We start from the raw sequence: 57,671 nt of genomic DNA, 5'->3' as shown, positions 1-57,671 counted from the left end.
CCGATCAAACGACTTGAGCTAAAGCGTTCTTGATATTCAGACATATCCACACGAATCATGTTATCTTCTGAACCGAACATCGCTTCAGCTAACGCTTTAGCGAGTTCCGTCTTCCCGACCCCAGTTGGTCCAAGGAACATGAACGAACCAATTGGACGGTTAGGATCCTTCAAACCAGAACGAGCACGACGAATGGCACGAGAAACAGCTGAAATAGCCTCGTCCTGGCCAACTACGCGTTTGTGGAGCACCTTTTCAAGGTTCAGCAAACGTGCTTCTTCATTCTTCTGCAGCTGTGTTAACGGAACGCCTGTCCATTCGGAAACGACTTCAGCCACGTCTTCTTCGCCGACTTTTAGTTCATAATGCGGCTGACCGGACAACGCTTCGTTATCTTGGTCATCCATCATCTTGTCGACACGTTTGCGCAAGGCCATTTCCTTTTCACGCAATGCGGCAGCACCATCGAAATCTTGGTTTTCAATCGCAGCTTCCTTCTGTTGACGCAAGTCGTCCAACTTGTCTTCCTGTTTAGCCAACTTGGTCTTGTGACCAGATGCATCAATGCGAACTTTGGCAGCTGCTTCATCCATTAAATCAATTGCCTTATCAGGTAGGAAACGTTCCGTAATGTACCGAGAGGACAGCTTAACCGCTGCTTCAACCGCATCATCAGTGATTTCAACTTGGTGATGTTCCTCATAACGGCTCTTCAAACCCTTTAAGATTTCCGTGGCTTCATCTTCTGTTGGCTCGTCAACCTGAACAGTTGCAAACCGACGTTCCAGAGCAGCGTCTGACTCAATATACTTTTGGTATTCGTTAAGCGTAGTCGCGCCAATGGTTTGAAGTTCGCCACGAGCCAACGCTGGCTTTAAGATGTTAGAAGCATCAATCGCACCTTCAGCACCACCGGCACCAATCAACGTGTGCAATTCATCAATGAACAGCACAACATGACCATCGTTGTAAATTTCCTCAATGACCTTCTTCAAACGGTCTTCAAATTCACCACGATATTTAGTTCCGGCAACCAGTGATCCCATGTCCAACATCATCAACCGTTTATCAGCCAAATCGTCAGGTACATCACCAGCAACGATCTTCTGAGCTAGTCCTTCAGCAATCGCTGTTTTACCAACCCCAGGTTCACCAATCAAAACTGGGTTATTCTTGGTCCGACGACTGAGAATTTGGATCACCCGTTTGACCTCTTTTGCGCGACCAACCACAGGGTCCATTTGCTTGTCAGCAGCTAAGGCCGTCAAGTCACGCGCTAATGAGTCAAGCGTTGGTGTGCCTTCTTGCTTATTTGCGTTGTTGTTAGCTTTTGCCATCTGTTGACGCCGACGCGGTGTGTCAGCGACACCTAGCTTACGCAAAATCACTTTACGTGTTTGTGCTAAATCAAGATTTAGTGTCATCAGAATACGCGATGACAGGATACTCTCATCAGACAACAACGCTAAGAGTAAATGTTCAGTCCCGATTTTAGTAGAGCCCAAACGTTTTGCTTCATCCCCAGCCAATGTCAAAATGTCCTTGGCCTTCGGAGAATATGGTAAATACGTATCCTTGTCAGCGTTCGTCAGCGTACCGTAACCAGTAAACCGTTCGATTTCTTCACGGACGTCCTCTTCTGTCACGCTAAATTGCTGCAGGACTTTGTTAGCAATCCCATTTTGTTCAATGGTCAGGGCCAGCAATAAGTGTTCAGTACCCACAGCTTGGTGTTTAAAATACTTCGCTTGTTCCTGTGCTAATACCAATACATCTTTAGCACTAGGTGTGAATAAATTGTCCATCTTCTGTCCTGCCTTTCATTAATGCAGGCCTTAATTAACCCCTGCAAATCGTCGTTAAATCAATATTAATGAGCATTAGTCTTCAAAACGAAGGCGGTTGAGCACGCCGATTAGAATCCGGGCGCGCAATGTATTTTCAACTTCGCGGTCGGCAACATTGAGCGTATCTTTGTCAATTGCCGAAAGAATAATGTTGGCTTCACGTTCCTTTAACACCCCATCATTAAATAGGGAATTAACTATAGCATATGCATCATGTTGATTGATTGAATCACCAACCACATCGTTCAGTAAATTATCCAACACATCGGCGTCAGCCAGTAAGTTGACCTTTTCAATACGAATATAACCACCGCCGCCACGCTTACTTTCAACAATATAACCGTTTTGAATGGTAAACCGTGTCTTAATGACGTAGTTAATCTGAGAAGGAACGACGTTAAACTGGTCGGCAATATCCGAACGTCTAATTTCTACCTGCTCAGCATCCTCCAGGATTCCCTTCAGATACTTTTCGATGACATCCGAAATATTTGTTGGTCCTTCCATCATCGCTCACCCCAATCTTTGACTAATATTGACTATATTATACGAAGATTGACGACGATTGCAATTAAAAAGTTTTTTAGTTCACTAGTAGCAACGTCAGTGCGCCACATTAAACCTCATTGCCAATCTTGGTGATCCAAAGCCATCTGCCAAAAATCACGTTCATAATAGGCACTCCGTGAAAAAGCTTTGGTCATTGCATCACGACCCGTCGCATCTGTTTGACGGGCAACTTGATCTGTTAACTTAATTTGCTTCGCTACTGGTCCTGTATAGTCATCAGACTGATAACTGTCAATCCACGCTTGAAAAATTGGAACTGGTGAGGTGACTCCTTGTAGTGACGCACCAACATCCGCGTATAGCCATGCACATGGCAACAATCCGGCAATGGCTGCCGGTGCACCAGCCTGTGTTAGTGTCCGATACATATGTGACGTGTAAGCATATGTCGTCGGCGCAATTGGTGTATTGACCACATCTTGTTGAGAGATACCTAATTCTTTAAAGAACGTCTTGCGCGTCGCGATTTCACCATCGTGCAGACTATTCGCCAACTCCTGCAACAACGTCTTGACTGCCTGGTCCTGGCTTGCATCCGCCGCCAATTCATGAATTCGTGCAAAGTCACGTAAATAATAATGATCCTGAATTAAATAATAACGAAATGTTGGCAACGTCATGCTGCCATCACTTAATTTTTTTATAAACGGATGATGAATACTTTCCTGCCACACCGTTTGATTTTGTTGATAAACTTGCTGACTAAAATCCATCACAATGACTCCTTGTATTCCATACTGTATTGATTCTTACCGACAGATTCAATCTATCAAAGTCATTATCCTCTTGCAGACTAAAACAGTGAACAATTACATGACTTTAATGAAGGGTTCACTGCAACATTCATCTTTTAACGATTGTTAGCAAAGTCAAAAAACAACACGCCCAATTTATTATTGAGCGTGTTGCCTATGGTTCGGTCGTCTAATAAAACATCAGACTCATTATCTAGTTAAAAGCCACTACGTTGTCAGCCTTACCAGTTTCAATCAATTGTTTGTTGTTGTTCAAAGCAAATTGAACCATGTTCCGAACAGCGGTGGTGGTATAGAAAGCGATGTGAGGACTTACCAAAACGTTTTCGCGTTTCATCAAGTTCTTCAAACGATCATCAGGAATAGCATCAAAGCTACCAAAGTCTGTGTTGAAAATACCAACTTCGTTTTCGTAAACATCAAGTGCTGCACCGGCAACTTTGCCACTGTCCAAAGCCTTGATCAAGTCATCAGTATCAACCAGATCTCCACGGGCAGGGTTCAAGATGTAAACACCATCCTTCATCTTGTTAAAGGCGTCAGCATTTAACATGTGCATGTTTTCCTTCGTTGCAGGAGCATGAAGGGAAATAACATCTGCTTGCTTGTATAATTCATCCAAGGAATCAACGTAGATGCCTTCTTTTTCCAATTCAGGATTGTGGAAAACATCATAGGCAACGATTTTAGCACCAAAGCCACGGTAGATTTGGATGGCAGCACGGCCGATCCGACCAGTAGCAATAACACCAACCGTTAAACTGTTTAATTCAGTTGCAATATCTGGAGCCCACTTTAAGTCACCTTTGGCCTGACGGTGCTCGTACTGGGTCGTGTGACGAAGTACCCGCATCAATTCAGTAACCGTAAATTCAGCAATTGCTGCTGGTGAATAGGCAGGAACGTTGGTAACCTTGATGTCGTTACGTTTAACAGCATCAGCGTCAACGTTATCAACACCGACGTTACGTAATGACAGGTTCTTAACTCCCAATTCTGCCAAACGATCCAAAACTGAGGCCGTGTAAGGCTTTTGTTGGTAAACAACTGCCCCGTCAAAGCCTTTTGCCTGATCAACTGTGTCGTCGGTCAACAAATCCTTAACGATTTTAACCTCAATATTTTGATCCTTGGACCATTCTTCTACATATGGACGTTCGTCATCGCGAATGCCGTAAGCAATAATTTTCAATGCAGACACCTCCATGTATATTTAAACTACATCATTAGTATAGCATTAAAAACCGCGTAGTGGCGGCGTTTTCAGGCTTGTGAACCTCACTTTTTGAAAGTAATTTTCATTAATTGTTGGTATCAGTGGCTTCAATCCAATTTTTTATTTTACGATATTATAAGTTTGTTACCTATATCACAACTAAGCGCGTTAAAATATAGGTGAAATGAAGGTGATCAAATGCAACAGCTATCTGTTTCCCAACTTGCCGCTTTAAAGCAAGAATTGCGGACACAAAATCTGCAACAGCGATTTATCATCATCCATCTACGTGATCAGCAACACGGCACCTTTTACCTCATTACCGATTATCAACGCGTCATCGCCCTCAAAACTAAACATAAGCACGTGCAAATTGATATTGTCCAAGACATTGTGCCCGTCACCAATCGACTAGCTTACTGGGCCGTTGCACAGCAAGCCTTTACTGCTAGGCCATGGGATCTTGCCTTCCAGCAACAGCTACTCCAGTGCACTAACGCTGTTTTGCAGGAAAATCATCATCCTTCCAATACCGATTTTCCATGGAACACATCAGATACATTTGATCACCCAGTTGAGCAATAATCTCAACACACGCCTGCTATTCAAAAATAACGTCAAAACACGTCAACGAACTCTCTTTGAGAATCCATTGACGTGTTTATTTGAATTTATGTCTATGAATGACCAGTCAGCCCTCATCACGCTTAGGTGCATGGTAACTGATAGAGAGCATCACCACTGCTAGGATAATCAATCCACCGCCAAGTGCATCAGCCCAAGTAAAGACCGTGTGCAGCACTAAAATTGAAATGACCGTTGCTGCCAGCGGTTCAAAGGCATCCATTAAACTTGCTGTTGTCGGAGTGATGTATAGCAAACTGACTGAATACATGACAAACGCAATCAATGTACCAAATAGTACGACAGCGCCAATCGACAAAACCGTCTTTGGTGTCATTGTCGGCACGCCAACCCACATTGGTTGAATAAAGTTCATGGCGATCCCACCAATCAGTAAGCCCCAGCCATTTACGTTGACCGAGCCAAACGTCGGTAGCAGTGGCCGCGGCAATAATGTACTGGTCGCCACGGCCACTGCCGACATGAGCCCCCAAAACAATAATGCTGGTGAAACGGCTAAATGCGTAATGTGACCATGAGTAACGACAAAAAAAGCGCCTAACAATGCCAACACCATCCCAATAGTTTCCGAACGTGATGGTAATTGATGATGAAAAATCACGTAATACACCGTGATTACAATTGGCCCTAAGAACTGCAAGATAGTTGCAATCGCAGCATTGCCATAATGGACTGCTAAAAAATAAAAGTATTGGATGGGAATTAATCCCACCAATCCAAAAATAATTTGTTGTCCGGCCGTTTTCCATGACCGCCAAACAGCAAAAATATCTTGATGTCGAATAACGTTGAATAACAGAAGCAAAAGGCCAGCCAGTGTCATCCGAATCGTCGTCAGCCATGCAGGGGTAACAACGTTATTTTCAAACAACGTTTGGGCGATCACGCCTGAAATACCCCACAACATTGAACCGCCACTGGCTAGCAAGATTCCCGTTAAAATATGTCCATTACGTGGTTCCACAATCTCTCCCCCAACGACTGGTCATTGGGGCATAGAAATTAAGCATCCCAATGGCGATTTTTCAGTCGATTACGACGTTCGTACACAACTGAATACCAGACAATACCGGCAATAATTTCAAGTAGTGCAATGAGACCAACAAAATACCGGACTAACCCCGCTTCAGCGAAAAGTGCCACCAGCAGCACAAATAGTCCGAATACTACGGCTAAGGCAACCGTAATCGATAAAATGAAGCGACCAATACGCTGGTTTCGCTTGTACCAGCCAATGCCAAAGGCCACGCTATAAACTGCGACGGCTAACCACCACCGCCATAAACTAGCAACTGTAATGTAGTGAATGGCCGGCCAAATCGTCAATAAAATCACACACAAGATCATCAGCAACCAAACAGCAACAGTTGCGCGTTTCGCCTTCTGATTCATTCTGACCATCCCCTTTTTAAACATAATAGCTTATTATAACCATGAATTAACAGTTAACACAAAGTGACGAGCTCACGAGCGCACGGAACATTCCCCGTCATCCATATAAAAGAGCCATGATATCAATCACATCGATCGTCGATGAATAATTAATAGCACAGCCCATCTGAGTGAAACTTTTTTACATTTGCCAACTCAATGTCATTAAATTTGTCGCGGATCATTAGCCGGCTCAATCTGACCATGCAAATGAAAACGTCGCTCATGCTGGCGATTAGTTACACGTTGGCTCTCTGCTAACTTTGCTTGGCTTTTCGCACTTGCTAACTGACTAATTACTGTTAAAAGCTGATCATTAGATAATTCAGCTAATTGGTGAGCAGTCGCAATTGTGACTGAATCCCATTGTTGTACTGAGTGACCAGCTTCTTCATCCAAAACGATTTCCATTAACAACCCAATATTACTAAATAGATGGCTGTGCGCCGTTTTTTCGGCATGATCAAACCAGGCTAACACGTCTTCGCCATCACCTGTCAATACTTGGCGCCGATAAGGCAATTTCATGAGACATTGCAAAAACTCAGAATTATCCAGTTGGCTAACCGCTTGGGCCGCCGCCAAGTCTTCAACAGCTGGCACCGCCCCTTCGCCGGTCATAATTCCATCTAAGTATGCTAAGTGGCGAATCAAACGAAAATGACGACGATCCTTTCGTTTGACCGTCAGCCACTCATCAAAAACGGTTACCGCATGTTCATGTTTAATATCCACAGCCATCACTTCCTAGGACGCTTTAATCCTAAAGTAACATGGCATCAATTTTCGACCAACTAATCAGTTCCTAAATATACAGCTATCAATAAAATGATTATTATAAATTATTAGTATTCTTAACAAGGCAACCGCTTAATGCGTTTGTTGCCATTGCTGCATCAGCTTGCTCAAAGACGCAATCATGTCGTCAACTTCCTGTTGATCCGCAGCATTGGCTCCACTAGCTAAATCATGGCCACCACCATGATGTGCTTTCGCTAATTCGTTTACTGCTGGTCCTTTGGAACGTAAGTGAACTCGGTAACTACCGTCAGGATTTTCCACAAATAATAGCCAAGCCCGAACATCAGCCAAGCGACCGGGAGTTGATACTAGTGGCTGAACCTCATTGGCTGCCAACGAAAGAGAAGCCAACTGAGCCTGTGATATCACATAATGTGCGGCGCCAAAGTCATCAATTTCAATATTAGCCAAGACATCCCCCATCAAACGACCGAGACCACGACTCAACTCATTTTCGTGACGCCCCACTTCAGCAGCATCAATCCCGGTTGCCAACAATTCACTGGCAACGGCGAAGGTGTGTGCACTAGTAGCCGGATACAAGAACCGACCTGTGTCACCCACTATTCCAGCATAAAACAGCAATGCCGCATCACGTGTCAAACTAAGCGTTTCTTGATGTGCGTCAATAAAATCGACAATTAATTCCGAGGTACTGGATGCGTCCGGCAACACCCAGGATAAGTCACCATAATTGTCATCATTAGGATGGTGATCAATTTTAACGAGTTGCCGGCCTTGATTGAACCGGTCATCATCGATGCGCTCGGTATTGGCCGTATCAACTGTTATCACTAACGCGTCCGTGTATTGGTCATCCGAAACAGTGTCTGACTGACCTAACCAGCTAAGATCGTCTGGAATCGTTCCAACCGCAAATATCTGCTTATCCGGAAAGGCATGCTGTAAAGTCAGTTTTAGGCCAAACTGAGATCCTAATGCGTCTGGATCAGTTCGCTGATGACGATGGATGATAATTGTCTTCGCCTGTTCAATGGCGTTAAAAATTGCTGTTGTGTCACTCATAATAACTGAACTCCCTCTAATTACCGATATCCTGCAATAACTGTTGCAATTGCCAACACGGTTGAATGATTGATTTTCAAATGTTCAATCTGTCTACAAGTTCATCATGCCATATTTTTCGCAACTTGACGACTAAAACGATAGCTTGTTTTGCGTTGTAGCCAACAATAACAGTCAAAAAAACAGCCGCTAGTCAACATTGACTAACGACTGTTCGCTTTAAACAATGATCGGGACAACAAGATTTGAACTTGCGACCCCTGCGTCCCGAACGCAGTGCTCTACCAAGCTGAGCTATGTCCCGATAAATAAAATGACCGCCGCCAGCACCTGGCAGCGGTCATCATGATGCACCCAGTAGGAGTCGAACCTACAACCTTCTGATTCGTAGTCAGACACTCTATCCAGTTGCGCTATGGGTGCATTCTCATAACAGCGTTATGAAAAGCGGAAGACGGGATTCGAACCCGCGACCCCCACCATGGCAAGGTGATGTTCTACCACTGAACTACTTCCGCATAACAATAAAACAAATGGAACCATGCCGACTAGAGGATTCGAACCTCCGACCCCCGCTTTACTAGAGCGGTGCTCTGACCAACTGAGCTAAGTCGGCAACATGATGCGGATGAGAGGACTCGAACCTCCATGTCAAAAGACACTAGAACCTAAATCTAGCGCGTCTGCCAATTCCGCCACATCCGCAGCATCTGATTCTGTTCCCTCATCAGACAACTACTAGATAATATCATTTACGCTCAAAAACTGTCAACACTGTTCCGCATTTTTCTTCAATTTTTGCCATTTATTTTTCATTAATAGAGTTTTTGATCGTTCAGGTCCAGTTTGAAGAAAACTTCTGCGTTCGATTGTCAGGGTTGAAATCATTGTGGGACCAGTTCAAGCCCCAAAACCGGTCTTTCACTTCGACTTGAAGCCTTAAAGAACAAGTCTTCAAGCTCGTCCGTGTTGTTAATTCGGCAACCCCACCGAATTAACAACACCTTCACTATAGATTTCAACCCTGCCACTCTGCCACTCACGTTGCACTGGCAAGGTAACCAACGAAGTTAATAGCCGCGGTGTTGCATAAACACAATTCAGAATCGACAAGATTAAGCCAATTGAAATTTCTCAAAAACACTCAGTTCAACCAACGAAATAACAACACTAATAAAAAACGAACCATGTTTGCCATCATAATGGTAGTCATCACATGATTCGTTTATTCAAATTGCAGAGCAATTAGTCTTCAACGTGCTTTGCGTGGGCGTTTTCTTTAGTAATCTTAGTCACACCGTGCATGTAGGGAACCAGCACATCCGGAATGGTAACCGAGCCATCTTCATTTTGGTAATTTTCCAAAATGGCTGCGACCGTCCGACCAACAGCTAAACCGGAACCGTTCAATGTGTGAACCAAGTGAACTTTACCATCTGCATCACGGTAACGGATTTGTGCTCGACGTGCCTGGAAATCTTCACAGTTAGAACAACTAGAAATTTCACGGTAAGTTTCTTGATGTGGAATCCAAACTTCAAGGTCGTGCGTTTCAGCTGCAGTAAAGCTCATGTCACCTGTTGCTAAAGTAATGACGTGATATGGCAAGCCTAGTTTTTGCAGAATGTTTTCAGCATTACCAGTCATCTTTTCCAATTCTTTGTATGATTCTTCTGGCTTAACGTACTTAACCATTTCAACCTTGTTGAATTGATGCATCCGAATTAAACCACGGGTGTCACGACCAGCGGAACCTGCTTCAGAACGGAAACTTGGTGACAATGCAGTCACATAAACTGGTAGTTGTGCTTCATCCAGCACTTCATCACGGTAGTAGTTCGTCAGTGGCACTTCCGCAGTAGGAATCAATGTCAAATCTTGATCCTGAATTTGGAAAACGTCTTCTTTGAACTTTGGAAATTGGCCAGTACCATACATTGAAGCACTGTTGACCATATAAGGTGGAATAACTTCTTCGTAACCTTCTTCTTCATGTTGATCCAACATGAAGTTGTAAACGGCACGTTCAAGCTTGGCACCCATCCCCATGTAGTACACGAACCGAGCACCAGAGACCTTAGCTGCCCGTTTGAAGTCTAGGATACCTAAGTCTTCACCAATATCCCAGTGTGCCTTCGGTTCAAAGTCAAAGTGAGGAATAGCGCCCACTTTACGGTCTTCACGAGAATAATTTTCGTCTGGGCCAACAGGGTCTGTATCGTGTGGGAAGTTTGGTAAGCGGGCCATCTTATCGTTGAACTCGTCCAATACCTCAGCCAACTTGGTGTCCAATGCTTTAATATCAGCACCAACTTCACGCATTTCGGCAATCTGTTTATCGGCGTCTTCATGATTTCGTTTGGCAACACTGATGGCATCCGAAACCGTGTTTCGTTTAGCTTTTAACTGTTCCGTCTGTTTGAGTAAATCGCGGCGTTGTTCATCTAAGGCAATCACGTCATCAATCTGCTCAGGCTTAATCGCCCGCGTTGCCAACTTTTCTTTAGCTTCATCTGGATTATTACGAATCCGTTTAATGTCTAACATCTAACTACCTCCATTTTTTTCACAAAAAAACGCCACTCGTCCCATCACAATTGGGACGAATGACGTTAATTCGCGGTACCACCCAAGTTCACCACTACTGATGCTCTCGAACATGCTAACGACTCTCGCCGTGCGGGATTAACCGCCCACTTTAACCGTTGCTGGAATGATTGCAATCCGGTTCTCATCAACCACCGGCTCTCTTAATCGCAATACTGAATGCAACTGTGTTTAATATCTGTTTATGTCTATTGACAGCTTATAGCAACTAAATCGTTGGTGCAACCCCAATTAACACAAATTAAGCAGTCGCTAATTGCAGTGTGCTCAATTTTGCATCAATTTGTGCAAGAACGGCATTTGCTGCATCTGGATCTTCAACAAAGTCATACTTATCACCATCGATGCGCATTTTAGGGCCATGATCATAATTGTTGTACCAAGCTGTATAACGATCGTTCAATTGTTTGTAGTATTCGTACAATGAAGGATCGTTATCAATTTGTTCGTATTCACGGCCACGTTTTTGAATTCTTTGTAACATGGTGTCAAATGAAATGTCGATGTGGATCAAAAGATCAGGGTTCTTTTCATGAGGTGCATCTGGCAATTCCTGCATCATGTTCTCTAATAAAGAATCATAGATGTCAACTTCTGTTTCCGTCGAACGACCTAGGTCGGCGTTCAAGTGGAAAAGCAATGAATCTTCATAAATTGAACGATCCATAACACTTTCATCATCTGCAAAAGAAGCCTTGATAGAATCCATCCGCTTATTTAAGAAGTAAATTTGAAGCAAAAAAGCGTACTTTTTTGGATCCTTGTAAAATAATGGCAGAATTGGATTATCTTCCACTGATTCATAAAAGGCCTGTGTATGTAAGTGACTTGCCAATAAATCAGTTAAGCTCGTTTTTCCTGCACCAATCGTTCCTGCTAAAACAATCATGTCTTTATCTCCCCTGATCTCTATCAACCGCACCACAATGCGTGGTCAGCCGTGACAGAACGTGTTTATCCTTTAACTACCTACATATTGTATCACGCTCGGAGAATCTCGCCATATATTGTAGCTTACAAATTAAAACGTAATCTTTCTGTCATAACCAAATGGACAACCTTATTTTTTATCAAAACGAGCCATACTAACAAAGATAGCCTTTTCATATTGTGCCCGACCAAAATTAAATATATTTATTTGATGACATTTAGGTTTGAATATAATAAAAACTCGCTGGTACAAATTTTTGTATTCGTACCAAGCGAGTTCTATTTGGTTTCACATTTAATCCAATTTGAAATTGATCAATTATTTGATCGAATCATTTTTAGGTGCTACTGATTCGTCATTCGTCAAATCGTGAGCCACTGACGTTGCGCTTGTGGTCTTTTTATCCGTTTGTGCAACCGTCTCAACTGTTGCACTGCTTTCAATATCACCTGATGCAGCTGAAGCATCAGCAGCGGTATAGCTTTCACCATTTGTTTTTGGCGTCAGGTCAACCTGGTCCAATGGAATGATGTGTGTCCGGTGACGAATCTTGTAATAGCCCCACAAAATCAGGAACAACGGCACACTCATGTATGTTACCAAGATAGCTTGCAAATCAAGTTGTGCAAACGACTTCAAGTTTTGACCAACAATGACAACGATACCCAATACAAATGCCAAAATGGGACCAAATGGGAACCACTTTGCATGGTAACGGAGTTCACTCAACTGATGTCCTTGCTTAATAAAAGCACGACGGAAACGGTAATGGCTAATCGCAATCCCCAACCAAGCAATGAATCCGGTCAGGCCAGAAGCGGCAACCAAGTACATGTATAACTTCGGTCCAAAGATACTGGTCAAGAAAGTTAATAATCCGATAACCGTTGTCCCAACCAACGAAGCCATAGGAATCCCACGCTTGTTCGTCTTACCAAAGAAGCCTGGTGCGTAGCCTTCGTTTGCTAAGGAGTACAACATCCGAGTGGAAGCGTACATCCCTGAGTTTGCTGATGAAATAACAGACGTTAGGATAACCGCATTCATCACACTAGCGGCCGCAGCTAACCCTGCCCGACGGAAGACCAGCGTAAATGGACTGATGGCAATGTCTGTGGCACTTGAACCCAGCAGATCCTTGCTTGTATAAGGAATGATGCAGGCAATAACAAAGATTGCCAAAATGTAGAATAACAGAATCCGCCAGAACACTTGGCGAATTGCCTTGGGAATACTCTTTTCAGGTGTTTCACTTTCACCAGCTTCAATCCCAATTAATTCAGTCCCTTGGAATGAGAAACCAGCTACAACGAACACGGAGAGCAATGCTGGCACACCGCCAACAAATGGCGCCTTTTTATAGGTCAAATTTGAAAAACCAGTTGCGTGACCGCCCATGATACCAAAAATCGTTAAGGTCCCAATGACTAAGAAAATCAGGACTGTGACCACCTTGATAATGGACATCCAGTACTCTGTTTCACCAAACGAACGAACCGATAATGCATTGATAGTAAAAATAATTGCTAATGCGATCATGCTAAAAATCCACGCCGGTACGTTTGGTAACCAAAATTGCATAACTAAGGCCGCCGTCGAAACATCCACGGCTAAAGTAATCGCCCAGTTAAACCAGTAATTCCACCCCATCGCAAATCCCAATGCGGGATCCACAAACTTGGTCGAATATGCCGCAAACGAACCAGTTAGCGGCATGTATGTTGCCATCTCACCCAAGCTGGTCATTAAGAAGTAGACCATAATCCCAATTGCCACATAAGCAACCAAAGCACCACCAGGGCCAGCTGCCGAAATTGCGGAACCGGATGCAACGAACAACCCTGTTCCAATACTGCCACCTAACGCGATCATTGATAAATGTCGCGTCTTCAATTCGCGGCGAACCGCGCGATTCTCATTTTCTGCCATATCGAGTTCCTCCCATTTTCTAAAGAGAAGCACTTGATGTAATCCGAATAAATAAAAGGCCGGTCTGTTTATCATGCACAAAGACACGCTTAAACAAACCAACCGTCAAATTCATCCTGGTCAATCGTTAGATAGCGCTCCGTGGCGTTTTTATTTACCACGACAGTTCGTTGATTATTCACCAACGTCCCAACAAGATACTGATACAGCAGTAGCTCATTTCGGCGACGCACCCTTTAACCAAGCGTTACAGAACCTGTACGTTCTCGACTTGGCGACTCATGATTGTCGCAACCTCTTCATTCGATATAAACAGAGTATAAAAAGAAGCCCCGCAAATTGCAAGGCTTTCAGCAAAAATGAAAACGTATTCATCAAATCAATCAGTCATTTACCCGAGAAAACGCTAATTTTCTCCATGGATAAGTGCCTTTAGTTTGGCGGTGAAATTCGGATAGTTCACCGTACTTTCATTCCAATCAACAGTCGGGATAATTTGTGACTGAAAAATATGGACCAGAATCCGATGAACCGACGTTTCTTGTAACACATGTTTATACTGTTCGTCTGCGGCAACAAAGATGTCTGTCAACACCTGTGTACCACGGTTAGCCAGTGGTTCAACATCATCGAATACCCGATCAATCAAACCATTGTTGGGATATGTTTGAATATCGCCCTCTGTCGCTACCACCGCATCCCAAACAGTAATTTGACGTGAATTACGCCCCAACGTAAATCCACCCTGATTGCCAGACACAGATCTAACTAGACCAGCAACGACCAATTTGCGAATGATTTTTCGCATATAAGTTTGCGAGCCACCCAATCTCGTGTGAATGACTTCAGATGTGATGGGTACGTTCGTATCTTGGGTTGCGAGTAACGCTAAAATACATGCGGCTTGCTCAAAGCCCCTCGTTAATTGCATAATTTCTTCCTAACCTAATTATCACGATAGAGATAACTTACCATTGCCATCATAGCATACCAAGCATTAATGATAAACGTAACTCAACCATTAACCTCGACCACATTTTACTGATGCAATGCAAAATCATTTGGTGTTAACCGAAAAAAACGCTCTGTTTTCCCTGGTGCAAAAAAATCAGTTGCCGAATGCTGAATCTCATGATCAAATTGAAAACCAAACCGCTCAAAAATACGCGCCGAGCGTTCATTATCTGAAAAATAAGATCCCCACACTGCTTGTAGCCCCTGATCAAAGCCATAAGTTAAGACCGCCATCACTGCCTCAGGCATATATCCGTGACCCCAAAAATTTTCGTTAAGCATGTAGCCAATATCCCGTTCACCGTGCACCAATGCGCCATCATGTCCTGTTCTGCCGTATAGTCCAACGGTACCAATAATTTGGTCCTCTGCTTGACGGGTAATGCCCCAAATCCAGCGTTGCCCCAATGTTTGGCGCATCAAAAACCGTGCTTCAAATTCATTATGAACCGGCTGAAAACCGGCTGGCATCGCAACACGCGGATTTCCAACAATTTGAGTGAAAGCCGATAAATCAGATTCTCGAATACTTCGTAGCTCTAAACGTGCCGTTTTTAGTGGTATTGCCATCCTCATTACCTTCCAATCAATTTTGCCGTTACATCACGAATTAGTTGCACTCCGTCACCATTGGGCTCTATCATAAACACGAGGTGAATGTCATGCAAATTGTCAAAAAAATGTTAAACCAACACAGCTATTATAAAGGTTTTATGCAAGATCGACCCGGTCAACAAGGTCAAACCACTTTTCCAACTATCGTAATTGTGCCTGGTGGTTCGTATACCCATATTCCTGAAGCACAAGCTGAAAGTGTCGCTTTAACCTTCTTTGCCAAGGGTTTCAATGCCGTCTACTTGCGGTACTCCTTCGTCGGCGAAGTTACACCCCTACTGCCAGCACCGATAGTTGAACTCGGTCAAACGATTAGTCAACTCAAGCAAAATCCTGATTGGCCAGTCGATGCCAATGCTATCATTCCGTTTGGGATGTCAGTTGGTGGTCACATTGTGGCACTCTATAATGATTACTGGTCCTCATCATGGTTAAGTGAGGCCACCGGTGCCACCGCCAGCGTGTTGGAACCAGCCGGCGCCATTCTTGGTTATCCCGTCATCAGCCCATTATTAGGTTTTCCCAAGGATGAAAAAACCATTGCACAATGGACTGACGATCCAACTAAGTATGCAGCTGAACAACACGTCACCGTGAAAAATAAGCCAGTTTTCGCTTGGGTTACTAATGAAGATCAAGCGGTTCCTGTAACAAACACATTATCGTACGTTCAGGAAAGTTATAATCACAACTTACCACTTGAACTCCATGTTTTTAACCACGGACCACACGGCTTGGCGCTTGCCAACAATGTTACGGCCTGGAAACCAGGGACAGATTTACCACACGTAGCCCACTGGTTAACTTTAGCGATCGAATGGATAAACGATTTACTCGACAAATAAGTTGTCTTCACGTTAAGTTAATCGGTTATTTTTGACAAGTCATTTACAAACAGCAAACACAATTCGCACCGCAAACAAACAGTAAAACGGCCATTCAGATTTCCCCTGAATGGCCGTTTTACTGTTTGAAGATGATCTTGCTTAAAGTTAAATCAGTGAATCAATAAATAAGTACTGTTTGTGTCCCTAATAACAATGACATGACGCAACACGAAATGATTAACTGATCTGAAATCGTGATCGGTCACACAATGTTTTTAGTCCTCTACATTTGAATCTAACACAGCTACAAAGTGTTCAAAGTATTTACTCAACTGTGTGATTTCCTTAAGACTCATTTTTTCAAGAATCGCTGCGACCGTTTTCTTTTCGTGAACATCTAATTCTTTGATCACTCGTTTTCCCTTGAGTGTAAGATGAATAAAATGCTGACGCCGATCATTCGGACTAACCTCAACTTCAATTAGTCCAAATTGCAACAACGTCTTTATTTGTGTTGAAATCGCACCCTTGGTAATATGATTTTGTTTTGCCAACACGTCTAAAGTAATCCGATCATTTTTTGCAATCTGGTTAAGCAAGGATAGTCCGCGCCATCCCACACCAAGATTTTTTCCAATGCATTTTAAATGTTGCTCAACTTTGAGAAAATCACGTAGATAACTTTCATCCATCATTTCAATTACAATTTGTGTCGCGGTTTGCTGTTTTGCCATATTTAAACTTCCTAAAAATGTGTCTAGAGTGGTTTGCGTCTGTAAGCTAGTGTTTTAAAAGCCAAACGATTCAAGCAACACTTCAACTCATTATTTTCGTCCAATTTGCTCATTCCTAAATGATTGTCATCAATCAGCATAAGCTTCTTTTTTTCAAGAACCGATGCTGAGTGTTATTCAATATAGACCGTGCGCCATCATAACTAGCGATAAAGTTTGTATAAGGCAAGTATTTACGATGTATTAAACAATAATGAGTTATCGTACTGTTTGTTTCAGTACCTAAAATATTACTTCTCGTGCGCGGCATTTCTTATCAAATATTTCAAGCTCAACAAGATTGTTGACAAAGTCGTAACGGATTATGCCTTTTTACAGTTTCATCTTTCGACTAACAACTTTGCTTTCAGACATTGCAGTAGCGTCTGATTAGAGTTCTCTGTGCACTGTTGTGAAAGTTTCACATAACTTGATTTTGCAAGCCTTTGGAACCTTTTTTATAATTGAAATTATGAGTTAAAAATTAATGTTCAAAACACTAGCCTTTTGTAAGTAAACCGTGTAAAATGCTTCTTCGTGGTCGACAAAATGACCTTTTCATCAGGCAGTGACCAGCCAATGAAAAGTGTAACTGATGAGGAGTTACCCACCCATAATATGGTCACTGTCATGATTCCTCGTGAATCAACCTGGCTGCTATTAGCAGCACATTGCGCGTGTCATAACACAGATAAGTCATTGAACGTAAATTCGATATCGTTTAATGAACGGTCCTCGTTATGTCACCAATAAAAAGGAGCGAGTCTCATGACAACATCAACGCTTAACGTAACTCTACACTTCGCAGAAATGAACGACCTACCAGCAATTAAGGACATCATTACTGATGCCCGTGACTTCTTGGCAGAACAAGGAATCAATCAATGGCAAGATGGTTATCCAGAAGACAGCGTCATCGCTGGCGATATTGATCGCGGCGAAACTGTTGCTTTAAAAGACGACGAAGGTACAATTTTAGCGATTGCTTCTCTCGTGAAAGGTATCGATCACCCGTATGAAGCAATCACGGATGGCACATGGCGTGTAACTGGCACAGAAACAAATTACGTGTCTATTCATCGCGTTGCCATGGCGAAAGCATCTCGTGGTCATCACCTCACACATGATTTCTTTGATCTCATGTTGGAACAGATCCGTCTCGACCCAGAAGTTGAGAGCGTGCGGATTGACACTCATCCGCAAAACTTCGGCATGCAACATGTAATCGAAACGAATGGTTTTTCATACATCGGTTTGGTCCCCGTCACGGGCGGCCAACCAGACGAACGAAATGTCGCTTATGACATGGTCTTGGACCGTTAATTGAATATGCACAAAAACAGACAATCAGCAAAACGTTGATTGTCTGTTTTTTTAGTTACCTATATAGCTGTTATCCAGTCACTAGCGTTAACAACGAAAAACGTCATGAACCAGTCCTCGTTTAACAACTTCACCCATCGTGGAAGCACAAATCTAGTTTGCGTCCACTCACCTCTTTTTAATGTTCTTCTAATGCAGTATACTGTTTGCATGCATATAAAAAGGAGTGAGCCATTTGAGTACTGAAATTACACCTGATCAAATTCGCCGTTACGAAAGCGAATTGTCAGAGCGCAAGGATGCCTCTGTTTTGGAACGTGCCGTTAAGAAAAACGGTATCTTAGCAACTGCCCAAGATGACATTGCAAATGTCAACATGACACCAATCTTCTCCATTGATTTGGACACTGGTCATGTCGCTAATCAGAAGCAAAGTGGGCGTTGCTGGATGTTTGCCGCATTGAACACCATGCGCCACGCTATGAAGGACACCTTTAACTTACCTGGTGACTTTGAATTATCCCAAAACTACACCTACTTCTGGGACAAGTTCGAAAAGGCTAACTACTTTTACGAAAACGTCATCAACACGGCCGACAAGCCATTAGATGACCGTAAAGTTGCCTTTTTGATGGAAACGCCTCAACAAGACGGTGGTCAATGGGACATGATTTGCGCCATCATTGAAAAATATGGGGTTGTGCCACAATCCGCAATGCCAGAAACCTTTAACTCATCTGCTTCTGGTCAGATCAATAGTTTGTTAAACCTGAAGTTACGTAAGGACGCCGTTGAATTCCGTGAACTGGTCGCTAACAAGGCTAGCCGCGCAGAAATTGACGAAATGAAAGATCGTAAATTACAAGAAGTTTATCGCATCTTATCTTACAGCTTCGGTGAACCTGTCACTAAGTTTGATTTCGAATACCGTGACAGTAACAAGGAATACCATATTGATCGCGATTTAACGCCTAAAACATTCTACGACAAGTATGTTAATTGGGATCTGTCTCAATATGTTTCTATCATCAATGCGCCAACTGATGACAAGGAATATAACAAGACCTACACCGTTGAAATGTTAGGTAACGTGGTCGGTGGCCGTGAAGTTAAACATTTGAACGTCTCAATGGAAGACTTCAAACAAATGGCCATTGCACAATTACAAGCCGGCCAAAGTGTCTGGTTCGGCTGTGATGTTGGTCAAAGTTCTGACCGTAAGAACGGCATCATGGACACTAAAGTTTACGCTAAGGATGAATTATTCGACGTTGACTTCTCCATGAGCAAGGCAGAACGCTTGGACTACGGCGAAAGTCTGATGACCCACGCCATGGTCTTAACCGGTGTTGATCTTGTCGATGGCAAACCAACTAAGTGGAAGGTTGAAAATTCATGGGGCGATAAAGTTGGTGACAAAGGTTACTTTGTTATGAGCGATGCCTGGATGGATGAATACTGCTACCAAGTTGTTGTTAACAAGAACTTCATGCCTGAAAACCTGCAAAAGGCTCAGGCACAAGAACCGAAAATGTTACAGCCTTGGGATCCAATGGGTGCCTTAGCTTAATAAATACACATTTAGTACATGATAAAAGCTGTGAGTTTAATGCTCACAGCTTTTTGTTTGCCATTTTCCACGTCCCTTTACTTTTTCTTTTCCAGCTTTTAAGCTCTCTTTATGTTGCGTTCAATATGATTAATCATGTTCCAAAGCAATCGGAATGAACTAAACATCTTGTGTTCGAATGGAGTGATCGATATGTTAAAGGATTCTCGTGATTTAATTTCAGCAAAAGTTATTGTGGCACAATGCCCTACCCTTGTGGCCGAAACAGAAGCCGGTCAAAAGTTTGAAGTGAACGTCACACGCCAACAAAAACGTGATCCATTATTTTGGGCCACTATCGCTGACATTTTACGTGAAGGAATCTGGGTGCCGGTTACCAAAACTTATCACCAACTCTGTGACAATGGCTGGCTAGTTAATCCATCCAGTCGTTTGGTTCCAGCAGTCGCATCGGAGGGCATTTTCGACTACAATAATCAAAAGTAATCCAATGCTCAAATAAATTTACATTTGATAAAACAAGTTTAACAACTAGAGAATTTTTATCTTCGAGGGGGAGACAAATTATGCAACAACTTGCGCGAGGCTTAATTGTTGAAGATGACCACACTGTGTCAGACAGCATCAAGGAATTGCTCACCGACGTGATTACCTGCGACCAGGCGTTTGATGGCGAAGACGGTGAATTCATGGCCACTCAGGGAATTTATGATCTCATCATTCTCGACTGGATGCTGCCATTGGAAAGTGGTCTGGACGTGCTCAAGGCCATTCGGGAACAACACCTAGACGTCCCTGTCCTATTTTTAACCGCCAAGGACGGTTTGGATGACAAAATTCGTGGCTTTAACTTAGGCGCAGATGACTATCTCACCAAGCCTTTCCATCGCGAAGAACTTTTATTAAGGGTGCGAGCACTGTTAAAACGTAGTGGCAGCTTTCTAAACGAAAATATTCTGACTATGGGCAGCATCAGTATTAATTTACAAAACCATGCTGTTACTGTTAATGACAACCCTGTCCAGTTGAACGGTAAGGAATTCGATTTACTCGTGTACTTTATTCAGAACCAGGGAACGATTGTGACCAAGGACCAAATTTTTGATCGCCTCTGGGGATTTGATTCTGAAACATCCATTACAGTAGTTGAAGTTTACGTTTCAAACCTCAGAAAAAAACTCAAGCCAACCGGTGCGGACGCATACATCAAAACATTGCGTAACGCTGGCTACCTTGTGGGAGCAGAACAGTGAAAACGAAACAAGCACAACACGCCTTCGGCAAACAACAGTGGTGGCTATTTGTCAGCGAACTCATCAGTTTCGCCGTCATCTTTCTCACATTGGGCACTATCTTATGGCAGGTTTTTCAACCCTCCATTTATCAAAGTGTCACGCGCGGAATCAAGGTGCAACGTCAAATATTACTTGGGCAACGTGTCACTGGCGGACCGGCCAGTCAGGACGCATACCGAGCCATTGCTTTTCGAACGTCTCTGCTGGTGTTCGACTCAGACGGTACACTCATCAATGGCAATCCGACGGCCGGCACGCCAAACACAAATAACTCCGCTAACCAGCCAAAAAAGAAGAAAAAAACGGGTTCCCAAAACGATTATGTTAATGTGCTTCAACAAATCAAACTTAATCCACATCATTTGAACGAACTGCGTGATATTCGCGTCAACGGCCAAAATAACTTTCGCACAATGACAATCAAAGTTCCGGCTGCCAACAATGCGTTGGGCTATGGTGGCTACTACGTAATGATTGTGACTAACACCGATTCTGAACACGTTTCTGTTGGTGTATTCAAACGCACGCTATTGTGGACGATGGTAACCTTCTGGTTAATTTCAATCTTGCTGAGTTATGTGCTGGCGCGTCTCAATATGCGGCCAATTCTCCGATCGTGGCAACGACAGCGCGAATTCGTAGCCAATGCTGCCCATGAATTACGGACACCACTGACTGTCATCCAAAACAAACTTGAAATAATGTTAACCCGCCCAAATGATAAGGTCATGGATCAAACTGAACAAATCACCATGTCACTTTCTGAAGTAAGACGTTTGAATTCGCTAACCAGTGATCTATTGTTACTAGCGCGTTCAGATTCGGATATGACACAGATTCGGACTGAGTCTGTCGCGATGGCACCATTTTTAGAAACAGTCATTCAACCCTACTCAGAAATCGCAGACAGCCAGGATAAACACTTTGAGGAGAACATTCAGCTTGACCGTGATTTAGTAATCGACAAGCAACGAATCCACCAATTGATTGTCATTTTCTTGGACAACGCGCTGAAATACACTGAGTCAGGCGCAACTATCAGCTTTTCGGCTCGACTCGTCGGCAATCGTTGGGAACTTCAAGTAAAAGACACGGGTATAGGCATCAAAGATCAAGATAAAGCGCACGTTTTTGACCGCTTCTATCGCGTTGATAAGTCAAGAAGTCGTGCAACAGGTGGCAACGGTCTCGGCCTCTCAATTGCTAAGTGGATCATTGACAGCCACCGCGGCAAAGTCACTATCACTGATAATCATCCACAAGGAACCATTTTTACCATTAGCTTTCCACTGACAAGGCCAAAAAAATAAGGGGTTTCCGACATGTGCTCACGCAAATGTTGGTAATCCCTTTTGTTATACTTAAAAATTACAAAATCCGTTTATTAATCACATTTAAATGCTCATCGAACGTATAGTGGATTGGCTCCGCATTGGGCACCTCGACCTTGCTAATGTCTGCGTCACTAACATGATCCAAATACTTGATCAACGCTCTCAGCGTGCTGCCATGAGCCACAACAAGTTGATTGTGACCATCAAGCAGACGTGGTGCGATTTCGTCCACCCAATATGGCATCAAACGATCGTAGGCCATGGCTAAACTTTCGCCACGCGTCAAAATTGTCTTTGGAAAACTAGCATACCGCCGATCCTCTAAATGATCTGGCTGATCCAAAAGCGGCGGCACAACATTGAAACTTCTGCGCCACTTGGCCACCTGGTCTGCACCGAACTGAATTCGTGTTTGATCTTTATTAAGCCCACGTAAGGCGCCATAGTGACGCTCATTTAACCGCCAACTTTTGTGTTCAGGAAGCCAAAGTTGATGAATCTCGTCCAGGACTAGATGGGTTGTTTGTATCGCACGTTGTAGCAAAGAAGTGTGTACATCTGTAAATTGTAACCCAGTTGCTGCCAGAATTTTGCCAGCCTGCTGTGCCTGCTCGATTCCCTTAGGTGTTAACGGAACGTCAGTCCACCCTGTATAAATATTGTCACGATTTGCCGTGCTCTCACCATGACGAATAATAACCAACTCTACCATTTCTCTCATCCCAACTCGTCTTAATTCTTTTACTTAGACTGACGTGTTATTAGTTCACATCAATTATCGTACCATGCCAGTAAGGTGAAGTGAAACTAGTTCAAACAAAAAAGAACCGCCACAAGGACGATTCTTTTAATTAAATTCAATTTAGAAGTGGATGTATCCAGCAGCTTCGCTAGCAGAGATAGTCCGTGCGTTGTAGGCCTGACCATTGAAGTTACCTTCAATGATGTTAACCGTGCCGTTACTGTTGACACCAGTAACGTAAGCAACGTGCATGTAGCCAAAGAATGCAACTGAACCGGCAGTTGGTGTTTGGTTAACTGCAACGCCACGGGCAGCAGCGTTAGCACCCCAGGCATTACCATTACCAAGGTAAGCCCACTTAGAGCTAGAAACACCTTCGGCCTGTAAGATACCAGCTACAAAGGCAGTACATTGACCAGCTGGGTAACCTTGAACACCGCTGTAGAAGCCGGCAGTACCGGCAGCCTGAGCACCACCAAAGGCTGCTGTAGTGGCAGCAGGTGCTGGCGTAGTCGTGTTAGTTGTTGCAGGTGCTGCTTGTGAAGCAGGTGCCTGTGAGGCTTGTGATGCTGGGGCTTGTGAAGCGGCCTGGCTAGCAACACTAGTTGCTTGCGAAGCAGGTGCCTGTGAAGCCTGAGATGCAGGGGCCTGGCTAGCTTGTGAAGCTTGACTTTCCTGTGAAGCAGGTGCTTGGCTAGCTTGTGAGGCTTGACTCGCTTGTGATGCTGGTGCCTGACTAGCAGCTTGTGAAGCAGTACCAGTTGTGTGCAGTACTTGACCAACCATCAAAACGTTAACGTTTGAGATACCGTTCAATGAAGCTAAGTCAGAAACTGACTTGCCGGTTTTAGAAGCGATGGCGTTTAACGTGTCACCAGCAACAACTGTGTAGTCTCCGTTAGCATCAGCACTAGTAACTGATGTTGCAGCTTGACTTGTAGCCTGACTAGCAGTTGGCGCAGCTTGACTAGCTTGTGATGATGACGTTTTGCTGTCATTGTCATCAGGAATAATCAAGTCCTGGTCAACATAGATTAAGTTGGCGTCAGTCAAATGGTTTGCCTGCACAATGGCATCAACAGTGGTGTGGTTTTTTTGTGCGAAGGCCCACACGGTGTCACCTTTAATTGATTTTACAGTTGAAGCATTAGCTGATAGTTGAACACCAGCCAAAACGCTGGCAGCACCAGCAGTTGTTAATAATACGTTTTTAATAGACTTTTTCACGTTATTCACTCCTAAACAATTCATCCCGTTTGAACGACTCTATGTAGCAATTACTGTGATTAATACTAGTCTTCGCGTGTAACAGGTCCATACCAGTCATATAACACTTTATTACGAATATTACGGTAGAGTTACATTTCTCTATGAAAAACCCTTGACAACGCGGTTTAACGCAACTTGTTGTCAAACATGTAGGCACAAAAAAATTAAGAAAAAGTGAAGTTGTTACGAATTTACTAAGGATTAAACCACTTTTTGAATCAAAACCATCATGATTGGGACCACGATAAGTGACATTAGTGTCGTTTCTGTAACCATAATTGACGCAAAATCGGCGTCTGCATGATACAACTTAGCAACCACAGGTGCGTTTGTCATTACCGGCATACAAGACTGCAAAATGAAAACTTGCTTCATCAGTGTCGGCATATCCGCATGCATAACAAGCAAAATCATCAAAACCGGCGCAAAGATGAACCGCCCAGACAAGACACCCAAACTGCTTCGATTCAGCCGCATATTCTTAAGGCCTGCATTGTACACAGAAACACCGATAAAAAGCATAGATAACGGTATCGTTAAACCGCCCAGGTACGTGAATGTTTGGTTCAAAAACTTTGGCAAATGCACGTTGATCAAGACCAGAACAACCCCAATCATGAACCCAATCAGTGGTGCAGAGAAGATTTTACGCAAAATCATGCCAAACGTGAGATGCTCCCCAACTGACCCATCGCGCTGAATAAAATAGACACCAATCGTCCAAAAGATCGTCGTATTGGCCATGTAATATACCAAAACATATGGCAAGCTCTTACTACCAAAGATGGCCATGTTAATTGGCAGCCCGACGAACACTGTGTTTGAGTTAAAGAACATGGATGTAAACAGGCCCCTGCGGCCTGGATCAATCTGAAGGACATATACTAGCCCCCACGCAAGAATCATCAGCAACATCATTGAAATGACAGGAAAACGTAAATCAGGCAATAAGGCATACAATTCACGTTTGGAAAAATCCCGTGTAATAGAAATAATCATGTACGGTGGCAAGGCAATCTGGGTCACCAACTTAGCGAGCAATCGCGTTGAGTTCTCATTGAACCACCCCTTGCCTGCGAGGGCATACCCCACAGCCACCATCAGAATAATAATTAAAACACCCTGTGCACTTTCGAAAAAGATTCCCATTAGTTTACAGTCATTCTTTCTGTTAGTTAATATTTTAGTTAATGATTTCTAGTATAGCACTCCCTTTTAACGTGATTAAAAAACAAAAAGCACCACGCATTGCCGACAAGTGACAATGCGTGGTGCTTACAATTTTGACAGTTAATTACTGTTGTTTTTGTTTTCTTGAATGTGGCCGCCGGGTAAATAGCGCTTTTAGATTCCGGCGCATAACCTGGAAGAACGTCAATGAACGAACAATATGATCTGCATCAACATGATTACGAATGGCTCGAAGTACAGCTTTAGAGTGTCGCGAAGAGAACTTGTAAGTTCCGTTCCGAGTTGTTTGAAGGGCATAACGAGGAATCACCTTACCCTTGAACATCACGGAGGCAATCACTAAATCGACATCCTCCCATGGAATCTGGATAAACTTATTGCTGTCACGATCGTTGTAAAACTCGAAGGCCTTATCACCGACCATAATCTTGCCGTAGTCGCCCATCCCCATATAGGAAGTGCCATCGATAACCATTTCAACTTTTGTATTCAGTGATTCAACCATGTTCTTCTCTCCTAACCTGTATTCAAATGCCTATCCGCATCATACTACGTTAACCACCATTTTCAAATGCAGCAACAATAACCTATTTATAATGCCAAGGGCACCTACTTCCGGTTGCCCGAAAATGAGTGCCCCTAACAAACCGTAACTTTTGATTAAAGCCAACCAACCACGTGAAGTAAAATACCAACGATGAAAATACCAAGAATGATAATGATTGGTGAAACTTTCTTCTTTAATAGCCACATACATAAGAAGGTCAGTAACAAGGCCGCCAAACCAGGAATCAATTGATCCAAGTTATTTTGCAATGTCGTGATTTTGATATGATCTAATCCCATGCCCTTCCCCAAATTGTATTGAGTCAAAGCATCATGAATTCCCTTATTTCCTTTAGGAAGTTTATTCCAATCAATGTAGGCACCTTTTTGCAATTTGATCCGTGAAACAACAGGCTTAAAGTCGATCTTAACCCAACGTTGAATCAGGGCCCCAATAACAAACATCCCCATCATGGAAGCACCACGAGTAACTTTTTGTAGTAAACCACCAGATAAGTCATCAGTGATTCGTGAACCGGCACGGTAACCAAATTCCTGGGTGTACCACATAAATCCCCAACGGATTAAGTTCCAAAGAACGAAGAACAGAATTGGTCCAACAATGTTACCAGCAATCGCCAATGAGGCACCTAAGGCACCAACAATAGGACGAACGGTGTACCAGAAGACTGGGTCACCAACACCGGCTAACGGACCCATCATCCCAACTTTAACCCCTTGAATGGCAACGTCGTCAACTGGCGCGCCATTGGCACGATCTTCTTCAAGAGCTAGCGTAACACCAAGAATTGGTGAAGCTAAGTATGGGTGAGTGTTGAAGAATTCCAAATGACGTTTGTATGCGGCAATTCGGTCTTCTTTTTTCGTGTATAACTTGTTCAGGGCAGGCATAAGTGAATATAGCCAACCACCGTTTTGCATACGTTCATAGTTCCAAGAACCTTGGATGAACGTTGACCGCCAAGCAACCTTTAAACGGTCGTTTCTTGTTAAACTAATCTTTTTAGTATCAGTTTTATTATCAGCCATTTTCGTTTCCCTCCCCTAATTTTAATAGTCGTCCAATATGTCGCCTAACGGATCACCGGTGTTATTGTTGCCACCGCCTCCGTTACTGCCATTTGAACCATGTTCATCAAGCTTCAAGTACATCAGAGCCATGGAAAGGCCGATAGTACCAATAGCAATTAGAGTCAGGTCAGTCAATGCAGCAAGTGCAAAACCAATTGCGAAGAAAGGCCAAACTTCAGAAGAAGCCATCATATTGATAACCATGGCGTACCCAACGGCAACAACCATGCCACCACCAATGGCCATCCCATCTGATAACCACTTAGGCATCGCTTCAAGCATTGCCCGCACTTGTGAGGCTGGGATAATCAGCAGTAATGCTGCTGGGATCGCAATCCGCAAACCTTGTAAACAGATACAAATTACTTGCCACATATTAATTGTGCGGTAGTTACCCTTTTCAGCTGCAGCATCCATGATGTGGATGATGGCAACCGTGATGGTACGAACAATCATGGTTAAGAACAAACCAGCAACGGCCAGTGGAATCGCAATCGCGATAGCTGAACTGACACCTGCACGTCCTTGACCACCTTGAACCAAAATAATAGCAGATGCGACTGATGCCAATGCGGCATCGGGTGCAACAGCGGCACCAATGTTCGCCCAACCTAAGGCAATCATTTGAAGGGAACCACCCAAAATAAGTCCGGCTGTCAATTGACCAGTAACCAAACCAATTAACGTACAAGCAATCAAGGGTTGATGAAATTGAAATTCATCCAAGATTCCTTCCATGCCGGCAAAGAATGCAACGATTACAATCAGAATCATTGATATAGCAGACATTTGAAAATCCTCCTATCTATGTGATAAAAATTATGAATTTTGTAGTTCTTTACGAGCCTTTTCGACGATAGCGTCCATGTTGGCTGATGAATCATCCGGCACTTTCCGAACGTCGAACTTAATGCCCGCTTGCTTAAGTTTATCGAAGGTCTCAACGTCTTCTTTACCAAGTGACAGAACCTTGCTGACAGCAACTTTGCCAGCTGAGTGAGCCATTGAACCGATATTCAACGTCTTGATATCCACACCACCTTGAATGGCACGTAATGCGTCTTCTGGTGTTTCAAACAAAACCAACGCTTTTGTAGCACCAAAACGAGGATCCTTGGCAACCTCAATCATCTTGTCGACTGGGATAACGTTGGCTTTAACACCCGGTGGTGTTGCCTCAACAATCATGTTCTTACGTAACTTATCCTTGGCAACATTATCTGAAACAACGATAATGCGGTCTGGATTAACAGAACGGGTCCATGCAGTGGCAACTTGCCCGTGAAGCAGACGTGAGTCGACACGCACCAATCCAAACTTGATGTGCCCATCGCCTAAGACTGTTCCTGGTGCTATTGCAGCTTTTGGCTGGGTACTGCCAGCGTCAGCCTTGGAAGCTTCTTCCTTTGGCTGTAACGACTCTGGCTTGATGCGTACACCATCTTTTGCCGTTTGTAGGATATGCGCAGCAATTTCATGTGCGTTATCCATTGTCATCCGAGAGCCGTAAGCTTCAATGACCATTGGCAAGTTCATGCCGGTCACAATAGCCCACTTATCCTTGTGTTCTTCAAACAGGCTGTTTGCCTGATTAAATGGTGTTCCACCCCAAAGGTCGATCAGAATCAACACTTGATCTTGATCATCAAACGTCGATACTGCTTTTTCGAACTTGGCGTGGACATCATCTGGGCCTTCACTTGGCAGCAAGGTGACCGTTTGCACGTTCTCCTGTTTGCCGAAGATCATTTCACCTGATTGGTAAATACCTTCAGCAAAGCCGCCATGACTGGCTAAGATAATCCCTACCATGTGTGTCCCTCCTAAATTAATAAAATGTGAAGCCATTAATTATTCGCAACATTTAGTTTTAACTAAACGCTACCGGAAATCAAATCAGATGCCTTCCTGCGCCAACAACGCCATCAAATCGCGTTTTTTATCCATTGGCACCTTTCGTACTTCCAATTCAACGCCCGCATTGTGCAATTCGCGGAAAGTCTGTGCATCATCCCCACCAATTGCTACGGCATCCGTAACCATCTTTTTGCCATCTGTAAAGCTCAGGCTACCGATGTTAACGGATTTAATCTCGACGCCACTTTTAACAACGCGCAGCACATCGCGCGGCGTTTCGAACAACAAGAACGCTTTGACTTGGTCAAACCGTGGATCCTGATAAACTGAAATTAATTTATCAACCGGAATCACATTAACCTCTACACCAGCTGGTGCAGCTTGCGTGATTAACGTCTTCCTCAAGTTGTCCTTAGCAACGCCATCTGACACGACCAGGATACGATCTGGAGAGATTGCCTTTGTCCAAACCGTTGCCACCTGACCATGCAGTAATCGTGAATCAATTCTTACCAACCGAATGTCCATGCTCATTAGTTGACCTCCTCGTCAGGTGTCGTTAAATCCAAATGTTTAACGCCCGCCTTAGCGATTTCTTCTAAGTGCGGGACCACCTGATCCAATGTTTGGTTGCGAACGGTATACGCCTCAATCAGCATTGCCAGATTTAAACCAGTGATTAGACCCATCCGGTCCGTGTGCTCGGCAACGATCCGACTAGCAACATTAAACGGTGATCCACCCCACAAATCTACGAGGAACAACACCTGATCATCATCGTCAAAACTTGCCAGCGTCTGGTCAAACTTCTTTTTCAAGTCATCTGGACCTTCGTCTGGCATGAACGTCACGGTGGCCACTTTTTGCTGATCACCGAAGATCATTGTGGCAGACTGCTTAATGCCATCCGCAAAGCTACCGTGACTGGCTAAAACAATTGCTAGCATTTCGTATGCACCTCCCTTCACGACTCAATCGGGAACAATGTCAATTATATGGCATAAGATTGACTTTTTCACTACATACGTATTATAGCTGTTAATTAGTTGTCAGTAAAGCGCTTACAATCCCGCTTACAAAAATTCGTTAAAACCATCTTGATATGTACGTGAAAGCTTGTCCCTAATATCTTAAGCACGTGACTAGCATACCGTAGTGAAGCGCTTACATCAAGTACAAATTACCCCCTAAGTGTCCGAAAAGTTTCAAAATGGACTAGACAGGTTGATAGACGGGCATTTTCTGTTTTTAAAAAAATTTTGATTTTTTTGATAAGTTGTCTGCCTTTTTATGTGAATCGCTTTTAAGGTGTTTAAAAGATGGTGTCTAGTGCTCTCGCTTTCGTATTTTCAACTTTGAATACTAGTCCTTTTGTGGTCTATTTACAGTGCAGGACGCGGTGTGTTCGTTAATTAAAGAAATTAAAGGAGACAACGTCTTGAATCATCATAAGACGCTATCTTCTTTAGTTCTGTCGCCTGTTCTAACTGAAAATCAGGCGTAATTTTTCGGAAATCAATCTTGTAATGCCAGTTGATCTTCATCCAGAATTGCAATTTGATTACCGCGACCCTTCTTTAACCAACCGGCAGTCTGAAATTCATTTAGTTTGCGACTAATTGTTTCCGGCGTAGTTCCTAAGTAGACGGCTATTTCCTTCTTTTGAAGCGGTAATGTGAACATTGTCTGTGCTGGAAAACTTGCAGCCGTTTCGACTAAATAGTCGGCAAGGCGACCGCCAATTGAACTCGTGGTCACACTTGTTGCCTTACCTTCTAGTTGACTGATTCGTTTACCAAATTCATTCAGGATCCCAAGTGCGAGTTGCGGTGCCTCTGCCAACAACGCCTGAAAGTCCGAACGTTGGATCGAGCATACCTGAGTTGGCACCAGCGCTTCCGCATAACTTGTCCGTATAACCGGATTAAAAAGCGCTGCTTCACCGTCAAAATCTCCAGATTGAAGTAAGTATAATAATTGTTCACGTCCATTTGCAGCCAGTTGATAAACTTTGGCCTGTCCAGCGGCAATAATAGTCAACTGGTCAGCCTCGTCACCAGCGTTAAACAGCACATCGCCCTTTTCATAAACATGTTCATGGACAATGGCACTCACCTGCTGTAATTCAACCGTTGTCAATTGCTTAAAAATTGGTACCAGTTGAATACAATCGTGTGTACCCAGTTTCTGTTCTCGCATCTTGGCACCTCCTCATATACAAGATATTGTAACAGGTAAATCCCAAAGTAAACTTGATTTGGATCAAGTGTGTAAAATGCTTTGTTTTAGTAAGCATATCTGTTACACTAAATAGTAATCGTTACAGTTCTTGGCAACAAGTATTGTTATCGGCACATTAAGTTAGTCAATTTTAGGAGGAATGAATTCAGTTTATGGCAAAAAAATCTAAGATTATTAAAGAACAACGCATTGAAGCTACAGTTGCGAAGTACGCTGATCAACGTGCTCAAATGAAAGCGGCTCATGACTACGCTGGGCTCGCCACCCTGCCGAAAAATGCTTCACCCGTACGCATTCACCGTCGTGATAAGATCGATGGTCGTCCGCATGCTTACTTGCGTCAGTTTGGCCTATCGCGGCTCAACTTCCGTCAGCTCGCATTGCAAGGCAAAATCCCTGGTGTTCGTAAAGCTAGCTGGTAATGCATTGGTTCAATCTCTATAATTAACTTTTAACTAAAAACTGCCAGAGTGATGAATTTGCTCATCACTCTGGCAGTTTTGTTTTGTCTTTATAGCAGTTTATTCATCCGTTTTTGCTGAAAGGTCCAAACTCTTACGGATTTCATTAGTAACCCGTTGCTTCTCGCTTGAACCGACCACTTCAAACGACTGACCATTAATCATCTGACCTTGTCCTTGCATGTGGTCAGTGGTCATGTCCTTAGTAGAAGAACGATAGCTAGATGCAAGTTTAACCAAGTCAGAACTGGTTAAATCTGTTTGTGACTCGTTAGCAATCGAGTTTAAGAAGCTAGGATTCAAAACCGTCTGAACAGAAATGGACTTTCTAAACAGCGCTTGAACAACTAACCGTTGACGTGTTTGACGACCGTAATCATTTTGAGGATCATCATAACGCATCCGTGAGAACTTCAAGGCAGTTGAGCCGTTCATGTGGTAGGTTTGACCCTTTACAAAAGAAGCACCTTCATAGTTGAAAGTTAATGGTGATGTAACCGTCACACCGCCCACTTCATTAATCGCTTTTTCCAAACCACCCATGTTCAACAGCGCATAGTAGTCGATTGGAATGTTCAACAGATTTTGAACCGTCTTAATGGTTGTCCCAACACCACCGTATGAGTAGGCAGCGTTGATCTTAGCCGGTGAATCCTGAGGATAACCAGCAATATCTGTCATCGTGTCACGAGGTAAGCTGACAAGCAGCATCTTCTTAGTCCGTGGGTTGATGGTAGCAATCATGATCGTGTCGGTACGACCTTTATCAGTTCGTCCCAAAGCACCGGTATCAGTTCCTAAGAACATAATTGAAATTGGCTTCTTACTCTTTAGCACTGACTGTGTGTCACGTGCCTTAGTAATTCCGGCCGATTTATAAGCTTTGTTACTGGCTGAATTGATGTTGTGATAAGCCATTGCTCCAAAACCGACAATTGCTAACACTAAGACAATGACAATGCCCCAGAACCAGCGCCAAGGATGAAAACGGCGACGGCCGTTGCCACCCTTATTACCACTCGTTGGTTGTTCATTATGGCGTTGCATTCTTGATGGTTCTTGATTTGGTTCGTTATCCATTTTCGGGTCCCCCAAGGAATTAATTCTTCCTAATTACTCACGCCTACAGATTGTAAACCAAGTTTGCCCACAAGGCGAGAATAACGGCAAACATTTACTGTTTATACTGCGATTTTAATTTTTTCTTATGAACACTTGCATACTTAGTTGCGCAAACGCACTTTCAAACTTTTGTTTCGAATTATCAGGTTAGTCTGTTTGTGATTCCGTTACGTCGACCAGAAGCTTCGTTCCACCGGGACCGGTCTCAGCCTGCTCCGCAGTCTTCTACCTCGACTTTAAGCCTTCATAGCCCGAAGTCTCAAAGCTCGTCCTGCCTGACTAAGCGGACCCAAAACGCCCACTAAGTCAGGATTTCACGGAACTCCGTTTCTGGTCGACTTCGCTCATGTACAAAGTGCTTAGTGAAAATGCTACATCAAACAACCTGCGGATTATCGCATGCTTTTGTTGATTAAGAACAAAATTACAAACTGAGCTGGAGGGCGTCAAAATTGAATGTAAGCCGTGAAGGTGGTGTTGATTCGGCGATTTTTCCGAATTTACAGCACAGGACGGTCGTGGAGACTCGGAGTTTCACGAGGCTTCGCGACGAGGTGAAAGACTGTGGTCTACAGGCTTGAACCGGTCCCACGACTACATTCAATTTTGACAACCGTAAGCATCGCTTAACCACTATGTTTACCAACGATAAAAATATCCGCTACCAAGCAGACAAAGTGCTAGGCAGCGGATATTTTCAATTAAAGTACAAACTAGTTTTCTTGAACAGTTGGGCGTAACAGAATTTCATCGATACCAACATTTTCAGGTTGGTCAATGGCATAAAGAACTGCGTTTGCCAAATCTTCTGGGTCCAAGCCGATTTCTTCTTCACGAGCACGGGCCTTCTTCTGCAATTCTGGGTCGCCAACAGTCTTCCATAATGAAGTGTTAACGTTACCTGGTGATACGATGGTTGAGCGAATCATGTTAGGACCTTCCTCTTGACGAAGAGCATCCATGATGGCACGAAGCGCAAACTTAGTACCTGAGTAAATGGCAGCGTTAGGGTTGATAACATGGCCGGCGTTTGAGTCAGTTGCGATGAAGTGACCAAAGCCTTGTTCCTTCATGATTGGCAATGCTGCAGCAATCCCGTACAGAACACCCATAACGTTGATTTGGAAAGCACTTTCCCAATCTTCAACCTTCAAGTCACGTAATGCTGAGTTAGGCATTACACCAGCGTTGTTGTACATAACATCAATTTTGCCGTACTTGTCGTGAGCTGCCTTAACAAAATCAGCAACGGAATTCTTGTCGGTTACGTCAACTGTCTTGTAAGCTGCTTCGCCACCATCTGCTTCAATATCTTCAACTTGCTTCTTCAACAGGTCTTCACGACGGGCACCGATGAATAACTTGGCACCATGTGCAGCTAACTTCTTAGCAGTAGCAGCACCAATACCAGATGAAGCACCTGCAATAACAACAACTTTTCCTTTAACAGTCATAACTAAAATCGCTCCTTTTTTAATTGTGTGCTAAGCCCGTTTCTGAGCTTTGGCATCACTCTATAGGTTTTCCTTAATCTTGTTGATAATGTCTTCGTATTCTGAACCGGTTAACTTCTTAGGGTTTTCAGGGTTGTTAACGAAGGCATCGTTCCAATCACTGTCACCAGGCTTCTTTGGCACAACGTGAACGTGCAAGTGAGAAACCGTGTCGCCATAAGTTCCGTAGTTGATCTTACCAGGGTTAACGGCCTTTTCAACGGCTTCGGCAGCGTGTGCAACGTCATCGTAAAATTCGTGACGTTCAACGTCTGTTAGCTGGAATGGTTCGTCAACGTGCCAGTTTAAAACAACCGCAACACGACCAAGGTGTGTTTGGTCACGTGCTAAGTAAACTGTGGCAACATGCAATGATTCGATTTCAATGTAGTTTGCGTCAAGCTTTTCAGTATGGGCACAATACATACAATCTTTTTGGAAACGTTCAACCATGATAAAAACCTCTCTTTATTTAAAATATTTGATCACTAGTTAATTGGGTGACTCTGTGTTTCAGCATCGGCGGTAACTTCTTCATCCGAAGCTTTTGCAGTTTGAGTCGCACTCTTGCTTGAGTGCAAAGTGAGAACGATCAAGCCGGTAATAATCAACGCACCAGCTAAGAAGTACATCCCCACCGTAGTGCTACCAGTGGCACTCTTCAACCAACCAATTGCATATGGACCGAAGAAGCCACCAAAGTTACCAACAGCGTTCACAATTCCTAAACCAACGGCAGCAATCCGAGGATCAACCGTCGTGGTAATTGCCCAGTAAGGACCGGAGTAAGCGTAAACCCCAATGGCAGACAGGCAAATGAAACCAACGGACATGACAGGAACAGATGTGGTTAATGCAGCGCCGATAAATCCAAGACCACCAAGCAAAGCACCACCAGCAGTGTGCCAGATTCGCTCGCCGCTGCGGTCAGACCACTGACCGTTGATAACCAAGGCAACTGCACCAAGCAGGTAAGGAATGGCACTAATCAAACCAACTTGCATGGTCGTCAAATCACTTGATAAGGATTTAACCATTTGTGGCATCCAGAATGTAATCCCGTACAAACCGATACAGTAGAAGAAGTTAATCCCTGTCATCTTCCAAATCTTAGCGTCTTTGAAGGCGTCAACAAATGGTGCTTTGATGACTTTCTTTTCACTTTCTTGCTTAACATCATCGGCAAGTGCTTTTTCCAACCAACTCTTTTCGTCGGCTGTCAGCCACTTAGCAGTATTAGGTTTGTCAGCCAAGAAGAAGACGGTGTAAACACCCATTAAAATGGCAGGAATCCCAATGATAATGAATAACCAACGCCAACCTTCAAGGTTTAAAGCCATGTGAACCTGAGTGATAATCCAGGTTGCAACTGGCGCACCAATTGAGTTTGCAACTGGCGGTGCAACCATGAACGCTGCGATAGCCCGTGCACGATCTTTACTGCGAATCCAATACGTAATGTAAAGGGTCATGCCAGGGAACAAACCAGCTTCGGAAACACCGAGTAAGAACCGTAGCACAATCAGCATTGGTACACTGGCAACAAACCCAGTTACCAAAGTAACAGTGCCCCAGAAAACCAAGATAAATGCCATCCAACGACGAGCACCAATCTTTTCAAGCATCATGTTACCGGGGATTCCAAACAGGAAGTAGCCGATGAAGAAGATTCCGGCGATGAAACCGTAAGTGGTTGCAGTCAAACCTAAATCTTTGTCCATCCCCCCGATAGAAGCATACGTGATACTACTTCGATCCAGAAAGGCAATAAAGTAAATGATAAAAAGGTATGGTAGTATATGCCATGTTACCTTTTTAAGAGCGCTTTGCTTAGCCTCTGTCATCATTAACACATCCTTATGCATGTAATTTTTATGGTTTGTGAAAACTTTTCCATGAAGTTGCTAGCTATCCTTCGCTTTCATGTTTCATTATAGTAGAGCTTAAGCGCTTACATTTTGCCTTAGTTTGCTCGATTTATGGAATTTATCACACTAAAATGATTGGGAGAGAACTCATGTCAGAAGTTCGTGATCTACAGCTCAAAGTCCTATGGCTCAGTGGTCGCCTGTATCACCGTCATGAAACTGTTGAACCACACCAGCATGATTTTGCTCAGGTTCAATTGGTCCTCAGCGGACAGGAGTATACTGATCTAACACAGCCAAACAGTGATGTGCCCGTTTCGGTAAGTGTGTTTGCAAACCAGCTTGTCTTTATCCCGCCATATACAACGCACTCGTTTCATTTTGAACATGAAACTGTCGTTTTGGATGTTAAGTTTGATCTTCAAGCTGACATTGCCAGCCTAATAGAAAAGAACGCCAGCCAGCATATTTTTGATGTTGGCGACGTGTCTCCATTTTATGCACTGTTGAATGAAGCGATTCCAGCCGAACAAAAGCAATTCCCCGCTGCCGCACTACAATTAGATGTTGATTTCAAACAACTTCTGCTATCCACAATCTTTAAACAGCAGCCCGTTGAGGCCAGTACGCATAACTTAGACCGCCTCATTGACATCAACACTGATTTCCCGCTATTGAAGTATCTGCAAGCACATTATGCAGAGCCCATTCAATTGCCAGAACTGGCCGCCCACTTCAATTACAGTAAAAATTACCTGATCAGAATCTGTAAAAGAGAAACCGGCCTCACCCCCATGAACCTGTTGCAACACATTCGTTTGAAACACGCACAAAACTACTTAGAATACACAGATTTAAGCGTAAACGATATTGCTATTAAGATTGGCCTGGATGCCAACTACCTCACCAAATCTTTCACCAAAACGATTGGTACCCACCCCATTGCATATCGTAAACAGAGCCGTCAAGAACACGAACGCAATATTACATTGATGAATACGTTCAACCGGCAGTCACAGCCGCAAATCAAAAATACAATTCAACATCCAATGGATTAATAAATAAGGAGGCGGTTTTATTTGAAGAATCAAAACGGATGGCGCCGCAATTTGGCCGTTCTCTGGCTAGGTACTTTTATTGCTGGCATGGGATTTAGCGAAATCATGCCATTTTTATCACTGTACGTTGATCAGCTTGGCACCTTTACAAAGGGGCAGCTAACCATCTACAGCGGTGTTACATATGCAGTTACTTTTTTTGTCATTGCAGTTGTTTCACCACTATGGGGACAACTCGCTGACCGTAAAGGACGAAAACTGATGCTTCTGCGTTCGAGCGCAGGGATGGCCGTTGTTATCGCCTTAATGGGTTTTGTTCATAATATTTGGATGTTGATTCTGCTACGTTTTCTGCAAGGCCTTTGTGCCGGATACATTCCCAACGCAAGTGCACTGATTGCCACGGAAACACCAAAATCAAAAAGTGGCAGTGCACTTGGCATTCTAACTACTGGTTATGTCAGCGGTAACTTAATTGGACCAATTCTCGGTGGCACATTGGCCGCAATTTTTTCCATTCGAATGACCTTCTTCATTACCGGATTTTTACTCGCGGTCGTTTTCTTTCTCAGTTTATTTTTGGTACATGAACACTTCACACCAATTCCGCGAGCTAAGATGCAATCCACTAAGGAAGTATTTGCCTCCTTTAAGTCTGCCAGGGCGATTGTAATTCTGTTAATTTCCACCATGCTTATCCAAATGGGCAATAATTCAATCACACCGATTCTTAGTTTGTACGTTCGCGAATTGATGTCGCACACTGCTAACTTAACGATTGTTGCTGGTATTATTGCGGCGCTACCCGGTATATCAACCTTAGTGTCGGCGCCACAACTTGGTCGGCTTGGTGATCGCATTGGCACGGAAAAAGTTCTCATGGGTGGATTCATTTTTGCTGTACTAATGTACTTCCCTCAAGGATTTGTCAGCACCGTTGGCATGCTCGGTGTGCTGCGATTTATGATTGGAATTTCAGATGGCGCGTTATTTCCCACCGTTCAAACTTTGCTGGTCAAGAACTCACCACTCAATGTAACTGGTCGGGTATTTAGCTGGAATCAATCATTTCAAGCATTAGGCAGTATGCTTGGTTCGCTGCTTGGTGGCTTTGTTTCAAACTTATTTGATTACCGTGGTGTCTTTGTTTTCACCGCCATCGCGCTTGCAGCGGATTTCCTACTTGTCTACATCGGTATTCCATCCACCCGTTTTCATTTCCACGCATCAAATTCGGAAAGTTCAAACTAGTTTCTTAAAAGGAGTTTTAATTATGGATAAACAAGACATCGAGTTACTGCAGCAGGTTTATGCAACAGCAGACAAACTCGCACTAAGTACATCATTAAATGATACTGCTGACGTTAAAGTGATTAATTTTGTTTGGTATGCCGATCAACCAGATACGCTGTATTTTTCTTCCGTTCGTGGCAGTAACGCGTTGGCAATTTATGCAAAGCACGCAGATGCAGCCTTGATTACCATCCCTCACGAAAGTGAAACGACAAATCCCTTTGTCCGCGCCCATCACGTTACCATCACCCCATCTGAACAAACGATGGCTGATGACTTACTTCCCCGCTACTTAGAGTTGGTACCTAATTACCAGCACGTATGGGATGCCATTGGACCACAACTGGTTGCTTATGAAATTAAACTTCATGATGTTCACGTGGACGCCGGCTTAGGCCAACGAAAAATTAACCTCAGTTTTTAAAAAATTATCCACGACAAAAAAAGATCCTCGTAGTGAAATCATCACTACGAGGATCTTTTTAGATTGGTCAGCCTAGTTAACCAATCTGATTATGCGGCCACCGAGACTTGAACTCGGATGATCGAAGGGATCACAAGATCCTTAATCTTGCGCGTCTGCCAATTCCGCCATGGCCGCATCAACGAAAATAATTCTACCAGACATTCGCAGACTTGGCAATTACTCTTTGACATTCTCCCCGCATATTTCCGTTTAGCACCTATTTATCACCACGAAGCTGCTGCATGATTGGTCCATCATTAGGCTGGGGATGAACGCCAAAGAGATCGAGGAAAAATGCCACAATTGGTAATCCAACAATCAGTCCCCAAACACCGAATATCTCTTCACTCACTATCAAAGTCATGAATGTCACAAAAATCGGTAAATCGGTGGCAGTAGCCATAAGACGTGGGTGCAAGAAATAAGATTCAAAGAAGTGAATTACAATAACTAAGATAATCACTTCCACGACCCGCCAGATACCGCCGCTAGCAAACGCGATCAACGTTAATGGCACCATCGAAATGAGCACCCCAGCAACAGGCACCAATCCAAGGATAAAGACAATTACAGCCAACACCATTAAACTTGGCATCTTTAGGAAAAATAAGCCAATGGTCATCAAAACCGTGTTAATTGAACAAATAATTAATTGTGTATCCACAACCGTTCCCAAAATAGTAACAAACTTGCGAACTAAGAAATAAACATTGGTGAAGAACTTTTTAAAACGGCTGTGTAAAAACGCATCCCCAAATCGCTTCATCCGGCCGTAAGACGCGGTAAAAATCAAGCTCAAGAAAATGGCAACCCCTACATGAGAGAAGGCTGTGCCAACACTTTCCAGTCCACGTAGCCCCGTTTCCAAAGCTGTTTGTCCGTGTTTCATAATTTCACTACTGTTGAGTGCTTTATTCACCCATGTGTCTAATTGCTTATCCCAAACTGGATGGTCATTGATCGCTTTCATAATCAAATGAGGGATGCCAGAAAACTGGCTAGCCAAAGATGGCGCGGCGTAGGAGATAGCTAGTACAACTAAGCCAATCACCACCACATACACAATCAAGGTCGCCAGCACCTGACCAATGGGTAACCATTGTCGTAAACGAGTCGTCACTTTTAATGCTAAGAAAGAAAAAATCGTAATTAGCAAAATAATGGAGAGAAAGTGGCGAAAACAAAACAACACAAAGATCAAAAACGCCAAGGTTAAATAAAGTTGAACGTCCTCTTTCTTAAGCCACTGATAAATTCGTTCCATACCCTACCCCCACATTCATCGATACAGCTATCATAGCGTATTCTGCCATACAGTGTACAATAGCCATTACGACATTCGAATTCTACAGACGAGTTTCACGGTTTCTTAAGATTCTTGAGTATAAGCTTCTGCCAAATTCAACCGACCACCACAAATCCCACATGCAAATCGCCGTGTATTGATTCGACGACGACGCGTGTATCGTTGACCGCATTTTATACACTCATAAATATATATGTGCCGTGATCGTGAGCGAGCTGTCTGTCCTTGTCGATGTTTAGGTGCCGGTGCAAAACGACTGCCACCCACCTGGGCCAGCAAGGTTCGAAATTCCCGACTACGATGATTAAATGGCAATCCTGCCATCGACAAGTGATAGTGAACCAGCTCGTGCTTAATCACCCCTTCAAGGGTGTCTTCACCGAAATCAGTTAGCATTTTCGGATTTATATCAATATGATGATCCCGAAGATGGTAGCGACCACCCGTTGTTTGCAACCGCGAGTTGAACACGGCTTGATGTTTAAACGGTTTGCCAAACTCCCGCGTGGAAATTTGCATGACCAACCGTTGTAACTCATCATTTGTCATTCATTTTCCTCCACAATTTCATTACCCAATGAAAAACCACTCATCCCGATGTTCAGAATGAGCGGTTCATTTCTGTTAACGCTAAGCACTACATCCTATACCTTTACATACGTAAAAGAATCTAAATGTAACGACACTAAGCGTTAGTTGCCATGATTGTCTGAATGAGACGAATAATTCGATCCATGGCTTCATTTTGATCAGTTTCTGCCTGGGCAAACTTTTTCGTGTCGACCGTGTGCTCCTTGACATTCAAACTGTCCGTCATCGTCTGGCACGCATTAGCATAAGTGTCATAGGCACGCTTAAGTGTCTGATGTTTCCCCATGAAACGCGCAGGCGCTTGTAACTTTTTCAATTTATCATTGTAGCTCAGATAACGATCCGTACCATCCTGAAATTCTGACTGAATATCAGCAAAGTCAGCATCACTAAGATCTGCCAACTTATCGGCATCCATCGCCGTTTTTAGTTTCGTGTAATAAGGTTCCAAATCCTTTTGCACATCTTCTGTATCCGCAATTGTTCTGGACAATGTTTGCCCGTACACCATCATTAAGTTCTTTTTCACAATAATCTCCTTGACCGTTATTGCTCGGGCATTACCGAGCTTCGGCACCACTCTTCTAAACGTGCACCTGTCGCTCAATCCCCTCTGCATAACCCAAAGCTGTCTGCCCACAAGCGAACTGCGCTTGCATGCCGCCACCTTTAAGTTATTGCTCGGGTATTACCGAGCTTCGGCACCACTCTTTCTTAGACGTTGCACTAATTTTACCACTTCCACGATTAAAATCATCGTCACACCTGCACCAATCACGATTAACCACTGGAACCAATCCAATGTTGTGACGTGGAAAAGTGTGTTAAACCCAGGCACAAGGATGGTCGCAGCCAACAGCACAAATGCCACCAGAATGGCCCAGTTAAACGCACGGTTCTTAAAAAGTTGCTTTGTAAAAATTGTTCCATGAATTGATTTTGAATTAAATGCATGGAACAACTGAATCAATCCAAGCGTTGCAAACGCCATGGTCAAAGCATCTGCATGGATTTGTTCTGCACCAGCATGAACGGGGAATGTCAGAGCTAGCCAGTAAACCAAAAGTGTCAGCCCACCTTCCAACAATCCCTGATAGATAATGTTGCCAAACACCCCGCCTGACAAGAAGTTTGATGTTCGACCACGTGGCTTCTGTTTCATGATGTTTTTTTCAGCTGGTTCCAGACCTAGCGCAATCGCTGGGAATGTGTCAGTCACCAAATTGATCCATAAAATATGCACGGGTGCCAAGATCTGCCATCCCATCATGGTCATTACAAAAAGGGTTAACACTTCACCTAAGTTTGCAGATAGCAAGTATTGAATGGCCTTTTGGATGTTAGCAAATACTTTACGACCTTCACGAACCGCCACCACAATCGTAGAGAAGTTGTCATCAGCAAGAACCATGTCGGATGCGCCCTTAGACACTTCTGTCCCAGTGATCCCCATTCCAACGCCGATATCAGCAGTTTTCAGCGCTGGGGCATCGTTCACACCGTCGCCAGTCATGGCAACAACTTTGCCACGCTTCTGCCAGGCATTCACAATCCGAACCTTATGCTCCGGCGCCACCCGCGCGTAAACGGAATACTGCGATACCCGTTTTTCGAAATCAGGCTCACTCAAGTCGTCTAGTTGAGCACCGGTGATGACGCCAGCGTCATCGTCAGCCTGAATAATGCCGAGTCGAACGGCAATGGCCTTGGCCGTATCCGCGTGGTCACCCGTAATCATCAGTGGTCGAATACCCGCGCTTTTAGCTTCGGCAACCGCGCCAGCTACTTCTGGCCGCTCTGGATCGATCATTCCAACAAATCCAGCAAAGATGAGATCTTGCTCAACCTTGTCTGAAGTCATGGTTGCCGGAACTGTTTCAACCGGGCGGTAAGCAAACGCCAATACTCGCAATGCCTGCACGGCCAGCTGATGGTTGATCGTCAACAACTGTTCCCGAAGCTCGTCTGTCAATGGCTCAACCTGACCATTGCGCTGAACCTGCGTGGCCCGTTTTAGCAATTCATCCGGCGCCCCCTTAACGGTAATCCACAATGCGCCGGTGTCATCCATTTTATTGATGGTCGTCATCAATTTACGTTCTGAATCAAACGGAATTTCAGCTTGTCGGGGATGTGCAGCTAGAAATTTGTCGGTAGTTACATCATGATCCATGTTGTACTGAATCAAGGCTGTTTCTGTTGGATCTCCGACTAAGCCATCGGCCGTCAGTTTGGTATCATTATTCAACATCAACAGGGTTGCTAAGATTTCCTCATCACTATCAGCCGTTGCACCAACCCCAGCTTTAGCCTCGCGAACTTCGCCATCAACCACTAGTTTTTCAACCGTCATCTTGTTTTGAGTCAATGTCCCGGTCTTATCTGAAGCGATAATATCCGTACTTCCCAGCGTTTCAACGGCAGGCAAACGACGGACCAGCGCATTCAGTTTGGCCATGCGCGTCGTTCCCAGAGCTAATGTGATGGTCACAATAGCAGGCAATCCTTCTGGAATGGCCGCTACCGCCAACGAAATAGCCGTCAGCAGCATGTTAATCAATGTTTCATTACCACGAATCATGCCAACTGCAAAGACGATTACGGCAACCACCAGAATCAGTGCCGTTAACACTTTACCTAAATGGGCCAGATTTTCCTGCAACGGTGTTTTGCGTTCTTTAGTGTTATCAAGCATCCCAGCGATGCGGCCAACCTGCGTTTGCATCCCCGTAGCTGTAACGACCCCCACACCACGACCATAAGTCACGTTACTATTCATAAAGGCGAGGTCGCTCATATCACCTAACCCCACGTTTGTTACCGTCACTGGAGCAAGATGTTTAGTGACTGGCACTGATTCACCTGTAAGCGCAGACTCCTCAATTTTAAGCGAGGCACTTTCTAATAAACGCATATCCGCTGGCACAATATCACCGGCTTCCAGAAGCACAATATCACCAGGCACTAATTCGTCACTTTTTACCGTCACTGTTTCGCCATTACGACGGACGTGTGCATTTGGCGCCGACATTTCTTGAAGCGCATTAATGGCCTGCTCCGCCTTCGCTTCTTGGAAAACGCCAAACACGGCGTTAAGCACCACTACCAGTAAGATAATGATGGCATCCACCACTTCACCTGTCATTGCAGCAATGATGGCGGCCACAATCAACACTACAATCATTAAATCTTTAAACTGAGCAATAAATTTTTCCAGTAAGGTTGTTTGCCGTTTGGCCGCTAACGCGTTCGGACCGTGCTCATCGCGTCTCGTCGACACCATTTGGTCAGTCAACCCATCTCTACTTGATTTCATTTGCTGAAGGGATTCATCAACGGTCCATTGCGCTGCTTGCGGTAATTTACTTTGTTTCATAACATCTCTCCTTTAAATTATCGGCCGTGTACATCGCTCATGGGACGAAAAAAGACCCATGGACGCACACTAAATGTGCAGACCATGAGTCTCACTATTTAAGACAAAACCAGAACGAATCTTGTTGGTGGCGTTGTCACGGTGTCACAACACAATATCTGTGCGCGATGACACCATTAGTTACTCCCTCATTTATCTTAAGCAAAAGTATATCGAAATGATTAGTTAAACACAAGTAATAAGTTTGAACTAACGCCAAAAGTTATCAAAGATCGTAATCGGCATATGACGTTTGTGCATCGTCTTGTTGTACCAATTTTCAATTTTATCAGCGTCAGCGTCCTTAATCGTTTTGCCTTCCAGATAATTATCAATGTCATCATATGTGACGCCAAGGGCCACTTCATCAGGTAATGCTGGACGGTTGTCCTCCAGATCGGCAGTCGGAACCTTCAAGTATAAATGTTCCGGTGCGTTTAAGACCTTCAGCATCGCTTTCCCTTGCCGTTTGTCCAGCCGGTACAAAGGATCAATGTCCGTGCCACCATCGCCGTACTTTGTGTAAAACCCAGTAACCGCTTCAGCTGCATGATCCGTACCCACGACAGCGCCATGAACTTCGCCAGCAATCGTATACTGGGCCACCATGCGCTCGCGCGCCTTGATATTTCCTTTGTTAAAGTCAGACACCGTCAGCCCGTTAGCTTCAACCGCGGCAACACCAGCGTCAACTGCCGCCTGAACGTTCACTCGCATTACCTTATCGGCTTCCATAAACGTGATGGCATCCATCGCGTCACTTTCATCCGCCTGTTCACCATATGGCAAACGAACCGCAATGAATTGATACTGATCATTGCCAGTTCCCTGACGCATCTCTGTAATCGCCATCTGTGATAGTTTGCCAGCCAGTGTGGAATCTTGACCACCAGAAATTCCCAGAACCAGTGTCTTTAAAAACGTGTTCTTTTTCAAATAGTCCTTTAAAAAGTCGACACTTTTCCGAATTTCCTGTTCCGCATCAAAGTTAGCACTAACACCGAGTGCTTTAATAATTTCTGCCTGTTTTTCTCTCATGTCCGAAGGCCTCCATTACTTAATTACTACTGAAATAGATGGATAGCCTAGGACTGTCCGTCAAACTTTAATTCACTGACGTAACTGTGAACTTGCTTAATAATATTTTGTTTGTGATCCCAAAGTTTTTGCGATAAATCAACAGGATAAATTTGTGGATTCAGGTCCCGTTTGTATTCATCCCACAAAGAAGCTAACTGGTCTGCAGCAAACTGTTTAATCATTTGTAACTCAGGCAACTCATAAACTTGCTTGCCATTTTCAAAAATCGTCACCAGCACGGGACGGGCATCAAAGTCCGTCACGTCCTTATTGATGTACGTATAGCTTGGGTGGAACATATGCAATCGTGACGCTTCATCTGGCCGTTCGTCAGATAACGCAACATAATCACCTTCAGATTTACCATCCGCCTTCTTGGTAATCCGCCAAACCTGCTTTTTACCCGGCGTCGATACTTTTTCGGCGTTACTCGACAACTTGATTGTATCAACCATTGTGCCCCGTTCATTTTCAACGGACACCAGTTTGTACACAGCACCGAGTGCAGGCTGGTCAAACGCAGTAATCAGTTTTGTGCCCACGCCCCAAACGTCAATCTTAGCGCCCTGCATCTTAAGGTTGGTAATCGTCTTTTCGTCCAAGTCATTCGACGCATAAATTTTAGCATTCGGAAAACCGGCCTCATCAAGTTGTTCACGCACACGTTTTGAAATATATGCCATGTCCCCAGAATCAATACGAACGCCTAAAAAGTTAATCTTATCGCCCATCTCTTTGGCCACGCGAATGGCGTTTGGCACGCCTGAACGTAGTGTGTCATACGTGTCCACAAGAAAGACACAGTCCTTGTGGGAACGCGCGTAAGCCATGAAAGCGTCATAGTCGTTACGGTACGTTTGTACCAAGCTATGGGCATGGGTGCCACTTATCGGAATTCCAAAAATTTTACCCGCGCGCATGTTACTAGTAGCGTCAAATCCACCGATATAAGCAGCACGCGTACCCCAAATGGCGGCATCCATTTCTTGTGCCCGTCGCGTACCAAACTCCAAGATCCCATCATTGCCAGCTACTGAACGAATGCGGGCAGCTTTTGTAGCAATTAAAGTCTGATAGTTAACGATGTTCAACAAGGCCGTTTCAACGAGTTGACAATCCGCCAACGTCCCCTCTACTTGAACCAATGGTTCGTTATTAAAAACCAGGTCGCCTTCTTTTGCAGCGCGAATCGTCCCTGTGAACTTAAAATTCCGCAGATAGTTTAAAAACTTCTCCGAATATTGTTTTGTGGACGCTAAATACTCTAAGTCAGAATCAGTGAACTGCAGTTGATTAATGTAATCGACAACCCGCTCTAGGCCTGCAAATACGGCATAACCATTGTGAAATGGTAGGTCACGAAAATATAATTCGAACACGGCGTGCCGATCGGCCACTCCATCCTCAAAGTAAGTTTGGACCATGTTAACTTCGTATGCATCTGTATGAAGCGTCAGGCTGTCATCTGGATAACGCGTAACCATCGCAATTATTCCCTTTCTGTTTAGACGAATTTTTCTTAACTCTCATATTTTACCATATCTTGTGAATTTCTTTGTTAAATGCCCTCATTGCATCAAAAAACGTGTGTCCACGCGACCATTCCCCACAATTTCAATATTCAAAAGAACTACTTTGCTTGTCATAATTATGGAAACAATCGCACAGACACACGTGTAATCATTGTTTTATTACTCAACTAACGTTCTAAGTAGAACTCGAATCGGTTACCGACATACTGGGTCCGCACGTATTCAAACGGCGTACCATCATCAAGGAATGAAACCTGACGCAAACGCAGTAATGGATCACTCCGTTTAACATTCAAATATTCAGCTACCCGTTCACTAGCTGTCATCGCCGACACCGTTTGCTGAGCGTGACCAACTTTAAGGCCGGCCTCGTCTTCTAGCACTCGGTACAGTGAATTAGTAACATCTTCCTTGCTAAAGCGTCGAATCAATCGTTCAGGCACAGTGGCCACTTCAAAACAGATAGGTTCATCGTTGCCGAAACGAATTCGTTCCATTCGCAAAATCTGTTCATTAGGTGCCAGTTGTAACTTTTCACTTTCTGAAAGCGATGGTGTTGTGATGTGATAGGATACTGTCCGTGAGGATGGCACCTTACCAGCCTGTTCCATTAACTCGGTGAAACTGGTCACACCAGAAACACGCTCTTGCACCTTGCGATTAGCCACATATGTGCCTGCGCCAACACGTCGTTCTAACAGGCCTTCCTCAACTAACGTCTGAACGGCTTGTCGTAAGGTCATTCGACTCACGCCAAACTGAATGGCAAGTTCACGTTCTGAGGGAATTTTATCCCCAACTTGCCACTGACCATCTTCCACGGCTTTCCGTAAACGATTATGAATTTGAATGTAAATTGGTGAGGCCATTTTTTTCATCCCTTAGTTTTAGTAAGCCTGGTTGGAACTCAGTTAATTGAAACCTAATTAGTCATCAAAGCGACGACCGTAACTGTAAGTCCGTTCCAAGTTTTGATTACGATCCATGATGTTAAAGTCAGCGTCTTTACCGGCCTGTAAACCACCCTTGCTGGTTAAACCAAATTCGGTAGCTTGGTTAACAGAGGACATTTGAACAGCCTCTTCAATACCGCACCCAGTAAAGTATTGAATGTTGCGGAATGCGTCGTCATAACGCAGCACTGATCCAGCCAAGTTACCGGATTCCAGTCGTGCCTGTTTGTCCTTAACAATAACCTTTTGGCCACCAAGTTCACTGATTCCTTCAGGCATCCCCTTGGCGCGCATTGAATCAGTGACTAGATCGATGCGTTCAGCACCTTTTTGTTCATAAGCCAACTTAATCATATCTGGCACAATGTGGAATCCATCACAGATTAATTCACAGTACATGTTGTCTTCCAACATAGCATGGCCAGTAACACCAGGTTCACGGTGCTTAAATTCACGTTGTGCGTTGTACAAATGCGTAACGTGTGTTGCCTTGGAAGCGAGCATTTGCTCACGGGTAGCATTACTGTGACCAACTGATGGCACAATGTTATGACTCAGACAGTATTTTTCGAATTCACGCGAACCAGGATCTTCCGGTGCGTATGTAATCAAACGAACACGGTTTCCTGACAGCTTGTTCCAATTATCGAGCAAGTCAATGTTAGGATCTGAAATATACTTTTCAGGTTGAGCACCCTTATAAGTTGCGGAAATAAAGGGTCCTTCAAGATGGATTCCTTGAATAACTGGGTTCTCTTCAGCAGCCTTGGCAATACCTTCCATCGCGTGATTTAAATGTTCGGTAGACTGCGTCATCGTAGTTGGAAACAGTGTTGTGATGCCTTCGTGAACCATATCATTGACCATCTCGTTGATTTGGTCAGGATCGCCGTCCATCGAATCAAAACTGTAGCCACCATGACTGTGAACATCGATAAATCCGGGTACAATCACTTTACCCGTCACAAATTCTACATCGTCGTCTGGTTCAGCAACGTAATCACTCATCGGGCCGACTGCTTCGATCGTTTTGCCGAACCGCAAATAACCATCATCAATCTTTTCTTCACCCGTGTAGATGATCGCATGTTTCAAAACCGTACTCATTGAATCTTCCTCCTCATAAATGTGCCGCTACGCCATAAACACTGGGGTAGTTAACACGCTCCATTGAAAAAGCTCATTTGGTTACGCTTTCTAGTATAGCTGGTATAGACCACTTTTTCAACGCGTTTATTCTTGATCACGCTTAATTGTGGCATCAATCCCTTTTACTACAGCAGTCATGAACCCGGCTTCTTCCATTGCTAGCAAGCCAGCAACAGTTGAACCACCTGGCGAAGAAACTTGATCAATTAAATCAAACGGAATTTTGTCAGATTGAAGCACCATTTTAGCTGAACCCTCAGTTACGGCTGCAGCAATCCGCGTCGCCTCTTTTTTATTAAGACCATGCTTAACGCCGGCACGTGAGAGTGCGTCAATAAAGAAGTAGATATAGGCTGGCGAACTACCGGCCAAGGCAGAGAAGGTACTGAAATCTGCTTCGGGTAACACAGTGGTACTGCCAATTGCATCAAACAGTCCCTTAGCATCTGCTAACTTGGCACCCGTTAAATTTTCATTAACGGCTAAAGCTGTCATCCCTGCATCGATGGCTACATTAACGTTTGGCAACGTCCGCAGAATTGGCATATCGTATCCCGCCAGTTCTTCCATTGTCTGTAAAGATAGGCCTGCAACAATCGAGATTAATACTTTAGGTTCCTGGTTTAACTCGTCACGTGTCTCTTTTAAAACCTCAGGTGCAATATTCGGCGTTACAGCTAACACAACAAAATCGCTGTCCTGAACGACCGCCGCATTACTATCTGCCATCCGCACACCTGTTGATGATGCAAATGCCTGATAGTGCTCCTTATGAGCGCTGTGCACAATGATATCTGAAGGTGCCACTGCATCTGCGGCAATCAATCCTTTGATAATCGCCTGAGCCATACCGCCAACACCAATAAATCCGAGTTGCATGAACCGTCTCTCCCCGCATCTGTTTTTAACATGCCACATTTTTATAACCACTGTCACAAAAAATGCAGATAATGTCATATCTGATTAGAATGTAACTGATATAGACCAATAATGCAACTACGAGTCACTAAAAAATGGTTTCCCGTCTAAACGAGTGGTTAAAAAAACGTAGTCAAAATTGGCTTTCCAATCTAAGACTGCGTTCTTTGTAACTAACAACATAAAAGGGCCCATTGCCTACCTAACAGCTTAATTAAATCCATCCGTCTGTAAATGATAAACAATTACGTTGTCTAAATAATTTTTTAAAACATTAGATTAACGCTGCACGCTTTAATCTATGCAGTGCGTTCAAGTGCTAATAGCTGCCGTTTCATCGTTAGACCACCGCGATAACCGCCCAATCCGCCATCCTTACGCAAAACTCGATGACATGGCGTTACAATCAGTACCGGATTTTTCGCAATTGCTGTCGCAACCGCCCTAATTGCTAACGGCTGACCAATATTAGCAGCAATGGTCGTATAATTACAGGTCATCCCATAAGGAATTAGTACCAATGCATCCCATACGGCTTGTTGAAGACGTGTACCGGTGCCAAAATGGTCAATCGGCAAATCAAAATCACGGCGTTTACCCTCAAAGTAATCGCTAATTTGCTGTCGATACTTCAACGTTTTTTGGTCATCAGTGATTGTCTGATCAACAGCATCCACATTGTTTAAATAATTCTTTGCCTCGCTTAGCGGAGCATTGGGCGAACCAACAAAAACCAAGCCTTTGTCGGAAACTAATAACTGTAACTGACCAACACTGGTATCAACGACATCGTGATATAACTGGGCCATAGTTATCCTCCTAGTTTATTGATGAGTAGCAAACCAATCGTGAATTCGTTGCATGCGTTCAATTCGGAAACGTGGCTTACCTATTCGCGACAGATCGTGGTTTTCACCAGGAAAACGAACCATCTTCGTTTCAACACCATTTAGCTTTAACGATGTGTACCACTCTTCACCTTGACCAATTGGACAACGAAAATCCCGTTCGCTGTGAAGAATTAAAGTAGGTGTCGACACATTGGCCACATACTTCAGTGGCGATGCATTCCACAGTGGCGTTAAATCAGTAGCTTTCATCGTTCGCTCACCGGTAAGTTCCCACGGCAGGAAATAATATCCGATATCACTTGTCCCATACATACTAATCCAATCAGCAATGGAACGCGCTGTTACAGCTGCTTTAAAACGATTCGTGTGACCCTCAATCCAGTTGGTCATAAAACCACCATATGAACCACCAGTAACGTACAATCGATCTTGATCAATTTTAGGATCCAGTTCTAGTACGTAATCTAGGCCATTCATTAAGTCAGCATAATCGCCCTCGCCATAATGACCAATGACGCCAAGTTGGAATTCCTGCCCATAGCTGGTCGAACCACGTGGATTAATGGCAATCACACCATAACCTTCACTAGCATGAAATTGTAATTCATGGAAGAAAGTTTCCCCATAATTAGCACCGGGTCCACCGTGAATATAGAGAATCACTGGATAATTTGTTTTTGCCTGCGCATCAATTGGCGGCAAATACCAGCCTGGTACTTCAACATCGTCATCACTGGTAAAAGTAAACCGAAGCGGCTCTACTAATTGGTGAGTCGTTTCATAATGATGATTAGGATCAGTCAGGTCTCGTTCCTTGCCATCCTTCAATGTAATCGCAGAAAGTTTAGCAACCGTCGTCCAAGCAGACTGAGTGAAGAAGACCTCGTCATGATCTGCAGAAATTGCAAAGTCAGTGACATGCCGCGGCCCTGATACGAGCTCTTGATGATCATTGAGTGAATCACCTAACGTGGCCGTCATCAGCCGTAACGTGCCCTGTGATAACTGGATATAAACGTACTGTTGATCACTAACGAACGCTGCTACCCGACCACTAAGGTTTTGTTGGAAATCAGCATTCATAATCATATCGCCGACCACAACATCTTTATCCGGTGTTAGATCAGTTAGCTGTTGATCTGCGAAATGGTAATTGTACAAATGTGAGGCAGAGATATTAGGAATCTCGTTTGTCGTTCCCCAAAGCAATAAATCGGTGTCACTCTGATTGAATCCAACTGGACTAAGTGAAGCTGCCATTAAACTTCCAGTCAAAACGGTTTTTGTTCCAGATTCAGTGTCTAGCGCATACGTCAGCTCGCTAAAATCATTGTCATCATCTGGCTTTCCAGCCGTTGAATAGGTCAACAACCGCCCATCATGAGATAGTGGGCCCATGGAAAACTTTTCCGGATTTTCAAAGATCTCTGTCGCTGTTTTGTGACCAATGATTTGCTTTTTGATAACATAGCGTTCGTCCTCAGCAAAATAACCGAGATCATTATCTTTATAAATTGTTTTGGTGTAACTGATTGTCTGTGGTCGTTTAGGATCTGCTTTAGGTGGCCGTTTGCCATCTTTCTTAGGTGCGCTTTGATAGTACACGACTTGATGCTTGGCATCCCAGTCGTAAGCACTGACGCCAAACTCATCAAACGTTATTTGAACTGGCGAGCCACCAGTTAATGATTGTGCAAAAACCTGTCGCTGATGATTCGTATCTTCGCTGGTAAACGTCAGTACGCGCTGATCATCACTAATTGCTAGCGCGTTATCCTTGCCAGACAACGTTCCCCACGTTGTCGTTGCGTGCGTATGTAAGTCAAACCGTTGGATAGATGTTGCATAATCGTCTTCCTGTTCACGCATCTGCGTTTGCAAGAAAAAGACTGCATCTGGTGTCGCAACGGGTTGTGCAAGTGAAACTAACTTATACAAATCTGTGATCGCTACTGGTTGAACCATATAATCGCCTCATTTTCTTATTGGTTACACTTGCAGTTATTATAGTGCTTTTAAGTCATTAACCAAACATATTAGATTACTTAAACTGTGAACAATTAGTACTATCTGGCTAACCATTTTGATGATCATCGTGTTCGGCATGCCACTCACGAATCTGGGCCAAACGCTCAGCAAACTTCTTTTCAGAACCTTGGGTGGTGGGCTGATAATAAACGTGGCCAACCAAGTTGTCTGGCATCGTCTGTAATGTTGTCAGCTTATCCTTCGTATCGTGAGCATACTGATAGCCCTCACCATAATGTAAGTCAGCCATTAACTTGGTTGGCGCATTGCGGATCTGTAGAGGAACTGGTTCAGCCATAGAATGCAACGCATCGTGTTTGGCAGCTGAATAAGCCGTATAAATCGCGTTAGACTTCGGTGCCATCGATAAATAAACCACCGCCTGAGCCAAATTAACGGTACACTCTGGCATTCCGATTAAATGGGACGCTTGATAAGCAGCCACCGCAATTTCCAAAGCCCGTGAATCGGCTAGTCCAATGTCTTCACTAGCAAATCGAATTAAGCGACGGGCCACGTACAGTGGATCTTCACCACCCTCCAACATGCGGGACAGCCAGTAAAGTGCGGCATCCGCATCTGAGTTTCGCATTGATTTATGCAATGCGGAAATAATGTTGTAGTGCTCGTCACCCTTTTTGTCATACATTAGGGATTTTCGCGAAACTAATTGGGCGACGTCGTCTTGATCGACCGTTGTTACTTCACCCACTTGCTGCCCATTCAGCACAGCCATTTCTAGCGTGTTTAGGGCTACCCGGGCATCCCCGTTGGCAAAGTCCGCAATCGCCGCAATAGTTTGATCACTAATATGAATGTTTTGTTTGCCAAAGCCACGATCGTCGTGAAGCGCCTGATTTAGCAATTGAATTAAATCGTCGTGCGTTAGCGGCTGGAGCACAAAAACCTTGGTTCGGGACAACAGCGCCGAATTAATTTCGAATGATGGATTTTCTGTCGTCGCACCAATCAGGGTGATGCTTCCTTTTTCAACAAATGGTAAGAAAGCGTCTTGTTGTGCCTTGTTAAACCGATGAATTTCATCGACAAACACAATTGTGCGTTCGCCAATTTGTCGGTTACCTTCCGCTTCTTCCATAACCTGACGGATTTCTTTGATACCACTTGTGACCGCACTGAAGTTTATGAAGCGGGCCTGCGTTTTATTTGCAATAATCCTTGCCAAAGTCGTTTTTCCAACACCCGGTGGTCCCCAAAAAATCAGCGAAGAGACGGCGTCGTCATCAATAAGTTGACGCAACACTTTGCCATGTCCAAGTAACTGTTGTTGCCCAACAAACTCTGCTAGCGTTTGAGGACGCATCCTACTTGCTAATGGTTGATTTGCGTCATTTTGATCAAAAAGTGATGTTTGTTCTGTCATAATTTATCCTTTTTTCAAACGTATGTTCGCATATAAGAATACCATAGTTATCCCTATAACGTAAAGAAGCAGGTATCACCTTTAACGGTAATACCTGCCTCTTTACGTTATATAATTGGGATAGCTGGATTCGAACCAGCGCATGACGGAGTCAAAGTCCGTTGCCTTACCACTTGGCTATATCCCAATAAATGGCGGAAGTTGGATTCGAACCAACGAACCTTTCGGGGCGGTTTTACAGACCGCTGCGTTTAGCCACTTCGCTATTCCGCCGTTCCTGACAACTTTTTTATTCTAACGAAAATTTCCATTGAATTCAAGCGTAATCAGGAATTATTGTAAGTTCAAAATTCTTAGTCGGGTTTGCCATTCACTCATAAAATCAGCATGACGCCATTCTTGCAAACGGTGCGTGTTGTAGCCAACAGACTGATTAAAGTAGGTCACATGATCAAGCGTTCGTGGCTCAGGCTTAATATGCAGATGACCAAACTGCGCGTAAACAACGTGTCCTTTTGTCAAGACATCGCCAAGACGACGACTACCATACATTGCGTTTGCCATGTTCCAAAAACGATTATCATCCGTAATCCGCGTATATTCGGCCCGTGGCACGAAATGCGTGACATACAAAACACGTTTGCCAGCTACCGTGGCATCCAAAAGTTGATTAGTCGTCTGCTGTAAGACCACATCTTCTCTTTCCGGATCCGTCATTGGTTGCTTGATGACACCATCAAACCAATAAGCGCGTTTCCACTGAGTAAAGTCGGCGACAGAGCGTTCGTTAAACAACTGACTGGCAAAGGTATAGTCGTACCACCCGTTATTACCGACAATCCGCCAATCAGTCCCCGGAATATCCACAAACTGATTGTGCAGATAATGTGCGTTAATCCGGGTTTCAAGCTCGTTATACGTCACTCCGGCAGCCATATCGTGATTACCAGCCAAAAAGTAAACTTCCGTTTGACTGCCCAGTTCATGTTGTAATGTATCAACATAGTGCACGGTCTTCGTAAAGTCATTAAACGTGTCGCCTGCAACAATGTAATAGTTTACCTTTAAATCGGCTAATACTTGAGCCTGATGTTTCAACAGTTCATTACTATCTAGTTGATTAACGTCAAAGTGATTATCACTGGTCAGGGCCACACGTACCATCGTTTATCTTCACCTTCTACAAAAAATGTGCTCAACAGCTGTTGAGCACATTTTAGCACAAACTTATTTATGATTACGTTTTAGACTCTTAGTCCTGGGCAATCTCGACGTCTTTCATGAGGCCAAAGATCGGCTTACGGAAGGCAAACAATACAAGTCCCAAAACAACACTGACAGCCCCAACAATTAAGAAGTAGGAAACTTCTGTATCACTCGTGTAGAAACGAACGATTTGTGCGTTGACAGCTTGACCAGCAGCATCAGCCAAGAACCACATACTCATCATCTGTGAACGGAAGGCATTTGGTGCTAACCGAGTTGTAACAGACAGTCCGATTGGTGAAATCAACAGTTCAGCAATCTCAACAATCGCCCAGCTTCCGATCAACCACAGGATTGAAACACGTCCAGAAGTACCTTCAAGCCAGCCAGGTAGAGCCATGAACAGGTATGAAATACCAGCAATTACCAATCCATATGCAAACTTAGTCGTCGTGCTAGGCTGACGTTTGCCCAACTTTGTCCATAAAATGGCAAAGAATGGTGTATATAACATAATAAATGCAGGGTTCAGTGACTGGAAGTATGCAGCTGGCATTGTCCAACCACCAATTTGCAAGTTAGTCCGTTGTTGTGCAAACAGTGCCAACACAACAGAGCCTTGTTCTTCAATAGCCCAGAATAACATTGCAGCAATGAACAGTGGAATGTACGCAACCACGTGGCGACGTTCGTTCTTCGTTACCTTTCGACTTGATAACATGATAATAAAGTAAACCACTGGCGTTGCAACGGCAATAATACTAATCAGTAAAATGACGTTCTTAAGGTTCAATGCGTCCATTAACTTCATTAAGACAAGCACTAGGATCAATGCAACGACGCCTAGTCCCCAACGAACAGCTAATGGCTTGATGTCATCACGTTCGATTGGGTCTGATGGATACAAACCATCTTTGCTTAGATACTTACGACCATCAATCCAGTACTGCATCAGTCCAAAGAACATCCCAATAGCAGCCAGGGAGAAACCGAGGTGGAAGTTAACCTTTTCACCCAAGGTCCCAACAATATATGGTGAGAATAAACTCCCCATGTTGATTCCGAAGACGAAAATGTTAAATCCAGCATCACGACGACGGTCTTCAGTCGTGTATAAAGCACCAACCATTTCCGATACGTTTGGCTTTAACAGCCCAGTACCAACAACAATCAACGCAATGGATGCGAATAAAGCCGTTGCACCAGCTGGGATGGCCAGCGCAATGTGTCCAAACATAATCAGGACACCACCCATGAACACCGTGCGACGTGGTCCAAAGACACGGTCACTCAAAAATCCACCAAGTACACTGGATAAGTAAACAAGTGATCCATAAATGGCCATGATGGAACTTGCAGTAGCTTGGCTAAAGCCTAAACCACCCTTATCAATGGCAAAGTACATGTAGAACAACAGAATGGCACGCATTCCGTAATAACTGAAACGTTCCCACATTTCTGTGAAAAACAGCGTTGCCAACCCACGGGGCTGTCCAAAAAACGCTGTATCGTATTTCTTGTTTTCCAAAAGAATCCTCCTAATTTATCCCCCAATAGCAGCCCGAAGGCCATGACTTTTCGGGGATTCTTAATGCTCTAAATATTCAGTTGTAGTTCCCCGTTTAAAAAAACGATACAACAATTATAGCGGTTATAAATGGCGATAGTCAAACCTTCTTTTAATTTATTCGCCATTTTTAGGCGAATAATTCTAATCTTTTAACCATCTTCAAGTGTTTTTCTCATGTTTAAGTGGCAGAATACACGGAAGCATTGTTGTCGGCGTGTTGCACATTTTTTTGCTTTATGACGCTGACGAACCATTATCTAAGGTGGCGACAACACATAAACACGCATTTTCAGATTTAGCCATAAAAAAACCGTCACAAAATGTGACGGCTTTTTTGATATTCACTCGAATTTATGCCGGATAGGTGACTTGAACACCTGACCCTCGGTTTACGATACCGATGCTCTACCAACTGAGCTAATCCGGCAAATAGCACATCTGTTAGTATAACGGACTTTTTCACTGGCTTCAAGGCTTAAT

General features: G+C 43.9%; 53 protein-coding genes, 9 tRNA genes and 1 riboswitch (1 of these 63 running past the window's edge). Of the genes, 11 read left to right on the top strand and 51 right to left on the bottom strand.

Annotated features, from left to right (window positions below; translation table 11 throughout):
* From LDK34_RS07365 to LDK34_RS07350, 4 genes are all read right to left on the bottom strand, one after another.
* On the bottom strand, positions 1-1,805 hold the 5' portion of the coding sequence (locus tag LDK34_RS07365) for an ATP-dependent Clp protease ATP-binding subunit (protein ID WP_178942151.1). The gene continues 694 nt to the left of window position 1, outside the view; 1,805 of the gene's 2,499 nt are visible here — the first part of the coding sequence; the start codon lies at positions 1,803-1,805; its stop codon lies beyond the left edge, outside the window.
* A gap of 75 nt (positions 1,806-1,880) precedes the next feature.
* The gene (locus LDK34_RS07360) at positions 1,881-2,354 is read right to left on the bottom strand and encodes a CtsR family transcriptional regulator (protein ID WP_017262637.1); all 474 of its coding nucleotides are present in this window, start codon (positions 2,352-2,354) and stop codon (positions 1,881-1,883) included.
* Positions 2,355-2,470: 116 nt separating this feature from the next.
* On the bottom strand, positions 2,471-3,130 hold the full coding sequence (gene tenA / locus LDK34_RS07355; RefSeq protein ID WP_178942150.1) for a thiaminase II: 660 nt from the start codon (positions 3,128-3,130) through the stop codon (positions 2,471-2,473).
* A gap of 235 nt (positions 3,131-3,365) precedes the next feature.
* A complete protein-coding gene (locus tag LDK34_RS07350) occupies positions 3,366-4,364 on the bottom strand; it encodes a D-2-hydroxyacid dehydrogenase (protein WP_178942149.1) in 999 nt (332 codons plus the stop codon).
* Between the two features lie 222 nt (positions 4,365-4,586).
* Between LDK34_RS07350 and LDK34_RS07345 the strand changes: the two genes are divergently transcribed.
* Positions 4,587-4,973 carry a hypothetical protein gene (locus LDK34_RS07345; protein ID WP_178942148.1) on the top strand — a complete coding sequence of 129 codons (387 nt, stop codon included), beginning with the start codon at positions 4,587-4,589 and terminating at the stop codon, positions 4,971-4,973.
* Positions 4,974-5,079: 106 nt separating this feature from the next.
* Here the strand turns inward: LDK34_RS07345 and LDK34_RS07340 are convergent, their stop codons facing one another.
* The 14 genes from LDK34_RS07340 to LDK34_RS07275 all read right to left on the bottom strand — a co-directional run bounded on the left by LDK34_RS07340 (position 5,080) and on the right by LDK34_RS07275 (position 15,342).
* Positions 5,080-5,997, bottom strand: coding sequence for a DMT family transporter (locus LDK34_RS07340; protein WP_236941619.1), 918 nt, complete (start codon positions 5,995-5,997; stop codon positions 5,080-5,082).
* Between the two features lie 38 nt (positions 5,998-6,035).
* Positions 6,036-6,425 (bottom strand): hypothetical protein, encoded by a 390-nt coding sequence (locus LDK34_RS07335; protein WP_161001033.1) that lies wholly within the window; start codon positions 6,423-6,425, stop codon positions 6,036-6,038.
* A 204-nt stretch (positions 6,426-6,629) separates the two neighbouring features.
* Entirely contained in the window at positions 6,630-7,199 is a 570-nt protein-coding gene (locus LDK34_RS07330; RefSeq protein ID WP_178942146.1) for a hypothetical protein, read from the bottom strand.
* 135 nt (positions 7,200-7,334) lie between these two features.
* A complete protein-coding gene (locus LDK34_RS07325) occupies positions 7,335-8,291 on the bottom strand; it encodes a DHH family phosphoesterase (RefSeq protein WP_236941618.1) in 957 nt (318 codons plus the stop codon).
* A gap of 230 nt (positions 8,292-8,521) precedes the next feature.
* Positions 8,522-8,595: transfer RNA gene (locus LDK34_RS07320), tRNA-Pro, on the bottom strand.
* 45 nt (positions 8,596-8,640) lie between these two features.
* Positions 8,641-8,714, bottom strand: a tRNA-Arg gene (locus tag LDK34_RS07315).
* A 23-nt stretch (positions 8,715-8,737) separates the two neighbouring features.
* Positions 8,738-8,809 (bottom strand) — tRNA-Gly (locus LDK34_RS07310).
* Positions 8,810-8,833: 24 nt separating this feature from the next.
* Positions 8,834-8,907: transfer RNA gene (locus LDK34_RS07305), tRNA-Thr, on the bottom strand.
* A 7-nt stretch (positions 8,908-8,914) separates the two neighbouring features.
* Positions 8,915-8,996, bottom strand: a tRNA-Leu gene (locus LDK34_RS07300).
* A 540-nt stretch (positions 8,997-9,536) separates the two neighbouring features.
* Positions 9,537-10,838 (bottom strand): serine--tRNA ligase, encoded by a 1,302-nt coding sequence (gene serS / locus LDK34_RS07295; protein ID WP_236941617.1) that lies wholly within the window; start codon positions 10,836-10,838, stop codon positions 9,537-9,539.
* Between the two features lie 301 nt (positions 10,839-11,139).
* Positions 11,140-11,787, bottom strand: coding sequence for a deoxynucleoside kinase (locus LDK34_RS07290; RefSeq protein ID WP_017262628.1), 648 nt, complete (start codon positions 11,785-11,787; stop codon positions 11,140-11,142).
* 360 nt (positions 11,788-12,147) lie between these two features.
* Complete coding sequence (locus LDK34_RS07285; RefSeq protein WP_178942143.1) at positions 12,148-13,758, bottom strand: amino acid permease; 1,611 nt, start codon at positions 13,756-13,758, stop codon at positions 12,148-12,150.
* A 124-nt stretch (positions 13,759-13,882) separates the two neighbouring features.
* A riboswitch (Lysine riboswitch) is annotated at positions 13,883-14,066 on the bottom strand.
* Between the two features lie 98 nt (positions 14,067-14,164).
* Positions 14,165-14,689 carry an Rrf2 family transcriptional regulator gene (locus tag LDK34_RS07280; RefSeq protein WP_161001028.1) on the bottom strand — a complete coding sequence of 175 codons (525 nt, stop codon included), beginning with the start codon at positions 14,687-14,689 and terminating at the stop codon, positions 14,165-14,167.
* A 107-nt stretch (positions 14,690-14,796) separates the two neighbouring features.
* Positions 14,797-15,342 carry a GNAT family N-acetyltransferase gene (locus LDK34_RS07275; protein ID WP_178942142.1) on the bottom strand — a complete coding sequence of 182 codons (546 nt, stop codon included), beginning with the start codon at positions 15,340-15,342 and terminating at the stop codon, positions 14,797-14,799.
* A 92-nt stretch (positions 15,343-15,434) separates the two neighbouring features.
* Here LDK34_RS07275 and LDK34_RS07270 point away from each other — a divergent pair, with 92 nt between their 5' ends.
* Positions 15,435-16,232, top strand: coding sequence for a lp_1002 family arylesterase (locus LDK34_RS07270; protein WP_178942141.1), 798 nt, complete (start codon positions 15,435-15,437; stop codon positions 16,230-16,232).
* Positions 16,233-16,489: 257 nt separating this feature from the next.
* On the opposite strand, the gene LDK34_RS07265 is transcribed toward LDK34_RS07270, so the two are convergent.
* Positions 16,490-16,948: a MarR family winged helix-turn-helix transcriptional regulator gene (locus tag LDK34_RS07265; protein ID WP_236941616.1), complete on the bottom strand. Its 459-nt coding sequence runs from the start codon at positions 16,946-16,948 to the stop codon at positions 16,490-16,492.
* Between the two features lie 807 nt (positions 16,949-17,755).
* On the opposite strand from LDK34_RS07265, the gene LDK34_RS07260 reads away from it, so the two are divergent.
* From LDK34_RS07260 to LDK34_RS12645, 5 genes are all read left to right on the top strand, one after another.
* Positions 17,756-18,310, top strand: coding sequence for a hypothetical protein (locus LDK34_RS07260; RefSeq protein ID WP_017262621.1), 555 nt, complete (start codon positions 17,756-17,758; stop codon positions 18,308-18,310).
* Between the two features lie 247 nt (positions 18,311-18,557).
* Complete coding sequence (locus LDK34_RS07255; protein WP_420871580.1) at positions 18,558-19,880, top strand: C1 family peptidase; 1,323 nt, start codon at positions 18,558-18,560, stop codon at positions 19,878-19,880.
* 192 nt (positions 19,881-20,072) lie between these two features.
* Positions 20,073-20,366 (top strand): hypothetical protein, encoded by a 294-nt coding sequence (locus LDK34_RS07250; RefSeq protein WP_178942138.1) that lies wholly within the window; start codon positions 20,073-20,075, stop codon positions 20,364-20,366.
* Between the two features lie 80 nt (positions 20,367-20,446).
* Positions 20,447-21,133 (top strand): response regulator transcription factor, encoded by a 687-nt coding sequence (locus tag LDK34_RS07245; RefSeq protein ID WP_178942137.1) that lies wholly within the window; start codon positions 20,447-20,449, stop codon positions 21,131-21,133.
* Positions 21,130-22,485, top strand: coding sequence for a sensor histidine kinase (locus LDK34_RS12645; protein WP_178942136.1), 1,356 nt, complete (start codon positions 21,130-21,132; stop codon positions 22,483-22,485). The genes LDK34_RS07245 and LDK34_RS12645 overlap by 4 nt, the downstream gene beginning before the upstream one ends.
* 58 nt (positions 22,486-22,543) lie before the next feature.
* On the opposite strand, the gene LDK34_RS07235 is transcribed toward LDK34_RS12645, so the two are convergent.
* From LDK34_RS07235 to LDK34_RS07190, 10 genes are all read right to left on the bottom strand, one after another.
* Entirely contained in the window at positions 22,544-23,221 is a 678-nt protein-coding gene (locus LDK34_RS07235) for a 2,3-bisphosphoglycerate-dependent phosphoglycerate mutase (RefSeq protein WP_178943439.1), read from the bottom strand.
* Positions 23,222-23,371: 150 nt separating this feature from the next.
* Positions 23,372-24,478 carry a LysM peptidoglycan-binding domain-containing protein gene (locus tag LDK34_RS07230; protein ID WP_236941615.1) on the bottom strand — a complete coding sequence of 369 codons (1,107 nt, stop codon included), beginning with the start codon at positions 24,476-24,478 and terminating at the stop codon, positions 23,372-23,374.
* Between the two features lie 243 nt (positions 24,479-24,721).
* A complete protein-coding gene (locus LDK34_RS07225; protein ID WP_178942134.1) occupies positions 24,722-25,669 on the bottom strand; it encodes an AEC family transporter in 948 nt (315 codons plus the stop codon).
* Positions 25,670-25,814: 145 nt separating this feature from the next.
* Positions 25,815-26,216, bottom strand: coding sequence for a DUF956 family protein (locus tag LDK34_RS07220; protein ID WP_178942133.1), 402 nt, complete (start codon positions 26,214-26,216; stop codon positions 25,815-25,817).
* 155 nt (positions 26,217-26,371) lie between these two features.
* The gene (locus LDK34_RS07215) at positions 26,372-27,307 is read right to left on the bottom strand and encodes a PTS system mannose/fructose/sorbose family transporter subunit IID (protein WP_178942132.1); all 936 of its coding nucleotides are present in this window, start codon (positions 27,305-27,307) and stop codon (positions 26,372-26,374) included.
* Positions 27,308-27,328: 21 nt separating this feature from the next.
* The gene (locus tag LDK34_RS07210) at positions 27,329-28,138 is read right to left on the bottom strand and encodes a PTS mannose/fructose/sorbose transporter subunit IIC (RefSeq protein WP_178942131.1); all 810 of its coding nucleotides are present in this window, start codon (positions 28,136-28,138) and stop codon (positions 27,329-27,331) included.
* Between the two features lie 30 nt (positions 28,139-28,168).
* Entirely contained in the window at positions 28,169-29,161 is a 993-nt protein-coding gene (locus LDK34_RS07205) for a PTS sugar transporter subunit IIB (protein ID WP_178942130.1), read from the bottom strand.
* Positions 29,162-29,245: 84 nt separating this feature from the next.
* Complete coding sequence (locus LDK34_RS07200) at positions 29,246-29,740, bottom strand: PTS sugar transporter subunit IIB (RefSeq protein WP_178942129.1); 495 nt, start codon at positions 29,738-29,740, stop codon at positions 29,246-29,248.
* Positions 29,740-30,153, bottom strand: coding sequence for a PTS sugar transporter subunit IIA (locus LDK34_RS07195; RefSeq protein ID WP_178942128.1), 414 nt, complete (start codon positions 30,151-30,153; stop codon positions 29,740-29,742). The genes LDK34_RS07200 and LDK34_RS07195 overlap by 1 nt, the downstream gene beginning before the upstream one ends.
* Positions 30,154-30,721: 568 nt before the next feature.
* Complete coding sequence (locus LDK34_RS07190) at positions 30,722-31,405, bottom strand: Crp/Fnr family transcriptional regulator (protein WP_178942127.1); 684 nt, start codon at positions 31,403-31,405, stop codon at positions 30,722-30,724.
* A gap of 194 nt (positions 31,406-31,599) precedes the next feature.
* On the opposite strand from LDK34_RS07190, the gene rpsN reads away from it, so the two are divergent.
* On the top strand, positions 31,600-31,869 hold the full coding sequence (rpsN, locus tag LDK34_RS07185; protein WP_017262606.1) for a 30S ribosomal protein S14: 270 nt from the start codon (positions 31,600-31,602) through the stop codon (positions 31,867-31,869).
* Positions 31,870-31,968: 99 nt separating this feature from the next.
* Here rpsN and LDK34_RS07180 read toward each other — a convergent pair whose 3' ends face one another.
* The 4 genes from LDK34_RS07180 to LDK34_RS07165 form a co-directional block, all read right to left on the bottom strand.
* Positions 31,969-32,988 (bottom strand): LCP family protein, encoded by a 1,020-nt coding sequence (locus LDK34_RS07180; protein WP_178942126.1) that lies wholly within the window; start codon positions 32,986-32,988, stop codon positions 31,969-31,971.
* Between the two features lie 755 nt (positions 32,989-33,743).
* Positions 33,744-34,484 (bottom strand): SDR family oxidoreductase, encoded by a 741-nt coding sequence (locus LDK34_RS07175; protein WP_178942125.1) that lies wholly within the window; start codon positions 34,482-34,484, stop codon positions 33,744-33,746.
* 60 nt (positions 34,485-34,544) lie between these two features.
* Positions 34,545-34,976: an HIT family protein gene (locus tag LDK34_RS07170; protein ID WP_178942124.1), complete on the bottom strand. Its 432-nt coding sequence runs from the start codon at positions 34,974-34,976 to the stop codon at positions 34,545-34,547.
* A 35-nt stretch (positions 34,977-35,011) separates the two neighbouring features.
* Entirely contained in the window at positions 35,012-36,370 is a 1,359-nt protein-coding gene (locus LDK34_RS07165; RefSeq protein WP_178942123.1) for an MFS transporter, read from the bottom strand.
* Between the two features lie 170 nt (positions 36,371-36,540).
* On the opposite strand from LDK34_RS07165, the gene LDK34_RS07160 reads away from it, so the two are divergent.
* The 3 genes from LDK34_RS07160 to LDK34_RS07150 are packed head-to-tail and all read left to right on the top strand — an operon-like array spanning position 36,541 to position 39,166.
* On the top strand, positions 36,541-37,449 hold the full coding sequence (locus tag LDK34_RS07160; RefSeq protein WP_178942122.1) for an AraC family transcriptional regulator: 909 nt from the start codon (positions 36,541-36,543) through the stop codon (positions 37,447-37,449).
* 21 nt (positions 37,450-37,470) lie between these two features.
* Positions 37,471-38,700: a multidrug efflux MFS transporter gene (locus LDK34_RS07155; protein ID WP_236941614.1), complete on the top strand. Its 1,230-nt coding sequence runs from the start codon at positions 37,471-37,473 to the stop codon at positions 38,698-38,700.
* Between the two features lie 22 nt (positions 38,701-38,722).
* Entirely contained in the window at positions 38,723-39,166 is a 444-nt protein-coding gene (locus LDK34_RS07150; RefSeq protein ID WP_236941613.1) for a pyridoxamine 5'-phosphate oxidase, read from the top strand.
* 92 nt (positions 39,167-39,258) lie between these two features.
* Here LDK34_RS07150 and LDK34_RS07145 read toward each other — a convergent pair.
* From LDK34_RS07145 to LDK34_RS07060, 18 genes are all read right to left on the bottom strand, one after another.
* Positions 39,259-39,343, bottom strand: a tRNA-Leu gene (locus LDK34_RS07145).
* An 82-nt stretch (positions 39,344-39,425) separates the two neighbouring features.
* Complete coding sequence (locus tag LDK34_RS07140; RefSeq protein ID WP_017262598.1) at positions 39,426-40,472, bottom strand: AI-2E family transporter; 1,047 nt, start codon at positions 40,470-40,472, stop codon at positions 39,426-39,428.
* A gap of 105 nt (positions 40,473-40,577) precedes the next feature.
* A complete protein-coding gene (locus LDK34_RS07135; protein WP_178942118.1) occupies positions 40,578-41,063 on the bottom strand; it encodes a SprT family protein in 486 nt (161 codons plus the stop codon).
* Between the two features lie 136 nt (positions 41,064-41,199).
* Entirely contained in the window at positions 41,200-41,634 is a 435-nt protein-coding gene (locus tag LDK34_RS07130; RefSeq protein ID WP_178942117.1) for a hypothetical protein, read from the bottom strand.
* A 159-nt stretch (positions 41,635-41,793) separates the two neighbouring features.
* Positions 41,794-44,481: a cation-translocating P-type ATPase gene (locus LDK34_RS07125; protein WP_178942116.1), complete on the bottom strand. Its 2,688-nt coding sequence runs from the start codon at positions 44,479-44,481 to the stop codon at positions 41,794-41,796.
* 249 nt (positions 44,482-44,730) lie between these two features.
* On the bottom strand, positions 44,731-45,558 hold the full coding sequence (gene nadE, locus LDK34_RS07120; RefSeq protein ID WP_178942115.1) for an NAD(+) synthase: 828 nt from the start codon (positions 45,556-45,558) through the stop codon (positions 44,731-44,733).
* 47 nt (positions 45,559-45,605) lie between these two features.
* On the bottom strand, positions 45,606-47,084 hold the full coding sequence (locus tag LDK34_RS07115; protein WP_178942114.1) for a nicotinate phosphoribosyltransferase: 1,479 nt from the start codon (positions 47,082-47,084) through the stop codon (positions 45,606-45,608).
* A gap of 215 nt (positions 47,085-47,299) precedes the next feature.
* Positions 47,300-48,001 (bottom strand): GntR family transcriptional regulator, encoded by a 702-nt coding sequence (locus LDK34_RS07110; RefSeq protein ID WP_017262591.1) that lies wholly within the window; start codon positions 47,999-48,001, stop codon positions 47,300-47,302.
* Positions 48,002-48,058: 57 nt separating this feature from the next.
* Entirely contained in the window at positions 48,059-49,192 is a 1,134-nt protein-coding gene (nagA, locus tag LDK34_RS07105; RefSeq protein WP_017262590.1) for an N-acetylglucosamine-6-phosphate deacetylase, read from the bottom strand.
* Between the two features lie 126 nt (positions 49,193-49,318).
* Positions 49,319-50,113, bottom strand: a complete 795-nt coding sequence (gene proC / locus LDK34_RS07100) for a pyrroline-5-carboxylate reductase (protein ID WP_236941612.1) — start codon at positions 50,111-50,113, stop codon at positions 49,319-49,321.
* Positions 50,114-50,451: 338 nt separating this feature from the next.
* Positions 50,452-50,961, bottom strand: coding sequence for a methylated-DNA--[protein]-cysteine S-methyltransferase (locus LDK34_RS07095; RefSeq protein ID WP_236941611.1), 510 nt, complete (start codon positions 50,959-50,961; stop codon positions 50,452-50,454).
* 15 nt (positions 50,962-50,976) lie between these two features.
* Positions 50,977-52,968, bottom strand: coding sequence for an alpha/beta hydrolase family protein (locus LDK34_RS07090; protein ID WP_178942111.1), 1,992 nt, complete (start codon positions 52,966-52,968; stop codon positions 50,977-50,979).
* Positions 52,969-53,077: 109 nt separating this feature from the next.
* Positions 53,078-54,415 carry a replication-associated recombination protein A gene (locus LDK34_RS07085; RefSeq protein WP_236941610.1) on the bottom strand — a complete coding sequence of 446 codons (1,338 nt, stop codon included), beginning with the start codon at positions 54,413-54,415 and terminating at the stop codon, positions 53,078-53,080.
* Between the two features lie 115 nt (positions 54,416-54,530).
* Positions 54,531-54,602: transfer RNA gene (locus LDK34_RS07080), tRNA-Gln, on the bottom strand.
* 5 nt (positions 54,603-54,607) lie between these two features.
* A tRNA-Tyr gene (locus LDK34_RS07075) sits at positions 54,608-54,688 on the bottom strand.
* A gap of 60 nt (positions 54,689-54,748) precedes the next feature.
* On the bottom strand, positions 54,749-55,579 hold the full coding sequence (locus LDK34_RS07070; protein ID WP_178942109.1) for a metallophosphoesterase: 831 nt from the start codon (positions 55,577-55,579) through the stop codon (positions 54,749-54,751).
* Positions 55,580-55,667: 88 nt separating this feature from the next.
* Entirely contained in the window at positions 55,668-57,149 is a 1,482-nt protein-coding gene (locus tag LDK34_RS07065) for a peptide MFS transporter (protein WP_161002832.1), read from the bottom strand.
* Between the two features lie 396 nt (positions 57,150-57,545).
* A tRNA-Thr gene (locus LDK34_RS07060) sits at positions 57,546-57,618 on the bottom strand.
* Positions 57,619-57,671 lie beyond the last annotated feature (53 nt).

Origin of the sequence: Furfurilactobacillus milii (assembly GCF_021654115.1) — a bacterium.
GTDB lineage: Bacteria > Bacillota > Bacilli > Lactobacillales > Lactobacillaceae > Furfurilactobacillus > Furfurilactobacillus milii.
The sequence above is the reverse complement of the archived record's forward strand: the minus strand, read 5'-3'. Positions and strand labels throughout refer to the sequence as shown.

What these genes read in the sequence shown, in the direction of transcription:
- LDK34_RS07360 (WP_017262637.1), bottom strand. Translation starts at nt 2,354, where the DNA reads ATGGAAGGACCAACAAATATTTCGGATGTCATCGAAAAGTATCTGAAG.
- tenA (WP_178942150.1), bottom strand. Translation starts at nt 3,130, where the DNA reads ATGGATTTTAGTCAGCAAGTTTATCAACAAAATCAAACGGTGTGGCAG.
- LDK34_RS07345 (WP_178942148.1), top strand. Translation starts at nt 4,587, where the DNA reads ATGCAACAGCTATCTGTTTCCCAACTTGCCGCTTTAAAGCAAGAATTG.
- LDK34_RS07335 (WP_161001033.1), bottom strand. Translation starts at nt 6,425, where the DNA reads ATGAATCAGAAGGCGAAACGCGCAACTGTTGCTGTTTGGTTGCTGATG.
- LDK34_RS07325 (WP_236941618.1), bottom strand. Translation starts at nt 8,291, where the DNA reads ATGAGTGACACAACAGCAATTTTTAACGCCATTGAACAGGCGAAGACA.
- serS (WP_236941617.1), bottom strand. Translation starts at nt 10,838, where the DNA reads ATGTTAGACATTAAACGGATTCGTAATAATCCAGATGAAGCTAAAGAA.
- LDK34_RS07290 (WP_017262628.1), bottom strand. Translation starts at nt 11,787, where the DNA reads ATGATTGTTTTAGCAGGAACGATTGGTGCAGGAAAAACGAGCTTAACT.
- LDK34_RS07285 (WP_178942143.1), bottom strand. Translation starts at nt 13,758, where the DNA reads ATGGCAGAAAATGAGAATCGCGCGGTTCGCCGCGAATTGAAGACGCGA.
- LDK34_RS07280 (WP_161001028.1), bottom strand. Translation starts at nt 14,689, where the DNA reads ATGCAATTAACGAGGGGCTTTGAGCAAGCCGCATGTATTTTAGCGTTA.
- LDK34_RS07275 (WP_178942142.1), bottom strand. Translation starts at nt 15,342, where the DNA reads ATGGCAATACCACTAAAAACGGCACGTTTAGAGCTACGAAGTATTCGA.
- LDK34_RS07270 (WP_178942141.1), top strand. Translation starts at nt 15,435, where the DNA reads ATGCAAATTGTCAAAAAAATGTTAAACCAACACAGCTATTATAAAGGT.
- LDK34_RS07265 (WP_236941616.1), bottom strand. Translation starts at nt 16,948, where the DNA reads ATGGCAAAACAGCAAACCGCGACACAAATTGTAATTGAAATGATGGAT.
- LDK34_RS07260 (WP_017262621.1), top strand. Translation starts at nt 17,756, where the DNA reads ATGACAACATCAACGCTTAACGTAACTCTACACTTCGCAGAAATGAAC.
- LDK34_RS07250 (WP_178942138.1), top strand. Translation starts at nt 20,073, where the DNA reads ATGTTAAAGGATTCTCGTGATTTAATTTCAGCAAAAGTTATTGTGGCA.
- LDK34_RS07245 (WP_178942137.1), top strand. Translation starts at nt 20,447, where the DNA reads ATGCAACAACTTGCGCGAGGCTTAATTGTTGAAGATGACCACACTGTG.
- LDK34_RS07235 (WP_178943439.1), bottom strand. Translation starts at nt 23,221, where the DNA reads ATGGTAGAGTTGGTTATTATTCGTCATGGTGAGAGCACGGCAAATCGT.
- LDK34_RS07225 (WP_178942134.1), bottom strand. Translation starts at nt 25,669, where the DNA reads ATGGGAATCTTTTTCGAAAGTGCACAGGGTGTTTTAATTATTATTCTG.
- LDK34_RS07220 (WP_178942133.1), bottom strand. Translation starts at nt 26,216, where the DNA reads ATGGTTGAATCACTGAATACAAAAGTTGAAATGGTTATCGATGGCACT.
- LDK34_RS07215 (WP_178942132.1), bottom strand. Translation starts at nt 27,307, where the DNA reads ATGGCTGATAATAAAACTGATACTAAAAAGATTAGTTTAACAAGAAAC.
- LDK34_RS07210 (WP_178942131.1), bottom strand. Translation starts at nt 28,138, where the DNA reads ATGTCTGCTATATCAATGATTCTGATTGTAATCGTTGCATTCTTTGCC.
- LDK34_RS07205 (WP_178942130.1), bottom strand. Translation starts at nt 29,161, where the DNA reads ATGGTAGGGATTATCTTAGCCAGTCATGGCGGCTTTGCTGAAGGTATT.
- LDK34_RS07200 (WP_178942129.1), bottom strand. Translation starts at nt 29,740, where the DNA reads ATGAGCATGGACATTCGGTTGGTAAGAATTGATTCACGATTACTGCAT.
- LDK34_RS07195 (WP_178942128.1), bottom strand. Translation starts at nt 30,153, where the DNA reads ATGCTAGCAATTGTTTTAGCCAGTCACGGTAGCTTTGCGGATGGCATT.
- LDK34_RS07190 (WP_178942127.1), bottom strand. Translation starts at nt 31,405, where the DNA reads ATGCGAGAACAGAAACTGGGTACACACGATTGTATTCAACTGGTACCA.
- rpsN (WP_017262606.1), top strand. Translation starts at nt 31,600, where the DNA reads ATGGCAAAAAAATCTAAGATTATTAAAGAACAACGCATTGAAGCTACA.
- LDK34_RS07180 (WP_178942126.1), bottom strand. Translation starts at nt 32,988, where the DNA reads ATGGATAACGAACCAAATCAAGAACCATCAAGAATGCAACGCCATAAT.
- LDK34_RS07175 (WP_178942125.1), bottom strand. Translation starts at nt 34,484, where the DNA reads ATGACTGTTAAAGGAAAAGTTGTTGTTATTGCAGGTGCTTCATCTGGT.
- LDK34_RS07170 (WP_178942124.1), bottom strand. Translation starts at nt 34,976, where the DNA reads ATGGTTGAACGTTTCCAAAAAGATTGTATGTATTGTGCCCATACTGAA.
- LDK34_RS07165 (WP_178942123.1), bottom strand. Translation starts at nt 36,370, where the DNA reads ATGATGACAGAGGCTAAGCAAAGCGCTCTTAAAAAGGTAACATGGCAT.
- LDK34_RS07160 (WP_178942122.1), top strand. Translation starts at nt 36,541, where the DNA reads ATGTCAGAAGTTCGTGATCTACAGCTCAAAGTCCTATGGCTCAGTGGT.
- LDK34_RS07150 (WP_236941613.1), top strand. Translation starts at nt 38,723, where the DNA reads ATGGATAAACAAGACATCGAGTTACTGCAGCAGGTTTATGCAACAGCA.
- LDK34_RS07140 (WP_017262598.1), bottom strand. Translation starts at nt 40,472, where the DNA reads ATGGAACGAATTTATCAGTGGCTTAAGAAAGAGGACGTTCAACTTTAT.
- LDK34_RS07135 (WP_178942118.1), bottom strand. Translation starts at nt 41,063, where the DNA reads ATGACAAATGATGAGTTACAACGGTTGGTCATGCAAATTTCCACGCGG.
- LDK34_RS07125 (WP_178942116.1), bottom strand. Translation starts at nt 44,481, where the DNA reads ATGAAACAAAGTAAATTACCGCAAGCAGCGCAATGGACCGTTGATGAA.
- nadE (WP_178942115.1), bottom strand. Translation starts at nt 45,558, where the DNA reads ATGAGAGAAAAACAGGCAGAAATTATTAAAGCACTCGGTGTTAGTGCT.
- LDK34_RS07115 (WP_178942114.1), bottom strand. Translation starts at nt 47,084, where the DNA reads ATGGTTACGCGTTATCCAGATGACAGCCTGACGCTTCATACAGATGCA.
- LDK34_RS07110 (WP_017262591.1), bottom strand. Translation starts at nt 48,001, where the DNA reads ATGGCCTCACCAATTTACATTCAAATTCATAATCGTTTACGGAAAGCC.
- nagA (WP_017262590.1), bottom strand. Translation starts at nt 49,192, where the DNA reads ATGAGTACGGTTTTGAAACATGCGATCATCTACACGGGTGAAGAAAAG.
- proC (WP_236941612.1), bottom strand. Translation starts at nt 50,113, where the DNA reads ATGCAACTCGGATTTATTGGTGTTGGCGGTATGGCTCAGGCGATTATC.
- LDK34_RS07095 (WP_236941611.1), bottom strand. Translation starts at nt 50,961, where the DNA reads ATGGCCCAGTTATATCACGATGTCGTTGATACCAGTGTTGGTCAGTTA.
- LDK34_RS07090 (WP_178942111.1), bottom strand. Translation starts at nt 52,968, where the DNA reads ATGGTTCAACCAGTAGCGATCACAGATTTGTATAAGTTAGTTTCACTT.
- LDK34_RS07085 (WP_236941610.1), bottom strand. Translation starts at nt 54,415, where the DNA reads ATGACAGAACAAACATCACTTTTTGATCAAAATGACGCAAATCAACCA.
- LDK34_RS07070 (WP_178942109.1), bottom strand. Translation starts at nt 55,579, where the DNA reads ATGGTACGTGTGGCCCTGACCAGTGATAATCACTTTGACGTTAATCAA.